This window comes from Saprospira sp. CCB-QB6, from assembly GCF_028464065.1.
Taxonomy (GTDB): Bacteria; Bacteroidota; Bacteroidia; order Chitinophagales; family Saprospiraceae; genus Saprospira.
In genome coordinates this window covers 2165856-2223526 of sequence record NZ_CP116808.1, presented here as the reverse complement: position 1 = coordinate 2223526, position 57671 = coordinate 2165856, and the positions used below count along the sequence as shown (strand labels likewise).

Annotated in this window: 36 protein-coding genes (1 of these 36 only partly in view); 12 read left to right on the top strand and 24 right to left on the bottom strand. The window is 45.7% G+C overall.

The window, feature by feature from the left end; all coding sequences use genetic code 11:
• Positions 1-927, bottom strand: partial view of a GH3 family domain-containing protein gene (locus PPO43_RS08645; protein ID WP_272616890.1) — the 5' portion only. Its footprint begins 627 nt before the window's first position; 927 of the gene's 1554 nt are visible here — the first part of the coding sequence; it begins with the start codon at positions 925-927; its stop codon lies off the left edge, out of view.
• Between the two features lie 113 nt (positions 928-1040).
• On the opposite strand from PPO43_RS08645, the gene PPO43_RS08640 reads away from it, so the two are divergent.
• Positions 1041-1493 carry a low molecular weight protein-tyrosine-phosphatase gene (locus PPO43_RS08640; protein WP_272616888.1) on the top strand — a complete coding sequence of 151 codons (453 nt, stop codon included), beginning with the start codon at positions 1041-1043 and terminating at the stop codon, positions 1491-1493.
• Positions 1494-1504: 11 nt separating this feature from the next.
• The gene (gene pdxA, locus PPO43_RS08635; protein WP_272616886.1) at positions 1505-3187 is read left to right on the top strand and encodes a 4-hydroxythreonine-4-phosphate dehydrogenase PdxA; all 1683 of its coding nucleotides are present in this window, start codon (positions 1505-1507) and stop codon (positions 3185-3187) included.
• A gap of 57 nt (positions 3188-3244) precedes the next feature.
• Here the strand turns inward: pdxA and PPO43_RS08630 are convergent, their stop codons facing one another.
• From PPO43_RS08630 to PPO43_RS08620, 3 genes are all read right to left on the bottom strand, one after another.
• Positions 3245-3925, bottom strand: coding sequence for a dioxygenase family protein (locus PPO43_RS08630; protein WP_272616884.1), 681 nt, complete (start codon positions 3923-3925; stop codon positions 3245-3247).
• Between the two features lie 215 nt (positions 3926-4140).
• A complete protein-coding gene (locus tag PPO43_RS08625; RefSeq protein WP_272616882.1) occupies positions 4141-5703 on the bottom strand; it encodes a leucine-rich repeat domain-containing protein in 1563 nt (520 codons plus the stop codon).
• 157 nt (positions 5704-5860) lie between these two features.
• Entirely contained in the window at positions 5861-6805 is a 945-nt protein-coding gene (locus tag PPO43_RS08620) for a KpsF/GutQ family sugar-phosphate isomerase (RefSeq protein WP_272616880.1), read from the bottom strand.
• Positions 6806-6997: 192 nt separating this feature from the next.
• Here PPO43_RS08620 and pdxH point away from each other — a divergent pair, with 192 nt between their 5' ends.
• From pdxH to PPO43_RS08605, 3 genes are all read left to right on the top strand, one after another.
• On the top strand, positions 6998-7669 hold the full coding sequence (gene pdxH / locus PPO43_RS08615) for a pyridoxamine 5'-phosphate oxidase (protein ID WP_272616878.1): 672 nt from the start codon (positions 6998-7000) through the stop codon (positions 7667-7669).
• 3 nt (positions 7670-7672) lie between these two features.
• On the top strand, positions 7673-8551 hold the full coding sequence (locus tag PPO43_RS08610) for a phosphorothioated DNA-binding restriction endonuclease (RefSeq protein ID WP_272616876.1): 879 nt from the start codon (positions 7673-7675) through the stop codon (positions 8549-8551).
• A gap of 81 nt (positions 8552-8632) precedes the next feature.
• Positions 8633-9091: a hypothetical protein gene (locus PPO43_RS08605; protein ID WP_272616874.1), complete on the top strand. Its 459-nt coding sequence runs from the start codon at positions 8633-8635 to the stop codon at positions 9089-9091.
• Between the two features lie 225 nt (positions 9092-9316).
• Here the strand turns inward: PPO43_RS08605 and PPO43_RS08600 are convergent, their stop codons facing one another.
• From PPO43_RS08600 to PPO43_RS08575, 6 genes are all read right to left on the bottom strand, one after another.
• Positions 9317-10654, bottom strand: a complete 1338-nt coding sequence (locus PPO43_RS08600) for a TIGR02594 family protein (RefSeq protein ID WP_272616872.1) — start codon at positions 10652-10654, stop codon at positions 9317-9319.
• A 41-nt stretch (positions 10655-10695) separates the two neighbouring features.
• Positions 10696-11304: a hypothetical protein gene (locus PPO43_RS08595; protein WP_272616870.1), complete on the bottom strand. Its 609-nt coding sequence runs from the start codon at positions 11302-11304 to the stop codon at positions 10696-10698.
• Between the two features lie 390 nt (positions 11305-11694).
• On the bottom strand, positions 11695-12474 hold the full coding sequence (locus PPO43_RS08590) for a peptidoglycan-binding protein (protein WP_272616868.1): 780 nt from the start codon (positions 12472-12474) through the stop codon (positions 11695-11697).
• A 101-nt stretch (positions 12475-12575) separates the two neighbouring features.
• Positions 12576-13484, bottom strand: a complete 909-nt coding sequence (locus tag PPO43_RS08585; protein WP_272616866.1) for a DUF368 domain-containing protein — start codon at positions 13482-13484, stop codon at positions 12576-12578.
• 2 nt (positions 13485-13486) lie between these two features.
• On the bottom strand, positions 13487-14569 hold the full coding sequence (prfA, locus tag PPO43_RS08580; RefSeq protein WP_272616864.1) for a peptide chain release factor 1: 1083 nt from the start codon (positions 14567-14569) through the stop codon (positions 13487-13489).
• A 227-nt stretch (positions 14570-14796) separates the two neighbouring features.
• On the bottom strand, positions 14797-15627 hold the full coding sequence (locus PPO43_RS08575; RefSeq protein ID WP_272616862.1) for a purine-nucleoside phosphorylase: 831 nt from the start codon (positions 15625-15627) through the stop codon (positions 14797-14799).
• Positions 15628-16036: 409 nt separating this feature from the next.
• Here PPO43_RS08575 and PPO43_RS08570 point away from each other — a divergent pair, with 409 nt between their 5' ends.
• From PPO43_RS08570 to trpS, 4 genes are all read left to right on the top strand, one after another.
• Positions 16037-16411 carry a T9SS type A sorting domain-containing protein gene (locus PPO43_RS08570; RefSeq protein ID WP_272616860.1) on the top strand — a complete coding sequence of 125 codons (375 nt, stop codon included), beginning with the start codon at positions 16037-16039 and terminating at the stop codon, positions 16409-16411.
• A gap of 193 nt (positions 16412-16604) precedes the next feature.
• Positions 16605-17216 carry a redoxin domain-containing protein gene (locus tag PPO43_RS08565; protein WP_272616858.1) on the top strand — a complete coding sequence of 204 codons (612 nt, stop codon included), beginning with the start codon at positions 16605-16607 and terminating at the stop codon, positions 17214-17216.
• 23 nt (positions 17217-17239) lie between these two features.
• A complete protein-coding gene (locus tag PPO43_RS08560; RefSeq protein WP_272616856.1) occupies positions 17240-18142 on the top strand; it encodes a flavin reductase family protein in 903 nt (300 codons plus the stop codon).
• 337 nt (positions 18143-18479) lie between these two features.
• Positions 18480-19496, top strand: a complete 1017-nt coding sequence (trpS, locus tag PPO43_RS08555; RefSeq protein ID WP_272616854.1) for a tryptophan--tRNA ligase — start codon at positions 18480-18482, stop codon at positions 19494-19496.
• Between the two features lie 41 nt (positions 19497-19537).
• Here the strand turns inward: trpS and PPO43_RS08550 are convergent, their stop codons facing one another.
• Complete coding sequence (locus PPO43_RS08550; RefSeq protein ID WP_272616852.1) at positions 19538-20905, bottom strand: ankyrin repeat domain-containing protein; 1368 nt, start codon at positions 20903-20905, stop codon at positions 19538-19540.
• A gap of 705 nt (positions 20906-21610) precedes the next feature.
• Here PPO43_RS08550 and PPO43_RS08545 point away from each other — a divergent pair.
• The 3 genes from PPO43_RS08545 to PPO43_RS08535 all read left to right on the top strand — a co-directional run bounded on the left by PPO43_RS08545 (position 21611) and on the right by PPO43_RS08535 (position 25208).
• A complete protein-coding gene (locus PPO43_RS08545; RefSeq protein ID WP_272616850.1) occupies positions 21611-22285 on the top strand; it encodes a succinate dehydrogenase cytochrome b subunit in 675 nt (224 codons plus the stop codon).
• Between the two features lie 106 nt (positions 22286-22391).
• The gene (locus PPO43_RS08540) at positions 22392-24395 is read left to right on the top strand and encodes a fumarate reductase/succinate dehydrogenase flavoprotein subunit (protein ID WP_272616848.1); all 2004 of its coding nucleotides are present in this window, start codon (positions 22392-22394) and stop codon (positions 24393-24395) included.
• 39 nt (positions 24396-24434) lie between these two features.
• A complete protein-coding gene (locus PPO43_RS08535) occupies positions 24435-25208 on the top strand; it encodes a succinate dehydrogenase/fumarate reductase iron-sulfur subunit (RefSeq protein ID WP_272616846.1) in 774 nt (257 codons plus the stop codon).
• A gap of 301 nt (positions 25209-25509) precedes the next feature.
• Here PPO43_RS08535 and PPO43_RS08530 read toward each other — a convergent pair whose 3' ends face one another.
• From PPO43_RS08530 to PPO43_RS08470, 13 genes are all read right to left on the bottom strand, one after another.
• Complete coding sequence (locus tag PPO43_RS08530) at positions 25510-26928, bottom strand: hypothetical protein (protein ID WP_272616844.1); 1419 nt, start codon at positions 26926-26928, stop codon at positions 25510-25512.
• A 260-nt stretch (positions 26929-27188) separates the two neighbouring features.
• Positions 27189-28958 (bottom strand): MutS-related protein, encoded by a 1770-nt coding sequence (locus PPO43_RS08525; protein WP_272616842.1) that lies wholly within the window; start codon positions 28956-28958, stop codon positions 27189-27191.
• Positions 28959-29121: 163 nt separating this feature from the next.
• Positions 29122-29706 carry a hypothetical protein gene (locus PPO43_RS08520; RefSeq protein WP_272616840.1) on the bottom strand — a complete coding sequence of 195 codons (585 nt, stop codon included), beginning with the start codon at positions 29704-29706 and terminating at the stop codon, positions 29122-29124.
• A gap of 102 nt (positions 29707-29808) precedes the next feature.
• Complete coding sequence (locus PPO43_RS08515; RefSeq protein WP_272616838.1) at positions 29809-30306, bottom strand: hypothetical protein; 498 nt, start codon at positions 30304-30306, stop codon at positions 29809-29811.
• 148 nt (positions 30307-30454) lie between these two features.
• Positions 30455-32002, bottom strand: a complete 1548-nt coding sequence (locus PPO43_RS08510) for a hydroxymethylglutaryl-CoA reductase (protein ID WP_272616836.1) — start codon at positions 32000-32002, stop codon at positions 30455-30457.
• A 277-nt stretch (positions 32003-32279) separates the two neighbouring features.
• The gene (locus tag PPO43_RS08505; RefSeq protein WP_272616834.1) at positions 32280-33152 is read right to left on the bottom strand and encodes an alpha/beta fold hydrolase; all 873 of its coding nucleotides are present in this window, start codon (positions 33150-33152) and stop codon (positions 32280-32282) included.
• A 276-nt stretch (positions 33153-33428) separates the two neighbouring features.
• Positions 33429-34142: a PIG-L deacetylase family protein gene (locus tag PPO43_RS08500; RefSeq protein ID WP_272616832.1), complete on the bottom strand. Its 714-nt coding sequence runs from the start codon at positions 34140-34142 to the stop codon at positions 33429-33431.
• Between the two features lie 13 nt (positions 34143-34155).
• Entirely contained in the window at positions 34156-34794 is a 639-nt protein-coding gene (locus tag PPO43_RS08495) for a peptidylprolyl isomerase (RefSeq protein ID WP_272616829.1), read from the bottom strand.
• A gap of 126 nt (positions 34795-34920) precedes the next feature.
• Complete coding sequence (locus tag PPO43_RS08490) at positions 34921-35304, bottom strand: hypothetical protein (protein WP_272616827.1); 384 nt, start codon at positions 35302-35304, stop codon at positions 34921-34923.
• Between the two features lie 3 nt (positions 35305-35307).
• Positions 35308-35784 (bottom strand): hypothetical protein, encoded by a 477-nt coding sequence (locus PPO43_RS08485; protein WP_272616825.1) that lies wholly within the window; start codon positions 35782-35784, stop codon positions 35308-35310.
• A 548-nt stretch (positions 35785-36332) separates the two neighbouring features.
• Positions 36333-37391, bottom strand: coding sequence for a PorP/SprF family type IX secretion system membrane protein (locus PPO43_RS08480; protein WP_272616823.1), 1059 nt, complete (start codon positions 37389-37391; stop codon positions 36333-36335).
• 174 nt (positions 37392-37565) lie between these two features.
• Positions 37566-56990: a gliding motility-associated C-terminal domain-containing protein gene (locus PPO43_RS08475; RefSeq protein ID WP_272616821.1), complete on the bottom strand. Its 19425-nt coding sequence runs from the start codon at positions 56988-56990 to the stop codon at positions 37566-37568.
• A 268-nt stretch (positions 56991-57258) separates the two neighbouring features.
• Positions 57259-57624, bottom strand: coding sequence for a hypothetical protein (locus tag PPO43_RS08470; protein ID WP_272616819.1), 366 nt, complete (start codon positions 57622-57624; stop codon positions 57259-57261).
• Between the last annotated feature and the right edge of the window lie 47 nt (positions 57625-57671).

Genomic DNA, 57671 nt, shown 5'->3' with positions numbered 1-57671 from the left:
AAAGAAAATCCCATTGTTTAGGATCAGTTCTAGGGGCATTACCTCATCATCGATGCGGGTTTGGCAGGCCAAGCTGCCCTCCGAAGTATTATAGGTATCTAGGGTGTGTACATTGCCGCCAATCAGCTCCTTAAAGCGTTGTCGGTAAGGCGAAAAGGCGATACCGCCAGAGACATAAATCTTGAGATTGGGCCAAATATCAATAATTTGATCGGCCTTTTGGACCGCCAGCACTCGTTCGAGCATCATTTGCACCCAAGAGGGAATACCTGCAATTACGCTTAGGTCCCATTTATGGGCTTGTTCGGCAATAGCAGAAACTCGTTCCTCCCAATTGGGGAGTTTAATAATTTTGGCGCCAGGTTTATAGAAGCCGCGGAACCAACTTGGCATTTGGGTCGCATTGATCCCCGAAATATCGCCTAACCAATGTTGGCCTTGTTTGCGCAAGGTTGTGCTACTGCCCATAATAAGGAAGTCTCGACCATAGAAATCGGGTCCCAATTCCCATTGCGTAGAGTGGGCAAACATAAACTTAGTGCTGCGTTTCATGGCGCCCAGCATCGCCTTGCTGACGGGAATCTGTTTGCTAGGGCTACCCGAGGTACCTGAGCTTTGGGCAAAATAGCGGATTTGTCCAGGCCAGACCACATTAGCTTCATCCTCTAGCAGGCGATGCCACCAGTTGCTGTACATCTGCTCATAGTCCATAATAGGCACCATTTCCTGATAAGCCTTAATAGGATCCAGCGCGGCGCGGATTTGCGCAAATTGATAGCGTTTACCAAAAGCCGTCTGCTGGGCCATTTGCAATAAAAACAGCAGACTCTGCTGCTGCAAACTTTTAGGAGTTTGCTGCCGCTGAGAGGCTGAGCGCAGATGCCACATCAGCCCCCGTTTAAATAGTTGTCCCTTTATTTTTGACATAAATCGGGGGAGTTTATTTACTTTGATATAAAACTTTGCTATAGCCACTAATGCTTTAGCTAAAGCCCTTTAAAGACTAAACAGTTGTACAAAATAAAAAAGCAAATCTTATAATGAAAATTTTAATGCTTTGTCTAGGCAATATATGCCGCTCTCCGCTAGCAGAAGGCATTCTGCGCAAAAAAGTCCAGGATTTAAATTTAGACTGGAGCATTGATTCTGCGGGAACCTCGGCCTATCATGCTGGGGAAGCCCCTGATCCTCGCTCTCAGGCGGTAGCGTTGGCGCATGGAATCGACCTCAGCCAACAGCGATCTAGAGCCCTAAAACCCAAAGATTTTGCTATCTTTGACCTTATTCTGGCTATGGACAGCCAAAATTACCAAGATGCCCGAAAAATGGCCCAAGGAGAAGAGCAAAAAGCAAAAGTACAGCTCATTATGAACTTCGAACGGCCCAATTTCAACCAAGCTGTTCCCGATCCTTATTGGGATGACAATGGCTTTGAGTTGGTCTATAAAATGTTGGATCGTGCCTGCGAGGCGCTCATTCAGCAACTGACCTAGGGCTTTTTTTTATGCGCTCATTTCAAGCAACAATGGAGAAGATTAAAATAGGAATTTCTATTGGAGACATCAATGGTATTGGACCAGAAGTACTCCTCAAAACACTAAGCGATAGCCGCATCACTGAGCTTTGCACCCCCATTATTTTTGGTTCTGCCAAGATTTTGGCCTACCACAAAAATATTGTCAAGCTTCGTAGTTTTCAGTTTCATACCCTAGAAGAAGGAGATACGCCCGAAGAAGGGCAAATCAATGTGGTTAATTGCTGGACCGATAACGTCCGTATCAATCTGGGCAATATCTCTGAAGAATCAGGCAAATACGCCTATATCGCCCTAGAAAAAGCCGTACAGGCTCTTAAAGATGGTTATGTGGATGCCCTAGTAACGGCCCCTATCAATAAGGAAGCAATGCAACTGGCTAACTTTCCACATACTGGACATACAGAGTATTTGGCCGAAAAACTAGGCAGCAAAGAGAACCTAATGATGTTGGTCCATGAAAACCTCCGCGTTGGCTTGGTGACCAATCATCTCCCTATTAAAGAGGTGGCCAATGCGCTGAATAGCCAAACCGTTTTGCGCAAGCTACAATTGATGCACCATAGCCTTCGGGCCGACTTTGGCCTTGATCGTCCCAAAATTGCCGTCCTCGGCCTTAATCCCCACGCTAGCGATGGAGGAAATATTGGAACCGAAGAACAGGAGATCATTATCCCCGCTATCGAGAAAGCTAAAAAGGAAGGAATTATGGCCATTGGCCCCTACCCTGCCGACGGCTTCTTTGGTAGCCAAAACTACAGAAACTTTGATGCAATTTTGGCCATGTACCACGACCAAGGTTTGGTGGCCTTTAAAGCGCTTTCTTTTGGACAAGGGGTCAACTTTACCGCAGGAATGCCTTTTGTTCGCACCTCTCCCGATCATGGTACCGCCTTCAATTTGGCTGGTAAGAATGTCGCCGAATCAGATTCTTTCCGCCGCGCGCTCTATCTCGCTATCGACGCCTATAGAAATCGGGCCAACTACGAAGATATGCACGCGAACGAAATGCCGATCATTAGCCTAGAACAATACGAAAAGGAGGAAGAACAGCAACGCCGCCAAGAACGTAAACAACGTAAGCAACGCCAACAAGAGAAAAACGAAGAGAGTAACCAGCAAGAAGAAAACAAGGAGGAGGACCAAAAACAAAGACCTAAACGAGGCCCCAAACGTCCAGCCCGCGGCCCCAAACGCAAAGGACCCCGTCCTGCGGATGCCGTAGAAAACGAACAGGAAACGGAAACGCCTAAGAACGAGCAAAAACAGGAACCCAAAGCCGAAACTCCAAAAAATGAGCAGAAGCAGGAACCCAAAAAACAGGAGCCCAAAGCCGAAACTCCAAAAAATGAGCAGAAGCAGGAACCCAAAAAACAGGAGCCCAAAGCCGAAACTCCAAAAAATGAGCAGAAGCAGGAACCTAAAAAACAGGAACCCAAAGCTGAAGCTCCGAAAAACGAGCAGAAGCAGGAACCCAAAAAACAGGAGCCCAAAGCCGAAACTCCAAAAAATGAGCAGAAGCAGGAACACAAAAAACAGGAACCTAAAGCCGAAGCTCCAAAAAATGAGCAGAAGCAGGAACCTAAAAAACAGGAACCCAAAGCTGAAACTCCAAAAGGCGAGTTAAAGCAAGAGGAATTGAATAAGGACTAAGCTAAAAAGGGCTGTCGGTATTTTCCGACAGCCCTTTTTGTATCCATTCTATTTGGCTTACAATTGTACCACAATTTCCTTTTGCAAAGTATAACCAGATTGAATATCTCCAGTCAATTGGTCCAGCATATTTTTCGATAAACTATCACTAAAAACATTATCCTGCTCATTGCTCGTATTAGCATCCCCCTCATAAGGCCCTTGCGCATAAACTTCATCGCAAATATCTTTGGGGAAGGCAATTTGCGTCACCCGAATAGATTCTTCATTGGACGATTTCACCTCAATGTGAATATGGGGAGCCCGCCCATCGTACCAACCTGGAAAAATGCTAATAAACTGCACTTGTCCATTGGCATCTGTGGTCTGCCGACCCCGCAAAAAACTAACATTCTGGTAGTCTGTGCTCTGCATATTGGTCCCCCCATATTCCGAATAATCGCCTTTAGCATCACAATGCCAAAGATCTACATAATAGCCCTCCAAAGGCGTGCAAGCCTCCTCGGTCTGCCGAATAACCGTAAGCTGTATCACTAAAGCAGTTCCCGTCCGATCTCCACAAATGTTTTGCTGCACCAAATCTGCTGGACTATGAATCGGGAAGGGCCCTGCCGTTTCTACTGGAGACAATGGACAGTTTTCATTCAATTCTTCATCACTATCCTTACGACAACTTGCCCCCAACCCTAAGGCTCCAAGGGCAAATAAACTACGCTTCAAAAAATCTTTTCGTTTCATAAGTTTTTTCCCCTTAGACGCAAATGCCCAAACGGGTTTAACGAATTGATTTTGTTTTATTTTGGGGCCTCCGCTGCGCTGCGCTTGCGGCGCTACGTTTCGGGGCTCGCTGCTCGCTCGGCCCTTCAGCGGCAAAGCCGCTTCGGTCTGGCCTTCGGCCACCCCTTCACATCGCTAGGCCAAAAAAGGGGCTTCGCCCCCAGTAAAATGCGCTTTTAATAGAGCTTTACGCCAGGCAACCATTCTCTGAGGCAAGCCTTTTCTTCTTCGGGAATGGGGCAGCCTCTCAAATAGATTTTCTTTAGTTTTTTGCACTGCTTAATGCTTTCTGGCAAATGGTCCAATTTGCTGTTATAGCGCAAATCTAACTCTTCTAGATTCTCCAACTGTCCAATTTTATGCTTGAGTTTACGCAGCTTGGTATCGGCCAGATTAAGTTGGCGCAAATTGCGTAGGCTATACAAGCTATCGGGTAGTTGGCCAAAATCATTATCCGAGAGGTCCAAGATTTCTAGGGCCTGCAAATCGCCAATATTGGCGGGCAAATGATTGTATTTGGTCCCTGCTAGTTTGAGGCTAGTCAGGCGAGGGAGCTTGGCCAAGCGGGCAAAAACCTGCCCTGGTTGGAGATATTTATTATAGCTCAAATCAATGGCCCTTAAGTTTTGCATTTTTTCCATGCTACTGGGCAAACTATAAATTTGAACATTGGCGGCATTGAGTTCTTCTAGATTGGGCAGTTCGCAAACCACCTCTGGAAAGCCCTTGAGGTCCATCACTCGGACACTGAGGTAGCGGAGATTTTCTAAATACTTTAGGCTATCGGGCAAAACTTCCAAGTCATTCCCCGCCAAGTCTAACCAAACCAAATGCTCCAATTCGCCTATTCTGGGAGAGAGGCTATCCAGTCGGTTATCGGAGAGGTCCAGCCAAAAAAGCTCCTTCATGCTAAAGAGGCTTTCATCTATTGCTTTTAGTTTATTCCCCTTGAGGTTGAGGCGTTCTACTTGCTGCAATTGGTCCAAATTGCTGGGCAATTGTTCTAGGCCCAATTCGGGTAATTGTAGTTCATAGAGTTGTTTGAGCGCAGGCAACTGTTCAAAGAGTTGTTCTGGATTTTTGAGGGGGTTGCGGCCCAAATTGAGTTGTTGCAAGTTCTCCATTTGCCAGAGCAGGCTATCTAGTTCTTCTAGCTTATTATAATAGAGATCGAGATATTGCAAATTGGGGAGTTTAGGCAGGCCACCAAGGTCTACAAAATAATTATTTGAGAGGTCCAAATATTGTAAATTTTGCCAGGCGGATAAATTGGCGGGCAGGCTATCGATATCATTTTCTTGCAGTTGCAATTTTTCTAGGCCAGCTAATTGGTCCAAGGGATAAGGAAAGCTTGTCAGGCGGTTTTTACTAAGGTCTAGCCACTTGAGATTTTGCAATTTGGCCATGGCTTCGGGCAGTTCTTTCACCTTATTATGGCGAAGGGACAGCAACTGTAATTGTTGTAAATTACCTATTGCCTCAGTCAGGTGTTCAAAGTAAATATGTTCGGCATAAAGGGCTTGCAAATTGGGCAATTGGGCCACTAGGGGCGGTAGGCTATTGGCTTGTTTATAGAGGCGCAGCTTATAGGCCTTGGCTTTTTCTAGATAGGCCTTATCTACTGAATAATAGAGGGGAATTTCCTCATCGTTTTCTAGTTCTTCTAAACTAAAAAAGGGCTGTGCCCGCAAAAAGGGCGCAATACAAATCAGGCTAATGGCAAAAAGATATCGATACATAATTTTAGTTTGTGTGTAGGGCCAGGCCTCCTTGGCCTAGCGCTGTGGAGGGGTGGCCGTCAGGCCAGACCGAGGCGCTGAAAGCGGCGAAGGGCCGAGCGAATAGCGAGCCCTGCAACATAGCGCCGCAAGCGCAGCGCAGCGGAGGCCCCAAATCCTACTTAAGATGTTGCTTGGCAATAATTCCGAGCAGGGCTTCCTTTTCTAGGACCAAAAGGGCGTTAATTCTCAGCTGCTGCATTTGCTCTTCGGCTTCTAGCAAAGAGGCTTGGGGCGCAATATTTTTGGGTCTTGGCGTCATTAGGGCTTTAGCCTTTAGGGCAAAAAAGGCATCATTGGCCGTTTGGCTCAGTTGGCGGCGCAAATCGCCATCAGTAATAATGCCCAAGACTTTTCCGGCCTCTTGAACGATAGCGAGGCCCAGCTGTCCCGCCGAAATGGTCAATAAGAGCTCTTGCATATTGGTCTCGGGGCCAACAAGGGGCAAATTTTCGCTTTGCATGGCCTCTTGGACCTTAGTGAGTAGGCGTTTACCGAGGTTGCCGCCAGGATGATAGCGCAAGAAATCGGCCTGTTGGAAATTGCTGGCCTCAATATAGGCCGCAGCTAGGGCATCGCCCATGGCCAGGGCGGTTAGGCTAGAGGCCAGGGGAACGGCCTGCAGGCGGGCAGCTTCTACCGAAACGCCTACATCTAGGACAAAATTGGCATAGCGGGCTAGGGTCGAATCGGGCCGGCCCACAATACAGATATGGGGAAGTTGAAGCTCTTGGATATGCGGAAGAATTTGCAAAAGTTCATCGGTTTCGCCTGAATTAGACAGGCTCAGAAAGCAGTCATTTTCCATCAGCATCCCCAAATCGCCATGAATGGCCTCTGAGGGGTGGAGGAAAAAGCTAGGGCGGCCCACGCTAGCCAAAGTAGCCGCAATTTTTTTCCCGATCAGGCCCGATTTGCCCATGCCACAGACCACCAAGCGGCCCGTACAATTGAGAATAGCCTGAACAGCCCCATCAAAATGGCTGTTGATCTTTTGGCCAAGTTGCTGAAGGGCCTTGGCCTCCAACTCAAATACCGATTTTGCAGTTTCTTGATAAGACATACACTATTTTTAAACAAGTTTGTCAGAGAGCAGCCCAAAGATATTAGTTTTGCGGCGCTTTATAGCGAACTCCATTAAAAACAGACTAGCCCAGCTGGGAAAGCTAATTTTATACAGGAAGAAGACCGCTTTTAGCGGAGTTCGTACTAACTTGTTGTTAGCAGATTTTTTCATTTCAAACAGGATAAGCATATGAATCGAGATTTAAATGAGAAGGTAGCCCAATTAAGAGAAGATTATCAAATGGGGGCCTTGCTAGAAACAGAGGTAGCCGAAAATCCTTTTCGCCAATTTGAAAGCTGGTTTAAGGCCGCTTTAGGCGCCAACTTAGCCGAGCCCAACGCCATGACCTTGGCCACCGTAGATGAACAAGGGCGACCTGCAGCCCGCATTGTTTTGCTCAAGGGATTTGATGAAAAAGGCCTATACTTTTATACTAATTATGGAAGTGCCAAAGGACAACAACTCGATTTGAATCCGCAGGCCGCCTTAGTTTTTGCTTGGATTGAAATGGAACGCCAAATTCGCATAGATGGCCTAGTCGAAAAATTGAGTGCCTCGGCTTCGGAGCAATATTTCCGCTCTCGACCTCGCGATAGTCAGTTTGGCGCTCTGGCCTCGGCCCAAAGCCAGGTCATTAGTGATCGTTCTGTTTTAGAAGATCGTCTAGCCGAATTAAAAGCCAAATATCCAGAAGGAACAGCGGTTCCCATGCCCGAAAACTGGGGCGGTTATTTGGTTCGTCCTTACCGTTTTGAGTTTTGGCAGGGCCGCAGCAGCCGCCTGCACGACCGTCTTCGCTATACCATTGAAAAAATTGAGGGCGAAGAGAAAGAATGGAAGCTCGAACGGCTAGCCCCTTAAATCATGGATCGAAAAGAACTAGAAGCACGTTGGGCCAAAATCAAAAGCTGGAAGGCCAAAGGCAAGCGGGCCCCACACAAACCACTTTTGCTGCTTTATGCCTTAGGCGCTTGGCAACAGGGACAAACACAGCTGCAGTATGCCAAAGAAGAAGCAAAACTGAAAGATTATTTTCGGGAGTTTTCAAAGTCGCCCTCTGGCCCCAAACCACATTATCCCTTTGTATTTTTACTCAATGATAAAGTTTGGGAGCTCAGCAGCATTGAAGGCATCGATAAATCTAAAGGTAGTTCCTCTAAACGGTTAAGAGACCTTGGCATCAGTGCCCAATTCCCAGCCGAGATGCAGGCCCTTTTGCGAGAGCAACCCGATTTAATCGGGCATTTGGCCGAGCAGCTTTTGCAACGCAACTTTCCCGAAAGTCTACACAGCAGCATTTTGCAAGCGGTGGGACTAGAGCTAGCGCCTGCATTTCTACTCAGCAAGAGGCGGAAAAGAGATCCTCGTTTTCGGGGCCAAATTTTGGAAGCCTATGGCTATTCTTGTGCGGTTTGTGGCTTCAATTTGCGGCTGGGGCATCAACCTTTGGCTTTAGAAGCCGCTCATATCAAGTGGCATCAGGCGGGTGGTCCCGATCGGGCCGAAAATGGCCTGGCCCTTTGCAGCATGCACCACAAACTTTTTGATTTGGGGGCTTTTCGGATTGATGATTCGCTGCGCTTGCAGGTCTCGCATAAGGTACATGGAGAGGGCTTAGACTACTATTTATTGCGGCATCAAGCCCAACAAATTCGCCTGCCTCATCTCAAAAAATATCGACCCAAAGAAGATTACCTCAACTGGCATTTAGAAGAGGTCTTTCAGGGCTATAGCCGAGATTAGCAACTCGATAAAATTTCATTTTCCTCTTAAAAAACCTATATTTAAAGGATATTGATCTCCTTTCATTTAAAAATAAATCCAATGGCCGAAAATCGCATTTCTATTGAATTGACTACCGAAATGGTCGAAGAGGTCCGCCAATTGGTGGCCCAAATTGAAGAAAAACTCCCCTTTTTGCTCTCGCTTACCCAAGACGAGCGCGCCTCTTTCCCCAAACTCCACAGAGAAAATGAAATCTTTGTCGAGGAAACTATCCGAGCGGCAGAACAGCATGATGCCGTTTTGCCCGACTATATTGATGTGGCCGAAATGAAGCGAGATTTAGAACTTTATCAGCAGTTGGGCCGCGTGATGTTGCGCCTCAACCGCCTTCACGAAAAGGTCAACGACACCATCCATATCGCTGGCGCAGAAGCCCTTGCCACAGCCTTAGTGACCAATAACATGTTTCAAATTGCCGCCAAAATGGGCGTAGATGGCATGGACCGAGTTTCTTCGGATCTCATGAATTACTTTAATAACGAAGAGCAAGATCAGTAGATTTTCTGCTTTTTTTGGGGCCTCCGCCTCGCTTCGCTCGTCGGCGCTACGTTTCGCAGCTCGCTATTCGCTCGGCCCTTCAGCCCTTTGGGCTTCGGTCTGGCCTGACGGCCACTGCTGCACATCGCTAGGCCAGCTCGACCAAAGGCCTAGGGGCCTGATAAAAGACAAAAAATGGGCTGTCGGAAAATCCGACAGCCCATTTGCGTTTAATACGAATTGGTCCTAGCGAGTTTGAGAGAAATCTGTAGTTTCAAAATCTCCTTCTGCTTCGCCGAAGGTATAGTAGTTTTCAGGAATCTCAAAATTGTTCGGGAAGACATAAGCGTGAATCTTGCTGGTCCCAAAGGCTGAAATCTTAACCATATTGCTTTGGTTTCCGCCCAAAAGCAAGACGTTGCTGCCTTTTTTGCCTACGACAAAACCCACATGACCTTTTCCGCCGCCATAACTCAAGACGGCAATAGCGCCATAAGCGGGTTGATCGACTTTTTTGCCATATTTGGCCCAAGACATAGCTGCTGCGCTGCCTGTTCCTCCTTGACCAGCTTTATTCATCACCCAGTTGACGAAAGAGGCGCACCAAGGTGTTTCATCATCTCGGAATCCACCAGTAGTGGAGTGATATTCAATTACTCTGGGATTATCTTCTGCGCCAGGGATTTCGGTAACGCCAAGCTCAGATTCAGCAATTTTGATCCAGTTGGGTTTATTCATTGGACCAGGAATAGCGGCTTCTTGCAAGCCTTCGCCATTGAGGCCCTTCCAGCTTTTTCCGCCTGGATCTACACGGCCATCGGGTTTGCTTACCCCCAATTTAGTTGCTTGGAAGTTGCTAATGGCTGTAATCGTCTTATTATCACAAGTTCCGCTGATATCCACTTTATAGTCAAACTCTTCACGGAGAAGAGTTTGGACCACCTTTACATCATCGGGATTATTTTTTCCTCCCTGGCCCACAGATCCTTGAAGATCTTTAATGGCTACGGGTTCTCCTGTTGGGGCGGCTTCTTCTTCAGCGGCAGCATCAGCAGCACTGCTATTCTCTGAAGAACTACTAGCCTCTGAGGCAGTAGTTACGCTTGCAGAGCCAGAAAGGGCGCTCCAGCTTTTTCCGCCTGGATCAATGCGGCCATCTTGCCAGCCAAAAGTGGCTTGTTGGAAAGCCTTGATAGCGGCTATAGTTTTTGGTCCACAATCGCCATCTACGGCTACATTTTGGCCTTTTTGTTTGAGGAATTCTTGGACCAATTTTACATCTTCAGCTTTATTAGCTCCGCCTTTACCCACCGAGCCAGAAATAGAAGAAGCGCTAGGCGCAGCTGTCTCGGTACTATTTGTTTCTTCGCTAGTAGTTGCTGTTGCGGCTTCTGCTGCAGTGGTAGCCGCAGCGGTGGCCGATCCAATACGTTCGCCTAAGCGTTGCATACTTGCCTCAATATCATCAATGACTTTTTGTTCTGCAGCATCGATTTTTCCATCGCTCATAAAGAGCTGCTTGAGTTGGTCCAGCGTGGCGCTATATTGATCCAAGCGGGCTTGAATCTTATCAAAGTTTGCCATAAGGTTCGTAATTAAAAGTTAGTTAGGTTAATGGTATTGGCTTATTTCTTCAGTTTGGCTTCAATTTTCTGAAGGTTTTCGAGCATTTTGGCCATTACTTCACGTCCTTTGGCTTTCTTCTTTTCTAGTTGGGGATCAATAGTTGTTGATGCTTCGGCTACGCTACTTCCTTCGATTTTGCTCTCTTCTTTTTCTTCGCCTTCACTGGCTTCTTCGGCTCCTTCAGCGGCAGCTTCTGCAGCGGCTACGATAGCTTCTCCAGCTTTAGCTAGGGAGAATTTTGCTTTTTTGAGGAGCACTTTACCCTCTTTGGCAATTTTAGCCAAGGGAGCATTCCCTTTCATGGGAGAAAGTTCGAGAACGTTACCATTTTCGCCAGCGGTAAGATGAGCTTTAGCGATAAGGATCATTTTCTTATCGCCTTTGAGTTCTTCTTTGGCTTGCTTCTTCCAGTTGGCGTCCATTTTGGCCAAAAGCATTAGGGGAGCTTCTGTGCCACAGGCAAACTTATGCATGCGTTTAACGAAAAAGGTCACTGCATTTTCTTCGCCTAGGGCTTGAGTTTCGGCCATTTTGGCTAGGCGTTTAAATTCTTTGACATATTCTGTATGAGTCAGCTTGTCAAACTCTGGTTTCATTTTAGTTTTCATTGCTTTAGTTGATTTAGTGGTATAAAATCTTGTTTTGCCTTTTAAAGTTAGAAAAAAGCCTACGGCTCTACAAAGCTTCCAAAGACTTTTACAGCTAATTTATTTTTCTATTGTTTATCTGCTTTTTTGTCTCTATCTTATTGGTTTTTTGCCCATTAAGTGCCGAATAACGATAGCTAAAAGCAGCCCCTGCAGATGAGCGGCCTAGCGATGTGCAGCAGTGGCCGTTAGGCCAGACCGAAGCCCAAAGGGCTGAAGGGCCGAGCGAATAGCGAGCTGCGGAACGTAGCGCCGACGAGCGAAGCGAGGCGGAGGCCCCAAAACAGATCCTTACAGACATAAAAAAAGGGCTATCCGATTGGACAGCCCTTTAGTTTGTTTTATTGTGGTTTATTTCCAGCCGTGAAGTTGGAACCAGCCTGCTCTTTCTAGTACATTTCGAGAATAATCTCGGCCAGTGGTATAATAGTCAATATCATAGCCAGATTGGTAGGCACTGAGGGCGCGAGAGGGCCCGCAGTTATAGCCAGCGATACCAGCTTGTAAGAGTTGTTTGCTCATTTTCCAGCCCAACTTTTTGGTAAAGAGGTTCATAGAATTTTTGAGCACGGCACAGCCGTAGATAATATTTTCGGTAGCGTTTGCCCATTTTCCAGACTGGATAAAAGCGACATGCCAGCGGTCGTCCACCTGCATCAGGCCTCTACCGTGGCCGCCATCTCCGGTGCCATGAGGGCCGGGAGGGGTTAGGGCCAAGCCCCAGTGCGACTCTCTAGAGCCGATCCCTGCGATTACGGAAGCGGGGATATCGTATTGTTGCGACACTCTTAGCACAGCATTTTTGTATTTGCCGTTGAGTTCTGCCAACTGCTGAAGCAGATGCGGGTTATTTTTGGCGTAAGAGGTTTGAAACTGTAGGTAATTGCCAGAAGGTTGGGGACGATTGAGCAGGGCTGCCCAGGTAGAAGGGCCTACAATGCCGTCAGCAGTCATTCCTTTTTTGTATTGGAAGTGCTTGACGCAATTCTCGGTATAGGGGCCAAATTCGCCATCGGGGCGGACTCGGTAGCCATAACCTTTGAGTAATGTTTGTAGCTCGGCCACCTCATCGCGCAGATGTGGGGAGGTGTGGCGATAGCCATCATATAGACGGAGTGTAGGTCTTCCCATGAGTCAATATTTAGGGCACCATTTGGTGCTTAAAAAGCAATTTAGAGATTCTATCTCCCTAAAATATAATTTTTTAATACTTCTAGCAAAGTTTTACTTTCTTATTCCCCTGTTTTTTGTCCCAAGCGCTCTAGGCCAAAAACCAAGGCAAAGCCTAAAAGGGCCAAAAGAACTGCGCCCAAAAGATAGGGCTCGCCTTCATAGGCGCTAGGCAAAACAGATTGAAATAGGAAAGGCTCTTCTTCGCCATGGCTATTGATGCGTGTTTTAATGACATTTTGCCAGGGCCAAATTTTGGGTAAAGAGCCCAACATAAAGCCAGTGAGCAAAGCCAAGGCCGCCGAGCGATAATGCTTAAACAGCCAACTCAATACTCTAGCAAAACTCAATAAGCCCAAACCACAGCCCATCATAAAGACCAAAAGAAAGAGGATGTCTTTTTCGTGAATGGCCTCAATCACATGCTTATACATGCCCATCAGGAGCAAAATGAAACTACCTGAAATTCCAGGTAAAATCATGGCACAAATAGCAATGGCCCCAGAAATAAAGGCCATAGGATAGCTTTTGGGCATTTCTGTAGGCACAAAAAGCGTAATGCCGTAGGCAATGCCAGCTCCCATAATCAATAAGACAATAGAAGGCAGATTATTCCACTTAATTTGCCGCCCAACATATAAAGCCGAAGCTAAAACCAAACCCATAAAAAAGGACCAAAGCAGCTGCGGATAATGTTCCAAGGCCGAGCTAAGCAAAGAGGCCAAGCTCAAGACACTGACAAAGATGCCCCCAAAAAGGGCCAATAAAAAATTGCCATCTATGGCGGTCCAAAAAGCAGCAATTCCCTCTTTTTGCAAGACTTTTAGGTTCGCAAAATTAACGCCCTTAATGCCTTGAAGCAAACGCTCATAAATGCCCGTAATAAAGGCTACGGTTCCACCAGAAACCCCAGGCACCACATCTGCAGCGCCCATGGCCATACCTTTGAGGAAAGTAAATAGATGTTGCATAATTATACTTCTTCGCTGGCTTTTAGTTTCTCGGCATTGTAGGTAGTTTGAATGGCCTCAATGAACTCCTCAATGGCTCCGTTCATCATATCGCCTAGGTTGTAGCGCGTAAAGTTGATGCGGTGGTCCGTCACCCGGTTTTGAGGATAGTTATAGGTCCGAATTTTTGAAGAGCGATCACTAGATACGACCAAGCTATTTCGCAAATCGGTAATGCTATCTTGCTGCTCTTGCTGCTGCAATTCAAACAAACGAGCATAGAGTTTTTGTAAGGCAATCTCGCGGTTACGGTGCTGCGAACGCCCTTCCTGACATTCTACAACGACCCCACTAGGTTTGTGCGTTACCCGCACGGCAGATTCCGTTTTGTTTACGTGCTGCCCCCCTGCCCCACTGGCCCGGAAGGTATCCCAGCTCAAATCCGCTGTATTGATCTGAATATCTTCGGTCTCAAAAATAGGCATAATCGCCACGGTGGCCGTAGAGGTATGCACCCGCCCCTGAGATTCCGTTTTAGGCACTCGCTGTACCCGATGCGTCCCCGATTCATATTTGAGCAAGCCATAGACCCCATCGCCCGTAACTTCCATAAATACTTTAGAGTACCCCCCCGACTCACTAGGCGTTTCCGAGATTAACTCCCGCTTCCAACCCATTTTATCAATATAGCGCTCATACATCCGAAGCAAATCTCCCGCAAAAATGGCCGCCTCATCTCCACCCGCTCCCGAGCGGATTTCAATCGTGACATTTTTCTCATCTTCAGGATCTTTGGGAATCAACATATACTTGATTTCCTCTTCCAATGGCCCCTGACGCTCCAAAAGCTCATCCATCTCCATTTTGGCCATTTCCTTAAACTCAGCCTCATCAGAGTTTTCCAAAATCTCTTTGCACTCGGCCAAGCCATCCAAAAGCGCTTTATACTCTTCATGCGCCTTAACCAAGGGCTCCAAACCCTTATATTCTTTATTGACCTTCATAAATTTCTTCATATCAGAAGAAATACTAGGGTCCGAAAGCTGCTCTTGCAGGTACTCAAATTTGTCCTTAATCGCAGACAGCTTGCTCAATAAGCTATTCATAGTGTTTTGCCTCGCAAAATGAACTCATCTACTGCTGAGTTCTATGTTAAATAATATTCTAATTGTTTTTTTTGGGGCCTCCGCAGCAAGCTGCGGCGCTACGCTACAGGGCTCGCTCTTCGCTCGGCCCTTCAGCCCTTCGGGCTTCGGTCTGGCCTGACGGCCACCCTTTCGCATCGCTAGGCCATACAAAAGCGGCCTGCGGCCGCCTAGCTAGGGCCAAGGCCCTAAAGCATCTCCTCTTCCAATAAGGTCTTAACCAAAGCAGAAAGTTTAGGCGAAGCCGTTTCTACTACCGCCAATACATCTTCCAATGTGGTCTCGGCAATCGCCTCTAAAGGCCAACATTTGTTCGAGACAACAGAAGTGACTAAAACAGGCAGCTCCGCATGCTTGGCCACAATCACCTCTGGTACCGTAGACATCCCAATGACATCCGCACCCAAAATATGCGCCATCCGATATTCCGCTGGCGTCTCCAAATTTGGACCTTGTAGGGCCAAATATACGCCTTGATGAATGGGCAAACCCATTTCTTTGGCCTTAGCTTCTACCTTATTATTTAAAGCATGATCATAAGCATCTTTCATATCTGGAAAACGAGGACCTAAACGATCGTCGTTCTTTCCCCGCAACGGATGATCAGGAATGAAGTTGATATGATCACGGACCAAAATAATATCGCCCGCATTCATCTCCGCATTCACACTGCCCACCGCAGAAGAAATCAACAAACGCTCTACCCCCAAGGCCTTAAATACCCGAACTGGGAAAGTCGCCTCCTTGGTCGAATAGCCCTCATAATAATGAAAACGGCCCGACATAGCCACCACAGGCTGACCCGCCAAATAACCAAAAATTAAACAGCCAGCATGTCCCTCTACGGTAGAAACTGGAAAATGCGGTATCTCCGCATAAGGTATGCGATGAACTTCCTCAATTTCTTCCCCTAAAGGGCCTAAACCTGTACCTAAGATTAAACCATAGCGAACCTTAAAGGTCTCAGTTCTGTTATTTAAGTACTGATGACAGACGGCAATTTGTTGTTCTAAACTCATCTAGCAAAAACTTAAAAAGTATGCTAATCATCAGGGAATCAATAAATTGAATGCCTGAATAATTTTTAAGGAAATGTTATATTTAGAATCCTAAAATTTTGAACTCTAAGTACTTGTACTTATTTTTGTTAGGGCAAGGCCAAAGATAAGCAATTTTTTCTGTCTTCGGTGATTTGCCGCTTTTCCAAAATAAAACTCAATATTAGAGTGACCACTAGAAAACTAGTGCATCTCTATCTTGAAAATAGCCTAAAAGAGGCTTTTCAACCCAATGTTCTAACCTACTCTTTTTTATCTACACTACTTTTTAACACTGATTGATATGAAAATTCTATCTTTCGTCCTAGCGCTTGTTCTTGGTTTCAATGCCAGCAACGCTTTCGCTGCCAACCCCAATCATGAAGACAAAATGGTCGCTGTTATCCTTCTTTTGGACAATGGTGATGACCGCGAAGTTGTAGCCACAATTTATACTAGCCTTATGTCTGCCGAAAAAGTAGCCAAGGTACTAGACATTGAAATGGTAGCTTCTGATGATCCCGTTCAAGATGATGTCTATGTTTTCTCTCTAAAATCTCAGGAGCAGAAAGAATTGACCATGAAAATGTTTGACGAAGAGGGCTACGAACTAGCTGCTCACCGTGTTATGGAAGTAACTGAAGGTAGCAACTACCGCGCACTCAATGTAGAAACACTCGAGGACGGTACTTATATGTTCCAAATCACTGACGAATCTGGCGCTGAACTTAACCGCAAGGTGACCATCAAACGTGAAGAGAAATAAGCGAGATTGCTGATTAGCATCCGCAAATGACCTTAAAGGCAAGCCAAATGGCTTGCCTTTTTTATTTTCCCTAGACAGATCCTTTAAAAAGACTTTATCGTTTATCTCAAAACAAATTTGCCCCAAAGCCTGTATCTTATTGACTATACCACTTAAAGCTATTTAATCATCCCCCTCCCCTAAAACTATCTCTATGCGTACGCTCCTTTTATTCCTTAGCCTATTTATTGCCCAATTTAGTTTTGCCCAAGATGAAAGGCCTCAATTGCAAATGGGAGAAAAATCCCCCATAGCAAACTTTGCAGCTATAGATGGCAAAAACTATAAACTCAAAGAGCTACTAAAGGACAATGATAAGGTGCTGATCTCTTTTTTGAGACCTGTTTGGTGTCCTGTCTGTAACTTTCGGACCCATGAACTCAAAGAAAATTTTGAGCACCTAAAAGCCCAAGGATATGCCGTGATTGTGGTCTACCCTAGCCCCCTAGATCGCCTCAAGGCCTTAGCCGAAGACGCAGAACTCCCCTTTATTGTCGTTGCCGATCCAGAAGAAAATCTGTTCGAGGCCTTCAAAATTGAGAAATCTGCTGGAAAAGTCCGAAATTCCATTTTCAAGAAGAAGGTGCGTAAGGCCGCCAAAAAAGGAAAGAAAGCCTATGAGGGGAAAAAATACCCCAAAAAGGGAGATAAACCTGGTCCTATCCTTCCTGCCGACTTTATCATTGATCAAGACCAAAAGATCATCCAAGTCCGCTATGGCAGCCATATTGCCGATCATATCGAGATCGAAAACCTCTTACAGTAAATTTAATTAAAACCAGCTAACCGATGTCTAAAATGCGTAGCATCAACCCTCAAGATTTAGAAATTAAGGATCTGCATCAGTTTATGGTGGGGGCTATAGCCCCTCGTCCCATTGCTTTTGTCTCTACCATTGATGAAAATGGGGTAGCCAATATTGCTCCCTACAGCTTCTTCAATGCCTTTTCCTCTAATCCACCAATGATGGTCTTCTCTTCTAATCGAACTGTTCGAGGGAATACCACCAAAGATACTTTACACAATATCCAAGCAAACCAAGAGGTAGTCATCAATGTAGTAACCTACGATATGGTCCAACAAATGACCCTAGCCAGCATTTCTTATCCCGCTCATATTGATGAGTTTGCCAAAGCGGGCTTTACGCCTCTAGCAGCTGAAACTGTGGCCCCCTTCCGCATTGCAGAATCTCCAGTACAGTTTGAGTGCAAGGTAGAGCAAATTATTAGTTTAGGCGAGCATGGCGGAGCTGGCAACCTGATGTTCTGTAAAGTACAGCGCTTCCATATTGATGAGGCGGTTATTGATGAACGCAACCGCATCGACCCCCACAAACTCGATTTGGTAGGCCGCCTTGGCCGTGCCTATTATGTGCGTGCTAGTGGAGATGCTCTTTTCTCCATCTATCAGAATCCTTCTGATTTGGCCTTGGGCTTCGATCAATTGCCAGAGCGCATCCGCCAAAGCGAAACCCTAAGCGGAAAAGAGATTGCTTATATGGCGGGCCTAATGGCCCTACCTACAGAGCAGGAAATAGAACAATTGGTCCAAACAGATGATAATTTGGCCAATTTGCTTGAGCTAGCGCCCGCAGGCTCTAAAGCCCGCTTTGAAATGCAAGAGCGCTATGCTCGCACCCTCCTCCAACAAGGAGAATACGCCAATGCGCTGGCCTGCCTCATGATTGAATAAGGTCCTTTATGGATCCATCCTTTTTAGTTCGCTCTACCCTGGAGGTAGAGCGTTTTTTTTTGTTTGGTCCATTTTGCGGTGGACAGGCGGCAAAGCCGCCGCAGGCCCAGCGCTGCGCAGCGGTGGCCGCAGGCCAGACCGAGCCAGCTTGCTGGCGCAGGGCCGAGCGAATAGCGAGCCGCGAAGCATAGCGACCCGAGCCGATAGGCGAGGGGCAGCCCCAAAATCAACAGCAGACAAAAAAGCAGCAAGCAAAGGCCCCAAAAGCCAAAAGATTTTTAACTTTGATTCTTTACTATAACCATGTGGGCCCTTGGGTCCAAGAACTTTTAAGAAGATGAAAAAACGCGTTCTATCTGCCATTCAACCTACTGGAGACCTTCATTTGGGCAACTACTTTGGGGCGGTCCAAAACTGGGTGCGGCTACAAGAAAATTACGATTGTACCTTTGGTGTTGTGGACTATCACGCCATGACGATGCCCTATCAAACTAAAAAACTGCGGGAGAATAGCTGGAACATGATTTTTAATCTTCTGGCCCTAGGCGTAAAACCAGAATATCTCTTTTTGCAGTCTTTGGTGCCTGAACATGCCGAGCTTTGCTGGATTTTGAGCTGCTTTTGCTCTTATGGCGAGCTTAGCCGCATGACGCAGTTTAAGGATAAAAGCCAGCAGGTGAAAGAAGGCCAAAAAGATAATTTCATCTCTGCCGCCCTCTTTAGTTATCCCGTTTTGCAAGCTGCCGACATCCTGATTTATCGGGCCGATTATGTGCCTGTAGGCAAGGATCAGGAGCAACATCTAGAGCTTACGCGCAACATTGCCACTCGCTTTAACCAAGCTGTGGGCAAGGAGTTTTTTGAGCTGCCCGAGCCTCTATTTACCGAATCGCCCAAGATTCGCTCTTTGGCTGATCCCAACCGAAAAATGAGCAAAAGCCTAGGCGAAAAACACTACATCAGTGTTTTTGAAGAGGAGGCCCGCCTCTTGAAGAAAGTGGGTTCTGCCGTAACCGATACGGGAGCAGAACAGGCCCAAGGCATTATGAGTCCTGGAGTAGAAAACCTCTTTACTTTGATTAAGGCGGCTGGACATGGCGAGGTACATGATCAATTATTGGCCGTTTACCAAGATCCCAACCAACAACTTTCTTATAAGGATCTCAAAGAGGCCGCTAAGTTGGCATTGGGTCAATTAGTTGCGGGATTCAAGGAAAAACGGGCCGAAGTATTGGGCAATAAAAAGGAGTATAAGAAACAAATTAAGGCGAGCTCTGAAGAAATTCGCCAACGCGCACAAGAGTGCATCAAGGAGGTCAAAGATTTGGCGGGCTTGAGCAATGTGCGCTTCTAATAGCCACTAAAAAGGGCGACCAGTTTTCGGTCGCCCTTTTTTTATGGTGTTGCGGGATAGCGTTTTTTCTGTAAGCGCAAAAAGCGGCTCAAGGGCTTTTTGTGCCAATCCAAAGCTTTTTTAGAACGGCTCCTCTGCCAAGCCTGAGGGTCTAGCAAAATGAGCTCTGGCGCTCGCCAATTCCAAGCTTTAATACTATTCAGCGCGGGATCATGGGCCGCAATAAAAGGAAGCTTTTCGGCCTTCATAAAGTCTTCTAATGGATAGGGTTTGGGGTCTAGCGAAAGCACCAATACCCGCCAATGTTTCTGCTTTTTCTGTAGCTTATGGATCGAAATCAGCTGCTCTTTGCAGCTTTCGCACCAACTGGCCCAAGGGACAATCAGCAACCATTCGCCCTTAAACTGCTGAAGGCTGATAAAGCCCCCGCTCAAGCTTCGCCATTGCATATTTTGCAAAGGTTTTTCGGTCAGTTCTATATCCTGAAAAATGGGATCTTTGAGCAATTGCACAAACTTCCGATCTTCATCCTCTAGTTGCCCATTTTGCAAAATCTTTTGCCAGGTTGAAGAGCTATTTTTGGCCAATTCGATCAAATCGGAGGTAGGTCGCAAGCCCTGGCGATACAACCACTGAAAAGCAAAGAGATTTTGGGCCAAAAAGGCCTGTTCTAACAAAGAAGCTGCGCTAGGACTAGCCACTAGCGCTACCCCTCGCTGCTTGAAAAGCGGCAAAAGTACATTTGCCTCCTTTTGTATGGCCAATTCCAAAGGCGTACAAGCCCCCTCACAATTGGGCCGAGCCGCAGTGGCGGCCCCCTGTTTGCGCAGCCATTTCTGCGCCCAAGCTATTTCTTCCTGCGCAATAGCCTCAGCCAAAATCCCTGGCTGTCGATAATCTGCCCCATAAGCAATCAATAACTCTATTAAGTCCTGACGCTGAGACTTTGGCGCCTGCAAAGCATAGTATAAAGGCGTATAATGCTTGGGGCCAGCATTAACCAAAGCCCCTCTTTGCAATAAAAATTCAGCCACTTCTACACTGCCATAAGCGGCCGCTACATGCAAGGGGCGGCTCCCTTTTTGGCTCAAGGGGCCCGCATTCGACCAGCCCTCAGCCAAGGGCGCCCAAAGGCTAGCCCCATTGTCTTGTAATAGTCGCACAATATCCAATTGCCCCATTGCACAAGCCGCCATCAAAGGCGTCCAATAAAAACAATCCTCCGCATACCGGCTATAAGTATAGCGGCTGTCTACCTGTGCCCCCAAGCCCAAGGCCGCCTCCACCTTCGATAAATCTTGTTCAAAGATAGCCGCAAAAAGCAACTCCTCAGGGCTTTCAAAGCTTTGCGCCGCCCCTAAGTAACTGAGGAAAATAAAGATCAAAGAATAAAGTAATGTAGGTCTCATAGGTCTTTTTTATAAAGACGCAGCAGCCCTACAAATAGTTGTCTCAATTTGATCTTTTGCAAGTAGTTAGCTGTTTTGGGGCCCGCGGCCAGCTAGCCTTCGGCTAGGTCGGCCGCCGCTATGCTCCGCGGCTCGCTATTCGCTCGGCCCTTCAGCCGCCTCTGGCGGCTTCGGTCTGGCCTGCGGCCACCGCTGCGCAGCGCTGGGCCATTGGCCCTTCGGCCATAAGGGATTTGTTATACCTTTCCTGCAGCTAGGGACAAGCCCTACTTATGCTCAGCTAAACACTAGATAGCTAATACGAGCTATCCCAATACCTTTCCTCTAACGGAAACACCTTATACGAGCCATTGAAATAGCTTTTTCCAGTTAAAAGCCAACCTTTCTGCCCTAATAAGCCCCCTTATTTTTGAGAAATAAGGGGGCTTACAGAAATCTAAAATTATTCTAAATAAGGGCTAAAAGGGGCTTAAATTAAGCAAAAAGCGGGCTCTTGGGTTTTGATATAGTAATTTAGATATAAATCTGACTTGGAAGAGCGCCCTTTTGCCCCTCCTTTCTGTAACTATCTTGAGCAAAAAGGAAAGAAAGAGGACAAAATTTAATATTTTTCCGCCGCTTTGTTTTTGATGAAAAACGGACAAAATTGGGAGAAATATCTTCTTCTGAGAACGAAAACACATTATCGAACCAAAATCTTGACACATGAATTGGGTAGTCAAATTTCTTACTTCATCTTTGGGCAAAAAGCTCATCATGAGTCTTACCGGTCTCTTTTTATGCACCTTTTTGGTGGTGCATATGATTGGTAACCTGGCTCTGTTTGCTGATGCCGACGGTCATAGTTTCAACGAATATGCCGAGTTTATGGCCCACAATCCGCTGATTAAGACAGTATCATTGGGGCTTTATTTCTTCATTTTTCTGCATGCAGTACAGGGGATTGCCATCTGGGTATCTAACCGTAATTCTGCTGGTGGTAGCAGCCGTTACAAGGGCAGTGAAAAAGCCAAAACGGAAGCTAGCGCTGCATCTCGCAACATGATGTGGTTAGGCGTATTGATCCTTGCCTTTTTGTTGTTGCACATGGCGCAGTTCTGGCTCAAGGCTAAGTTTACGGGCCTTACTCGCGAGGGTGATTTGTACTATGAGGTATCACTTGCATTTCAGCAAGAGTGGGTAGTCATTGTTTACCTATTGGGCTTGTTTGCTCTATCTGCTCACCTTTTGCATGGCTTTCAGTCTGCTTTCCAAACTTTGGGACTCAACCACAAAAAGTACACCCCTGTCATTAAAGCGGTAGGAGTTGCCTTTGCTATTTTGGTTCCTCTTGGATTTGCGACTATGCCAATCTTCTTCTACATTAAGGAAATGCTCTAGATAGCACAAACTATCTAACCCCCTCATTGTTAAACTACTAACAATGAACTGTTTGGCAATCGCCAACATCATTCAAACTCGACTTTAAAAAAATAATCATACTCTTATGAGAAAGTTAGATTCTAAAGTACCTCCTGGTCCCTTAGCCGAAAAATGGGTTAAATATCGTTCAACTATGCCTCTCGTAGCACCTAACAACAAGCGTCGTATTGACGTAATCGTAGTAGGTACTGGTTTGGCTGGTGCCTCTGCAGCGGCTACCCTAGGGGAATTAGGTTATAATGTTTCTTGTTTCACTTTTCATGATAGCCCCCGCCGTGCACACTCTATTGCAGCTCAGGGTGGAATCAATGCGGCTAAAAACTATCGCAACGATGGAGATAGTGTTTACCGCCTTTTCTATGATACAATCAAAGGAGGTGACTACCGCTCTAGAGAGGCCAATGTGCACCGACTAGCTGAAGCATCTACCGATATTATTGACCAATGTGTGGCTCAAGGGGTTCCCTTTGCTCGCGAATATGGTGGAGAACTCGCTACCCGCTCTTTTGGTGGGGTGCAAGTATCTCGTACCTTCTACGCTCGTGGCCAAACTGGTCAGCAGCTTTTGTTGGGAGCTTATAGCGCCCTCTCTCGCCAAATCTCTTTGGGTAGCGTGACCATGTACAACCGCCACGAAATGCTCGATTTGGTCCTCGTAGACGGTAAAGCTCGCGGAATCATCGCTCGCAACCTCCTCAATGGTAAAATTGAACGCTATGCAGCTCATGCTGTAGTTCTGGGTACAGGTGGATATGGTAATGTTTACTACCTATCTACTAACGCTATGGGTTGTAATGTTTCTGCCGCTTGGAGAGCCCACCGCCGTGGCGCTTATTTTGCCAACCCTTGCTACTGCCAAATTCACCCTACTTGTATTCCCGTTTCTGGCGACTATCAATCTAAATTGACTTTGATGTCAGAATCACTCCGTAATGACGGACGTGTATGGGTGCCCAAGGATATGGCTATGGTAGAAAAACTACGCAAAAAAGAAATCAAGCCCGAAAATGTAGCTGAAGAAGATCGCGATTACTACCTAGAGCGCATCTACCCCGCCTTCGGTAACTTGGTGCCCCGTGACGTAGCCTCTAGAGCTGCTAAATATGTTTGTGATGAAGGACGTGGAGTTGGACCAACTGGCCTCTCTGTTTACCTAGACTTCTCTACAAACACCATGCGCTATGGCCGCTCTGTCGCCATCTCTAAAGGCCAACCCGATGCTTCTGAAGCAAAGATTCGCCAATGGGGTAAAGAAGTGATTTCTGCCAAATACGGTAACCTCTTCGAAATGTATGAGAAGATTACTGGCGAAAATCCCTACGAAACGCCTATGCGTATCTATCCCGCTATTCACTATACTATGGGTGGACTTTGGGTAGATTATAACCTAGAAACGACCATCCCCGGCCTTTTTGCCTTGGGCGAATGTAATTTCTCTGACCATGGCGCTAACCGCCTAGGAGCCTCTGCTTTGATGCAAGGTCTAGCCGATGGTTATTTCGTAATTCCTTACACTATCGGTACTTTCTTGGCCAACGAAATCCGTACGCCCAAGATTAGCCCCGAACAAGCTGCTTTTGACCAAGCAGAAAATGAGGTGAAGGAACGCATCGATAAACTACTCAGCATCCAAGGTGACCGCTCTGTAGAGTCTTTCCACCGCGAACTAGGGGTAGATATTATGTGGGAATACTGCGGTATGGCTCGTAATGCTGATGGCCTCAAAATCGCTAAGGAGAAGGTGCGCAAACTCCGCGATGAATTCTGGAAAAATGTATTTGTTCCCGGCTCTGCCAACGAATACAATCCCGAACTCGAAAAAGCCTTACGCGTAGCCGACTTCTTCGAACTCGCCGAAGTCATGATTATGGATGCCCTAGATCGTCAAGAATCTTGTGGTGGCCACTTCCGCGATGAATACGCTACTCCAGAAGGAGAAGCTCAGCGTAATGATAAAGAATATGCTTATGTAGCCGCTTGGGAATTTAAAGGCCCCGGCGAAGCTGAACTCCACAAAGAAGAACTCACCTTCGAAAATGTAGAGCTCAAAACTCGTAGCTACAAGTAATTCTTTTCACATCTATTGACTATTTAAACTCCATATATTATGGCTCATGACGAAATTAGACTGACGCTCAACGTCTGGAGACAAAAAAGTGCAGGCCAAGCCGGAAAATTCGAAAGCTATCAGGTGACTGCCAATACCCACATGTCTTTCCTAGAAATGTTGGACGTCCTCAATGAACAACTCAACTCCCAAAAGAAAGACCCCGTTGCTTTTGAACACGATTGCCGCGAAGGAATCTGCGGAGCTTGTAGCCTCGTAATCAACGGCCGCCCGCATGGTCCTATGCAAGGCACCACAACCTGCCAATTGCATATGCGCCACTTCGATGATGGCGATACTATCTGGATCGAGCCCTACCGCGCCAAGGCATTCCCTGTAATTAAGGACCTTGTGGTAGACCGCTCTGCCTTCGATCGCATTATCCAATCTGGTGGCTACGTTTCTGTAAATACTGGGGGAACACCCGACGGTAACGCTATCCCTATCGAGCAAGAAGTTGCCGCTAAAGGCTTTAATGCCGCTGCTTGTATTGGTTGTGGCGCCTGTGTGGCCGCCTGCCCCAATGCCTCAGCTATGCTCTTTACTTCTGCTAAAGTAACTCACTTGGCCACTATGCCTCAAGGAGAAGTAGAAGCCCAGCAACGTGTGCTTAACATGGTAAGCCAAATGGATAGCGAAGGCTTCGGTCTTTGCTCTAACATTGGCGCCTGTGAGGCAGAATGCCCCAAGGAAATCTCTATCGAGAATATCGCTCAGATGAACCGCGAGTATATTGCCGCTGTTTTTGGCTCTAACCGCCAAGCCGCTAAATAATTCGCCTTTTCTGGCCCAATTTATACTGGTCAGCGCCTTTCTAAGGTGCTGACCTTTTTTTTGGGGCCTCCGCAGCAAAGCTGTGGCACTACGTTTATTCCCTTCGGTCATCGAAGACGGCCTAAAGGCCTTGTTGTCGCAGCTCGCTGTTGTTTTGGGGCCTCCTGCCTGCGGCAGGCGCTACGTTTCGCAGCTCGCAGGTCTGCTCGGCCCTTCAGCCCTTCGGGCTTCGGTCTGGCCCTGCGGGCCACTGCTGCACATCGCTAGGCCTGCGGCCCTAACGGGCCTGCTGCCTCTTCCCCTATTTCTTGGCCAATTGCTGAAGCAACCAATCTTTTTCCGTTAATGGGTCTCGACTTAAAATGGCGGCCTCTAAGGCGGCCTTTTCTTTTTCCTTAGGATAAGGCGGCAACTGCAATAATCGACGGCAGAAATAAAGGATATTATTGTAATTCTCTCTATGATAGCCCAACTGATCCTTGCGCTGCAAATAGATTTTCATGCTGTTGATTTGGGCCTCTAAAGCCTCTAATTCACCCAATTCATAATACATTTTGAGCAAAAGTAAGCGAGCGCTCAAGTTCATGAAGATATCCCCAAACTCTATTTCTTGTAGGGCCAACATCGCCTGTTCATATTGGCCCAAATAATAATAGTATTCGCCTTTGGCATAATGCAAATAAGGCGCACGCTGCTTGGGGTCTAAATACGCTGGGTATTGCTCAATAAAGGCCTTGGCCCAATCAAATTCTCGGCTTTTTAGGGCTGCTTTGACCATATTCTTAAAGCTGCTACTAGGCAAACGGCCATTTTGGATTAAAATCCCTTCTTGCAAGCCCGACTTATAAAAATAGAGCAACTCTTTGAGATAGTGTTTTTGTCCAGAATTGGACCGTCGAATACAATAGTTGATGCCCAATAAATAAAGGTCTCGCAATTCAGCCTTGGGTAAAGCCTCTTGGGCTGGGCCAAACAACAGCCGTTTAAAATCCTGAAAGCTAGCTTCGGGATAAGGTGGCAACAGACTCTCATAACAATAAAAATAAAGGGCCAAGGGGCTATCTTGGGCTAAAAGTTCAGGTTGTTGCAACACATATTGCCGCAGCAATTCAACTAAACTTCGGTCGTATTCTACTTTATAGACGGCCTCATGGGCCAACATCAAACAAGCTTGCTTAAAGCGTTCGGCTAGAAAGTAAGTATCAAAGCTTTGGCTGAGTTTAAAGAGATTCTTGGCCTGATTCCGTCGAGCTTTTGTCAGATGTTCATAGCGTTGATATTCTAGATAATAGCCATAGCGATAATAATTGCTGTCTCTAAGGGAAGACTCTTCTCTTTGGTGGTTGGCCTTGCGCCAGCTTTGCTCAAAATGTTTGTCTAGGCCTAGTTCTAAGTAGCTGCGGTTCAGTTTGATTTGAGATTCTAGCGGTTCTTGCTCGATGCGTTCCACCAACAAAAAGCGTTCAATTAGTTGGAGGAAAACAGACATGAGATGGTCCATTTTAGCCACCTTATATGGGCCATCAAAAAGGACAGCATAGACCGTTTCTTTGCGTAATACTTGGCGGTCTGTTTCGTCTGCATAAGTTTGCAAATAATCATAGAGGGCCAAAACATCCTCTCTTTGGTTGTGGTAAGGCGAAGACAAAAAGCGTCCTAGTCGCTGCTGTTGAGCAGTTCCCAAAGAGCGATATAAGGCAAATAATTTACTCTTGTACATAGGTCCCTTTTCTTAGACGGATGAAGAGGAGGGCAATTTTGGCGCATTGCGAGGAGCGAAGCGACTGGCCTAGCGATGTGCAGCAGTGGCCGCAGGCCAGACCAAGGCGGCAAAGCCGCCGCAGGGCCGAGCAGACTTGCGAGCTGCGAAACGTAGCGCCGACGAGCATAGCGAGGCGGAGGCCCCAAAACAACAGCGAGCTGCGACAACAAGGCCCGAAGGGGCGCCAGTTCGACGACCAAAGAGATAGGTACAACAGCCTACAAATATTTCCGCATCAGGAAACTAGCTGATTGATTTTGGCAGATGCCCTTTCTTAGTTTATAGTCAAAATAGAGTTCTTGTTCACGAATTTCGACTTCAAAGCAGGCATTGAGGAGATAATTGGGATAATTGGCTTGTAGGGCACAGACCTCAAGATCATGTGTGGCGAGGGCGCCAACGGCCTTATACTCCACTAGTTTTCGGAGCACGCCTAGCGTTCCGTTGCGTTTATCGTCGGAATTTGTACCGCGCAGAATTTCGTCAAGGAGAACAAAATGGGGTTCTCTTTTTAGGGCTTCTAGGATAGTTTGCAGACGTTTGACCTCGGCAAAAAAGTAGGAAGCATTTTCGCTGAGTGAGTCATTGACGCGCATCGACAGGTAGAGTGGCAGGGCTTGTAATTGAGCAGTTTTGGCGGCGACCACTGAGCCCATGCGGGCCATCACCATGGCGAGGCCCATAGCGCGGAGGAAAGTACTTTTGCCCGACATATTGGAGCCCGTGAGGATAATTAGCTTTTGTTGGCGGAGGTCGAGTTCGTTACCTACTGCCTGCTTGATAGGGAGCAGAGGATGTTTGAGATCTTCAAAATAGAAATCGGGAGAATTTTGCAGTTCGGGGAACTGGTAATCGGGTCGATTATAGGCCAGATTGGCCAAAGAATTCAGGCTTTCGAGTTCGCCTAATAGCAACAACCATTCATTAAGTTCCTTAGCGTATTTTTTCCGCCAATTGTAGAGTTGGGCCAAAAGGTGGAGATGGTAAGCGCCGATTCCGTTAAAGAGCAGGGCGCCGACAAGATTGCTAATACTATCTAATCCAGCGAGCAGGCGGCCCAATTGGCTAAGGGCTTGGGCAGCTTCTGGGCCATTTTTGCGCAAATTGGCCTGCATATTTTGGAGCAGAGGCGATTGCCATGTTTTCTTCTCGAACAATTGGAGGAGAATACCGTATTGGCGGAGTGTAGGCCGTAGGCGGTCCAGTTGTAGGCTTTCGGCTTGAATAGCTTTTAGGTGGCGTTGGACCAGAATGATATTGAGAATAAAGAAAGCCTCTGCTAGGCGTTCCCAGAGCAGGCTAAAAGTAAATACGTAGGCAATAAGAGCAAGCAAGAAACCGATGGGAAAAATGAATCGGAGGGCATTGGCTAGCGGATGAACTGAAGAGGCCTCTCTTTGGGTCCAGCTCACAAAAGCGGGATAAAGGCTTTGGCTACCTTCTGGGGCGAGGCGGGCTTGGGCCAAAAACTCTTGTCGCCAATCTAGTTCCTCTTTTAGTTCTTCGATAGCGGCATGGCGGGCCAGGATTTCAGTTTTCTCAAGCCCTTCTAATAGATCTTTTTGGAGAGCGGCTTGGCCCATAGGGGTAGCTGTTCGGTTGAGCAGTTGATAGAGAGAATTGGGACCAAAAAGATCTAGATCGTGGGAATAGGGATGATCTTGAGGGGCCAGGGCCTGACCATCATCAAAGGGAAGCTCTCCATTTTGGGTATGGGCCAATTCCTGTTCATTGATAAGAGTTAGTTCCTTGAGACGATCTCGTTTAATTTTAACCTTATCGTGTAGGCGAAGTAAGGCAAAAAAGGCTAGCGTACTCGCTAGCAGCAAGTAAGCCCAAAGACTTTCTTGGTTGTCCAGATAATAATAGCCAGCAACAATAAAGAGCCCCACCGTAATCAGGCGGGCAATACTCAGCAGATTGAACTGTTGTTGGGCCTGTTTGTGGGCAGTAGTAAATTGGTCGAGGCGTTGAGCGTAGATAGACATGCGGCTATATTTAGGGGCTATTTTATAGAGAGGCCCAAAATAAGGAGCTCTGAGGAGAAGGCATAAAAAAGGCCCAGCTTAAAAAAGCTGGGCCTAAAACTTTGCTTAACCTCTTTAGGTCAAAAGCTATAGCACTAAGCATTCAGTGCCAGTGTTGCTTTACTTACAGTACAATTACTGTTTCTACAGTATCTACAGTATTATCATTGTAGCTAATGGTATAGTTCAAAGTGATCTGGTTACTATTGATTGTTCCTGTACCGTTGAATACGCGGCCAGTAGCATCCGTATCATTGATATTAAGACTCGTACTTGATGTCAACTGCATCTCTACGGTATTTGTATTCCCTATACCACTCAGGTTAGTTGTAGATAGATTTACAGAATCTATTTCAGTAATTGACATATTATAGTTAACACTAAAACTCCCATTATCGCCATATACAGTATCTCTAGCAGCAGTTGTTCCAATGGCAAATTTAGCTGCCCAAGTAGTATTACAGTCGCCATTAGCATCTTGTTCATACCCCTGTACACATTCGCAGCTACCTGCATCACAAACTGCATTAACACCACAAGTAATTGTATCGCAAGGGTCGAATACTACACAGTTACCTAGGCTATCAAGTACAAAACCAGTGGGGCAAGTCACTTCTGGTTCTGGTTCGGGTTCGTCATCCTTAGTACAAGAAAAAAAGACTAAGGTCATCAATGTGAAAGCAGCTAAAAGTTTTAGTTGAAAGTTCATTGTTGTTTTTTTTTAATATAAACAAAGATAGCCTTATTCAACTAAATAAAAAAGGCCCAGCTTAGAAAAGCTGGGCCTAAACATTTAGGAACTAAATCCTAATTATTTTGTGATAACAGTTTCGCAAGTATCTACGGTGTTATCGGTATAAGTCACTGTGTAGTTCAAAGTGATCTCGCTACCGTTGATTGTACCTGTACCATTGAATACACGGCCAGTAACATCAGTATCGTTGATTAAAAGATCGTAGCTGCTAGTAGCTTCCATGTCTACAACATTGCTAGGACCAAATCCACCCAAGTTAGTAGTAGAAAGGTTTACTGAGTCAGTTACAGTAATAGTCATGTTGTAAAGCTGAGAGTAATTACCTGTCTCTCCATAAACAGTGTCAGCAGCAGGAGCATTGGGACCAGCAGCAAACTTAGCAGACCAAGTTGTGTTACATAGGCCGTCAGCATCTTGCTCATAGCCATAAACACACTCACAAACGCCTTCGTTACAGTTACCATAGTCACCGCAAACTACATCTTTACAGGGATCATCTTCAGTACATGAAGTGGTGAAAGCAGCAAATAGAGCAGCGAACGAAAGAAATTTCACAAGATTTTTCATAGATGTGTGATTTTGTGTAAAATAAAAGCACTGCAAAATTACAGTTTTTACGGAAAGTAAATCTACAAAAGCGAAAAAAGATATTTTTTGCAGCAAATTTTTCCACTTTTCCTAGTCATGCTAGCAAAAAAGGTGCCTAGCGATTCCGGCCATATTGTTCATGGCTAGATACCCAATCTGAAGAGGAGATCGCAGAAGCTAAAGAAATTTCTCCTGCCAAAACAACTCCAGCAATGATTTCTGCTAGTTTATTGACCTTATCTCGACCTACGCAACCCAACATGCTTAAGCATTCTTGCTGTGTCGCCAAGCCTGTTCCTCCTCCAAATGTAGCAACAATCAAAGACGGAATCGTAATCGAGAAGTATAAATCTTTTTCAGGCGTGAGCTCGCAATACACCAATCCCGCCGATGACTCTGATACATTGGCCACATCCTGCCCCGTCGCAATAAACATAGCCGTAATCGCATTGGCAGAATGCAAACCATTATTGTTGGCCCCAGACATAATTGATCCAATATTGGCCACACCATAGTGGTAGGCCAAACTTTCGGGCTCCACACGCATATTTTGAATGAGCACATCTCGTTTTAAGACCACCTCTGCCGTAACCCGCTTACCACGCGTCCGCATGATATTCACCTGAGAGGCCTTTTTATCAGTAGCAAAATTAGACTCTAAATAAAAGTGCTCTACTTTATGGTCCTTATATTCTTCTAAAATCCAACTGCAGGCCGCAAATGTAGCCCGACCAACCATGTTTTGCCCCGCAGCATCTCCCGTAAAGAAGTTGAACCGGAGATAGGCAAACTTATTGGCCAAATAAGGGTCTATATACTGCAAACGAGCCACACTAGAGGTCGCTTCCGCTTCTTCCGCAATTTTAGCAAAGTTGGCCTTTACCCAATCTACAAAATCACGAGCCGCCCGCGCATCCTCAAAAACAAATACAGGCGCTCTTTGCATAGCATCTCTTTGGACCGTACATTTTACCCCTCCCGAAAGATTAACCACTTTGATTCCCCGATTATAGGAAGCTACCAATGTCCCTTCCGATGTCGCTAAAGGAATCAAAAACTCCCCCTGAGCATACTCTCCATTTACCTGCAAAGGCCCTGCTACGCCCAAGGGAATCTGTGCCGCCCCAATAAAATGCTCACAGTTTCCATTACAGCTATGTGGATCAAAAGAATATTGCCCAACATGCTCCATTTTAGCCCCAGTGTAGTCCTCTACAAACTTTTGACGCTCCTTAATAATAGGTTCTCCATAATCATCCACACGATCTCTAGGAATACTAATGCTGCTGGCCGTCTTGTCCGAAAGACCATCCTCTACAACCAAGGTCAACTCCCCAAAGGGCTGCGCAGCAAATACAATTTCTACCTCATATTTCCCATTGGGCAACTGAGGCATGGCACAATGCAATTTAAAACTCGCCTTCAACGGCAAATCCAAAGGCGCATCCGCCGTTAAGCTAGCAGCCGCTCGCTGGCTGCCATCATCCAACAAAAGCGTGATTTCTTCAGCCTTGAGCTGATGATCTCCAATGCGCACGCTTTTCAAATCCGTAATCTGCGTATCGCTCAGACGATTTTTCATCATGAACTGCAAACCACCTTCTACATTGGCTAGACTATTAAAATTATAAAGTTGCTTAAGAATAAGGCTTGGAACTAACATGGGTTATGATTTTATGGCGAAAAAAGTCAGTTTTTAGATGCTTGATGAACAGTGTTTTGGGGCTGCCCCTCGCTTCGCTCAGGTCGGGCTGTTCCGGGCTCGCTGCTCGCTCGGCCCTGCGCGGGCTCCGCCCACTAGGTCTGGCCTGCGGCCACCCTCTCCATCCCTCAGCCTGCGGCCCTCCGGGCCTGTAGATCGCAGATCTAAAGCCAGATTAAATTATTAAATATTCTGCAAGCTTGCTAAAAGATGTGCTTTTTTTCTTCCATTTATTTTTTTAACCCTCAGAAATATGGGCAAACTCTTCACTTTCTTGCAAAAAGTGCAAAAGGTCCAATACACTTTCTTCTGGTATTTCCTCCATCGGGATATGCCCCACTCTCGGATATATCTTTTGCCAAGAATGTGGCAATAATTTATGAAAACGATCGGCATTGTGTACCGGAATCCACATGTCCTCTCTCCCCCACATCACTAAAGTCGGATTGCTGACGTATTTCAAAAATGGACTATGATCCGTATAAGGAGAATTTACCAATTTTAAAAAGGCATCGTTGTTTCCCTCTCGACTAAATAATTCATAATAACGATCAACTAAGGCATCGGTTACCTTATCACTATTGTAATAGACCTGCCGCAAAAAACTTTCTAAAATGGGCTTTCTCACTACATATTTAACCACTCGGCCAAAGATGGGCGCTTGGGCCAACTTAAAAGGTAAGGGCACATTTTCTTCTTCCATAAAACCCGCTGCATCAATAAGGACCAATTTCTTCACTCTTTGCGGATAACGATAGGCAAACTCCCAGCTGATCCAGCCCCCCAAAGAATTCCCCACCAAATGAAACTGCTCTAAGCCCAAAATATCCAAAAAGCGCTTGAGCACCCGAATATGATTTTCCATGGTATAGTTGCCCGTAGAGTTGGGGCCTGTTAGGCCAAAACCCATTAAATCTAGGCGAATTACCCGATAATGGCTTTTGAGGTATTTGGTCCATTCATTATAGGTATGCAAAGAAGAAAACGCCCCATGTAAAAGGACCAAGGGCTCTCCACTCCCCTCTTCTCTGTAATGAATGAGCATATCGTCTACCACCAGAAAGCGAGACGTATCTGTCGTGTACTTAAATAAGAGATCTCTTAACTGCATAATGATTGATTTGGCTGGCCTAAAATACAGTTTTTTCTAGGCTTTTTTTGGGCCTTTTTGGATCTTGTAGGGCGCGAAGCGCCCGCAGGCCTAGGGATGGAAAGCGGGGCGGCGAAGCCGCAGACCCAAGTTTTTGAGCGCAGCGAAAAAACTGCAGGGCCGAGCAGAACTGCGAGCCGCGACACGTAGCGCCGCAAGGCGAAGCCGCAGCGGAGGCCCCAAATCCTAGCATAAAAAAAGTCACTGCCTAAACAATTAAGCAGTGACCTTTGGGCCTTAGAGGCCTGCTGTCAGTTCTTGGACGGGAGGATCAAAATCCTCTTGAAAAAACTCATAATGGGCCTTCTTATCCAATTTGTTGAGGATACCCGATTCTTGAATGACCTCCTGATAGGTTTCGTAAGCCATCAAGGCTTCTCGATTTTTCTCCATAGCTTGGGCCGAAAGCGGCTCAATGCAGTCAATCCGCTCTTTAGTAGAGTGCCGCATGCGGATAAAATCCCCGCTGAAAGTAGCTTGGCCATGATCTGGGATCGTATAGAATGCCAGGCGTTTGAGAGGAGAATTGCCCTCTGTTTTCAGCTCCAAAAAGCATTGTTTAATGAGGCTATGCGTGACCAAGTGGTCGTGAAAGCCACTAATGCCGTGAACGGGATAAGAAACTAGGATTTCAGGTTTCAGTTGCTGGATAAAGTCCTTTAGTTCTTGGACCAGCGGTCGGGGATCTAGGTCTTGGAGTTGGCTATCGGGCCAAGTCCAAACGCTAAGTGAGGAAAGTTCCAACACTTGGGCCACCGCTTCCATTTCGGCTCGGCGAACCTGGCCCATTTCGGCTTTAGAAAGGCCCAATTTATGGCGCATTCGGGTGGCTTCGCCTTCTGTTAGCGTGAGGAGGTGGACCTCATGCCCTGCTTGAATTTGCTGATAGATAGCGCCAGCAGGGCCATAAGATTCGTCATCGGGATGTGGAAAGACATAGAGTATTTTCATGATTAAAAGGCGTTTAGCCCTTTACGATCACGGCTTTAATGACCCGAACATCTTGTACGGGGCGGTCCATTTGATCGCAAGGGACATTGCTAATGGCCTCTAGCACCTCTTCGCCATCTATTAACTCTCCAAAAACAGTATAATCAGCATCTAGGTGAGGCGTTCCGCCTTTTTCTAGATAAGCTTTCTTTTGCTCTTCAGAGTACTTGAATTTGCGAATATTCTCTACTTTTTGAAGGAAATCTTCTTCTACCTTTTGGCCTTGCACAATATAAAACTGTGAACCGCTAGACTTTTTAAGCGGGTTGCCAATTCCACCTTGGCGAGCAGCAGCAATGCGCCCCTTGAGGTGGATATGGTTGAGCGAGCTATCGGCATTAACGCCTAGTTCAGCATCAATTTGATAGCCAGGACCGCCCATACCTAGCGATTGGCCAGGTTTAGCTTCCTTAGAATCGGGATCTCCGCCTTGAATCATAAAGTTGGCGATGACGCGATGAAAAAGCAAGCCATTGTAATAGCCTTCTTTGACGAGTTCTACAAAATTGTCGCGATGCTTTGGGGTAGATGCATACAATTGGATTTGCAGATTCCCTTTTGTTGTTTGCAGCTCAATGATTGGAGAATATTCTGCTGATTTTGGATTAAACATAGGCTTTTGACAGGCGCTAAATAGCATAAATGTGACAAAAAATAGCAATGCAAACTTAGGCAATTGCCGATTAAAAACATTCATGTAGCTACAATTATTATTAGAACATGAAAATAAATATTTGGTTTAGTTGGGACTTTCCTCTGTAGGTAGGTCTAGCTCTTCTTTGGCATATTTGAGCAGTAGGGTTTTGAGCAATTTTTCTTGCTCTTTGATGGGCATTTTGGGGGCTAAACCGAGGTTTCGGTAATGCGGCCAGCCCTCGGCATCTAGGCCTTCAAATTCAAAATAGCCTTCATAGGCCAAGAGGCGGCAAGAGGCCAATTGCATGAGATCTTGTTTTTCCTCTTTGGTAAACTCCTCTTTTACTTGTCCCAATTCTTGAATCCCCACTAAGAGTAGCATAGCTTGCAGATTGGGCAAACTTTCTAGTTGGAGTTGATTTTTGAATTGGTGGCGGAGTTGTAGCCATTGGAAATCAAATTCCCAATCTTCTGTAGGTTCGGCCATAAATTAGGGTTGCAGTAAGCGATTAAGCTCAGTTTTAAGATGTTGCACTTCTTGTTTGAGGGCCGTATAGAATAGGCCAAAGATGGCTAAAAAGAAAAGTATAGGCAGAAAAAATATAAGATCTACCCAATGATCTAATTGGCTGAGGCCCAAAAATACGAAACTCAGGCCCAAAATAAAAAGGAGGAAGATCACAAAAAGAAAGAGCACCCATTTCGAGGGGGAAATTTGGAGGAAGAGGGAACTTTGAGCTTTGCCCCAGGCATGCCATCGGCCTTTGACCCAGATCGGAAAGCTGAGTCCTTGAGCGGGTTGATTTCGGCGAAATTTGATGCTTTGCGCTTTTATTTGGCCAATAAAAGGGGCATCGGGCTGTTGTTTATTGGCCAGCAGACGCGCTAATTCTTGAGCGAGTTCTTCGGGTTGTTCTCCCCGCTGAATTTGGAGACGAGCTTGCAGACCAAGAAGCTGAAGGAGCATAAAGTGAAGGTTTAAGGCATTTTATTCCTTTAAACTTAGATATTATGACAGACTTTTTTGGGGTTTTGCCCTTAGTTTTTCCTTACTGTTGTTTTTTGGGGCCTCCGCTGCGGCTTTGCCTTGCGGCGCTACGTTTCGCGGCTCGCTATTCGCTCGGCCCTGCGGCGGCTTTGCCGCCTTGGTCTGGCCTACGGCCACTGCTCCACATCGCTAGGCCAGATTGGCCCTAAGCATGGGCGTTTTTTTTGGCCCAAACTCCCCGAGGGATTCCCTAAGGAATCCCGTAGAGGGGAGGGTGGGCGGGTAAATATCCACAGATGAGGAGCACAGCGACGAATGCCATTTTTGCGGTTTGCAGGCGGCGGAGCCTGCATGGCCCAGCGCTGCGGAGAGGGTGGCCGCAGGCCAGACCTAGTGGGCGGAGCCCGCGCAGGGCCGAGCGAGCAGCGAGCCCCGCAGCATAGCGGCGGCCGGAACGGCCGCGGGCCCCAAAAAAAAGGCCCAGCCTTTAGAAAAAGCTGGACCTTAGATATTCTATTAGATCTATCCTAGAACGTAGGACATCCCATTTTGCGATTGCGAACGCCACAGAGCGTATAAACATAAGAGACCTCAAAGGCGCCATTGGCGTTAGTAGCGGGGCGCAAGTCTGAAATATTGAGGTCATAGCTTAAGCCAAAAGTAGAGCTACCGTAGCGCATGCGGGCAGCAATAATCGCTGCATCAGAGGCAATTTGTCCTGTTCTTGATTGCACTAGGCGAAACATTGGACCAAATTCAAAAGCTTGATTAGAGTAAGCGCGTTTGCTATAATCGAAGCGGACCATAGCACCAAGATTCACTTCTGTAGAAGGGCCTTGGAAAAGCATAACCATATTGGGAACAACAGCCAATCGGCGTTTAATGCGGAAATCTCCACCAATATGTACCGTAGTTTTCATATAAAGTGGGTCAAATCCATTTTCGATAAAGGCGATATTGGCTTGAGTGAGGTGATCGAAAGCGATTCCTGCGAAGATATTGCTTTTATCTTTTTTGTCTAGGGCCATCCACCAGAACAAGCCAGCGCGAACGTCGGCATGAGTTAGGCGGGTATTCCAGTTTGACATATCTTCACCAGAAGAATTACCTCCATTATAGGTATCACCATCCCATTGTTCTCCAAACTGAAGTTTTAGGGCATCGATACTTCTTTGAGAAAAGCCTACTGAACCACCAGCCACCAAGTACATATTATTGGATCGGCGGCCGCCCAAGCGTTTGATATAAGAGGCGCTTACAGAGCCGTGTACATTACTAAAAGAAGAGGTACCAGCCTTATCAGCCCAGAGGTTTACCCCGAGTCCCCAATAATCATTTTTTCCAACATCGAAGCGGGTTTCCATTCCAGCGGAAAAGGTACTAAAGGCCTTATTTCCGAGAGCGCTAGCCCATTGGTTGCGATAGATAGCAGAGAAGCGCATATCACAGCTAAGCACGCCCGTAGTAGCTGGATTCAGGTTAAGGGGCGAAGCATAGAACTGTGAAAAGTGGATATCCTGTGCCTGTAGAGAAGAGCCAGCGAAAAAACAAGCTAGCGCCAAATATAGGAGTCTGGACAGTTTCATGATAGGCTATTTTAAAGGCTGTAAGAGCAGCTTATAGGTTTATAAATTTGTGTTCTTAAGCAAGAGATTAGTTCTTGTTTATAAGAACGCAAATAAACTTTAACTAGTGTATAACAAAATGATAATCTGTAGAAAGAAGGGCCCTTAATTGGGCCCTTTTTCCATATTCAGATATTATCGGAGTAGGGTAACATCACCTTTGCGGACGTTTCCGTCCTCAGCAGTTTTGCCATCTACAGTAGTAAACTCAACATAGTAAACGAATACAGCAGGATCCATTAGTTTGCCGCGGAAAGTACCATCCCAGCCAGCAGAAGGATCATTTGGTGCGAAGTCAGTGGCTTCGTAAACCAATTCGCCCCAGCGATCGAATACCATCAACTTGTCGATACGCTCGATGTCTACAGATCCGTAAACCGTAAAGACATCGTTAGAACCGTCACCGTTTGGTGTAAAGGCATTCGGTACGAAGATCGAGCGCGCCTCATTTACAGTGATAAGGACAGAAGCGGTATCGTTACAAGGCGTACCCAAATCAAAGATCAGTTGTGTAGTCTGGTTAAGATTATCAAGAGTAAGCTCAAAGCAATCTCCACCTTGGCAAACAATATTCTGGTTGCCATCTAGATCAACATAAGACCAGTTGATAAGTGTACTGTCAATGTTTACAGAATTCACGTTAGCGTTAACAGTCACCTCTTCTCCCATGCGGATAGTTTGGTCACTGAAGGCTTGTACTGTCAACTGAGCGGGTTCAAAGATGGCTAAGCTATCTACTTCGAGTACACAACCATTAGAATCGCGCACATAAACAGTATAGATACCAGCTTCTTGACCTTGGTTAAAGATCACATCAGAAGTGAAAGGACCGTTTTCGTCTAGGCTAAACTCGTAGTCGGTGCCGTTGAAAGGCGTACCACCAGTAATACCGTTAGAGTCAATTTGGATGAGGCCATCATTGCCACCAAAACAGCTGACAGAGTCAGTAGTAAATCCGGCAACAATAGGATCTGGTTCATCAACAAATACAGTCGCTACTTCTTGACAGCCTTTTGCGTCAGTTACTGTAGCTGTGTAGAAGATATCCCCGTCTAGGTCAGAGAGCGTAGTTGTAGTAGCTCCATTATCCCAAAGAACGGTAAATCCATCAATTGTATTACCACCGGTGGGGTTGATACTAATGCTAGCGTCGGCAGCGCCAAAGCAGCTTACATTTTGATCAACAACAGGGTTAATATTCAATGTATCGGGTTCTGCAACACCTACAGCGGCAGAAGTATCCGTACAGCCGTTAGCATCGGTAACAATAACAAAGTAAGGTGCAGCTTGGAAAACACTATCGATAAAGTTAGCATCTAGGCCAGTAGCTGTTTGTGTAGTTTGAGTGCCAGCATTGGCAGACCACTCAAAGCTGTAAGGACCAGTACCACCAGTAGCAATAGCGCTTGCAGTACCATCTTCATCACCTACACAAGAAACTGCTGTTGTAACTACGTCTACAGTGACACCGTTAGTTTCTAAGATTTCAATAGAAACTGGGATTTCACAGCTAATAGAAGTAGAGTCGCGGATTACGATTTGGTAAGTACCACCAGCAAGTCCAGTAAGAACGAGCGGGCTAGTCGTTACAGGCGTAAAGTTAGCACCTCCATCTAGAGAGTAGTCATATCCACCGCTTCCACCAAAGAGGTTAAGCGTAAGTTCACCGTCGTTGATTCCATTACATGTTACATGTTGGATATCCAAGACATTTGCTTGCATAGCTGTAGGTTCAGCTACAAATACCGTTTGAACATCAAAACATCCATTAGCATCAGTTACGGTAACAGTGTAGTTCACATTCCCTTGAAGGTTTCCGATGTTGGCTGTAGTTTGACCAATTGGAGACCAGTTGTAGACATATCCACCGTTGGGGTAAGGTGTACCACCAGTTACTGTAGTTGTTACTGTACCATCTTGTAGGCCATTACAGCTTACATCAGTAGCGCTAAGTAGAGCAATAAGTGTGTCTGGAGCGGTCAAATCAACTGTAAGTGTTGAGCTACAGAGGTTATTGTCTACAACTTCGATAGTGTAAGTTCCACCAGCGAGGTTAGCAAAAGTTGGTGAAGACTGAGCGAGACCACCATTGATATTGTAAAGATATCCAGCAGCTCCGCCATTAGCAGCAACAGTGATGCTACCGTCAGCAGTACTTCCACAATTTGGATCCATTGTACTTGCAATAACTAAGTCAAGTGGGCTAGGATCGTTTACTACTACAGAATCGGTTGTTGTACATCCATTAGCATCTGTAATAGTCACATAGTAAGTATCTGCGGCAAGGCCAGTAATTGTATCTGTGTTAGCAGCATTAGACCAAAGAATGGTATAAGGTGCTTGACCACCAGAAACACTTACAGCAGCTTCGCCGTCTGCAGCTCCAACACAGCTAATATCAAATCCGCTGTAATTAGAAGTTACGGCAATTCCAGTATTGATTACGCTACCATCATTCACCTGAACTTGAGTGCTGTTTGTACAGCCATTAGCATCGGTGATATTTACAATGTAGTTACCAGGAGTGAGATTGGAGAATACCCCAGTGACATTAGTAGTACCATTGAGTTCGTAAGCATAAGGTGCGGTTCCACCTGTTCCGACAGCAGTTACTTCACCATCACTTCCTCCGTTACATCCAGCAGCTACTGCTGTGGCGGTTACTTCAAGAAGAGCTGGTTCTGTTACGACTACAGAAGTAGTATCAAAACAGCCATTGGCATCAGTTACAGTGACTACATAAGTGCCAGCACCTAAGCCAGAAACAGCTTGAGTTGTATCAGATGTAGACCACAAGAAGCGATAAGGTGCAGTACCGCCAACAATTGGGCTAGGTACAATCACGCTAGCGTCATCAGCAGCATTACAGCTTATATCTTGACCATTATAGTCAGAAGTAACTACAGCTTGAGGAATAACCAAAGGAGCAGGATCATTGAGTGTTACTGTCTCAACAATAGAACAGCCATTAGCATCTGCAACTGTAATGTTGTAAGTACCTGCACTTAAGTTGGTAAATACACCATTGTTCGTTGCTCCAGCTCCGATATTGTAGGTATAAGGCCCTGTACCTGTAGTGGGATTAGCTTGGATGCTAATTGCACCATTATTATCCCCATTACAAGCAGGATCATTTTGTAGTATTACCGTTGCAGCTAAAGCTGCAGGTTCTGTGAGAACTACAGAATCAGTAGCAGAACAGCCATTGATATCTGTAACAACCACAGTATGAACTACTCCAGCATCTAAGCCAGTAGCTACAGCTGTAGTTTGACCAGAGGGCGACCAAAGGTAAGTAAAGGTTCCTGTACCACCTACAGCAACAGCAGTTGCTTCACCATCAGCAGCAGCGTTACAAGATATAGTTCCAGTAATGCTTGCATCTACACGAACAGGATCTGGATCATCTAGGAAAATCGTACGAGTACGAGTACATCCTTGAGCATCCATAACCATGACTGTATAGTTCCCTTCACAAAGGCCATTGAATGCGCCTACAGCTTGGAAAGTATTTCCACCATCAATTGAGAAGCTATAAGGAGCAGTAGCACCTGTTGCAGAAAGTTGAATCTCACCGTCACAAGTTAAGTTACAACTTGGATTGACTGTCGTATCAATGCTTAGTACAAGTGGTGTGGGCTCAGAAATAGTTACAGGCAAGCTTGCTTGACAACCATTAGCATCTTGTGCTACAATAGTATAGCTAGAGGCAATCAGGTCAGGGAAGCTAGAGGTTGTGTCAAAGCCACCACCTTGGAAGCTGTAAGTATAAGGAGCATTTCCTCCTGTAGCTGAAACAGAAACACTACCGTCATTACCACCAGCACAACTTACGTCATTTTCATTGACCAGAATTAGCTGAACCTGAGTGGGACCATAAACAGTAGCAATTACTGTGTCTTGGCAACCATTGGCATCTTGAACAATCACCGTGTAATTGATTCCTGCAACAGAACCCGCCAAGTTGTTATAAGTAACTTGATTGGTAAAGGTATTTCCGTTGTTTACAGAGTAAATATAGGGACCAACACCACCTGTAGCAGCAACAGTAAAGGCACCATCAGGTTGACCAAAACAGCTAGCTTCAGTAGAATCAATAACGGTAATATCAAGTGCAGCAGGGCCTGTAATTGTTACACAAGCAACAGCATCACAAAGGTTAGCATCAGTTACAGTCACACAGTGTGTGCCACCTGTCAAACCAGTGGCAATAGCTGTTGTTTGACCATTATCCCAAAGGTAAGTGTAAGGAGCAGTTCCACCAGTTACGGTTACAGAAGCTTCTCCATCCGCACTATTTGCACAGCTAATCGCAGAACCATTATTATTTGAGATTACCTGAGTAGTCAAGTTCATAGAAGACCCTTGAGTAATCGTAGTACAAATAATATCCGAGCAACCATTGATATCTGTAACTGTCACGCAGTAAGTACCCACGCTCAAGTTAGAGAAGATACCATTTGCTTGGGGACCATTTCCAATATCAAAAGTATAATTAGGAGTAGCACCAGAAGCTTGTACTTCAAAAGAGCCTGAAGTTGCTCCAGCACATCCAATATCTACTTGGTTAACTACAGCCAATGTAAGCTGAGTAGGTTCGCTAAGCGTTACAGAATCTATAACAGAACAGCCATTTTGATCGGTGATCGTTACATAGGCGTTGTTACAGAGATTAGTTGCTGTAAAGCTTGTCTGTCCATTACTCCATAGGAAGGTGTAAGTACCTGTTCCACCAGCTCCTACAACTGTTGCCGCACCGTCACATGCACCTGCACAACTAATTTGAGTACCGTTGTAATTAGAGGTAACACTAATAGTAGATGTAAGAGCAGGAGGACCACTAATAACGAATGGAACCGTAGTAAAGCAACCATTTGCATCACTAACTGTAGCCTCATAGTTTCCTACAGCTAAGTTAGTAAAGGTATTTACTGCTTGTGGACCGTTTCCAATATCGTAAGTATAGTTAGCTGTACCACCAATAGCCGTTACAGTCGCTTGACCAGTTGCATCTCCGTTACAGAGTACATCTACAGTGGACTGTAGGTTAGCTACAACAGGAGTAGGATTAGCGATAGTTACAGTAGCTGTAGCTTGGCAGCCATTAGCATCCGTAACTTGTACGCTATAGTTTGCTCCACCACAAAGGTTAGTAGCTGTTGCAGTAGACTGGTTATTTGCAGACCATACATAAGTATAAGGTGCTGTTCCACCTGCAGCAGTAACTGTAGCTTCCCCATCGCAGCTATTGAAGCAGCTAACATCTGCTCCATTATAGTTTGAGGTCACAACTGCAGAAGCAGTAAGTACAGCAGCGGGTTCTGTAATAGTTACAGAAATAGTAGTCGAGCAATAGTTCAAGTCTGTTACTGTTACACTATAGAAGCCAGCAGGAAGACTATTGAATACATTGCTAGACACTGGTCCATCACCAATATCATAAGTATAACCAGGAGTACCACCAGTAGCGCCGATAGTAAATGCTCCTGAAGAGTCACCTAGACAGCCAACATTAGTTTGGCTAGCTACTGTAGCATTGACTAGGTTAGGTTCTAAAATCTCGATAGAATCGATTTGAGTACATCCGCCAGCATCAGTAACAGAAACGTAGTACATTCCTACATCGAGGCCAGTTTGGCTAGCTGTAGTAGGTCCGTTACTCCATTGAATAGAGTAAGCGGGGACACCGCCTGCTACTGCTACACTAATAGCAGCATCAGCAGCTCCATTACAAGTAATTTGCTGTCCGTTGTACAAAGTATCACTAACTACAGAAAGTAGTAATGGGTTAGCAGGCTGAGCGATAGTCACGCAGGCTGTTGTTATACATCCATTATCATCTGTAATAGTTACACAGTTGTTACCGGCAAAGAGCTGAGTAGCAGAAACCGTAGTTTCTCCACTAGGCCATAGGTAAGTCAAAGTACCTGTTCCGCCTGTAGCCGTTACTGTAGCTGCACCATCGTTACCGCCATTACAGCTTGCATCGTTGTCAACCACAGCTGTGGCGACGATTTGAGCTGGTGCGCTAAGCGTCACTGTTTGGATATCAGTACAGCCACTAGCATCAGTAACAGTTACACTATAAAGTGTATCTGCGCAGAGGCCAGTTGCAGTAGCTGTAGTTTGGGCTGCAGCATTATCCCATTGGAAGGTATAAGGAGCAGTTCCACCAGCAGCTGTTACATTAGCTTCACCATCACAAGCTGTAGGACAGCTTACTTCAGCACCATTATAGTTTGAAGTAATATTTACTGTTGCATTGACAGCGATAAGTGGTTGTCCAATAGTTACTGTTTGTGTCGCTTGACATCCATTTTCATCTGTAGCAGTCACTGTATATGAACCTGCTGCGAGAGCAGTGGCAGTAGCTGTAGTTTGTCCAGCAGGATCATTCCATAGGTAAGTGTAAGTACCTGTGGGTGCTGTACCATTGCTAGCAGTTACCGTTGCTTCCCCATCATTACCACCGTTACAAGTAGCATCTACAGTAGAGACTACAGCAACAGTAACCTGAGTAGGTTCAGTTACAGTAACAGTGGCTGTAGTTTGACAGCCATTTGCATCTGTAACGACAACGTTATAGGTACCGGCAGCTACACCAACAACAGTATCTGTAGTTGCGGTATTGCTCCAGTTGTAAGTATAAGGAGCTGTTCCTCCAGTAGTGCTTACAGCGATAGTACCATCAGCACTTCCATTACAGCTAACATCTTCACCGTTGTAGGCAGGATTTGCGACAACAGTAGCAGAAGCGGCAAGTGCAGCTGCAGGTTCAGCAATAGAACCACAGCTTACCGTTTGACAGCCATTTGCATCTGTAATAGTGACACAAACAGGACCAGCAACTAAGCCAGTAGCTGTAGCTGTAGTTTGGGCTGCAGCATCATCCCATTGATAAGTATAGGTTCCTGTTCCGCCAGTTGCAGTGACCGTAGCCACTCCATCATTTCCTCCGAAACAAGAAACATCAGAAGTATTAACTACTCCTACAAGGGTCACTGGTGCAATCAGCTGAGCCGTATCTACAGCAACACAACCATTTGCATCGGTTACAGTAACACCGACAATACCAGCGGGTAGTCCAATTACTGAAGCTGTAGTTGGTGCTCCAGCAGAAGACCATTGGTAAGAATAAGCTCCTGTACCACCAACTACGTTAACTGTAGCTTCACCATCTGCGAAGGTGTTACAAGAAATCTGAGCTCCATTATAGTTTGAAGTAATTGTAATACTTGCATTCAAGGCATTGCTAGGTGCAGAGATTACTGCAGTAGCTACGCGTTGGCAGCCATTTGCATCGGTTACGGTTACATTGTATGTACCTGCAGCTAGGCTATCAGCTGTAGCCGTTGTTTGGTTGCCTGCATTAGCATCCCAGAGGTAGCTATAGTTAGCTGTTCCACCAGTAGCAGTTACTGTTGCAGTACCGTTATTGCCTCCATTACAGCTTGCGTCTGTAGTAGCAGTTACTGTTGCTACTAATTGTGTAGGTTCAGTAATTGTTACGCAAACTACATCCGAGCAACCATTTGCATCGGTTACGGTCACACAGAAGTTTCCGGCAGACAATCCAGTAGCAGTAGCTGTAGTTTGACTAGCTGCAGCAGCATCCCATAGATAAGTGTAAGGAGCCGTTCCACCTGTAGCGGCAGCAAGCGCTTCACCATCATTTCCACCAAAGCAACTAACAGCAGCTACTTCACTAGCTGTAGCTAATACAGAAGAAGCAGGTTCGCCAATAATTACACTAGTTTGCGCCGTACAACCATTTGCATCTGTTACAGTAACTGAGTAAGGGCTTAGACCTGCACTCAAGTTTGTCGCTGTAGCAGTTGTTTGATTGCCTGCATTAGCATCCCACTGATAGCTGTAACCAGGAGTTCCAGCAGTTCCTGCTACAGTAGCGGTTCCATCAGAACCTCCGTTACAGCTTGCATCTGTAGTAGAAACAACAGCCGCATTTACTAGAGTAGGTTCAGTTAGAGTAGTACAAGCTTGTTGCACACAGCCATTTGCATCGGTAGCCGTTACGCAGTAGGCACCGTCTGCAAGGTTAGTAATGCTCTGAGTTGTTTGTCCACCCAAATCCCATACATAGTTGTAGGGAGCTACACCACCTGCAGTATTTGCAGTAAGTGATCCATCACTACCTCCATTACAAGAAATATCGCTTGCACTTAATGCTAGAGTAAATACTGTAGCAGGTTCTGTAATTGTATAAGATGCAGTTTGAACACAGCCATTTGCATCGGTTACTGTTACCGTATAAAGTCCAGCTGTGAGATTCATCAAATTTGCAGTAAATGCACCATTTGACCAGTTATAGTTGTAAGGAGTAGCTCCTCCACTTACAGCAAGTGTAATAGATCCAGAAGAATCTCCTCTACAGTCTACATCTACTGTTGTTCCAACAACTGTGATTGCAGCAGGATCTACAACAGTAACTGTTGTTGCTGCAGTACAACCATTGGCATCAGTTGTAGTCACATTGTATGCTCCAGCACTTAGGTTAGTTGCTGTTGCAGTCAATTGACTGGCAGCATTACCATCCCACTCGTAAGTATAAGGGGCAACACCACCACTTGCTATAACAGATGCACTACCATCGTTACCAGCTACACAGCTTGGAGAGTTATTAGTTAATTCTGTGAGCTGAACTACTGTTGCAGGCTCAGTAACATTAACACAAACAACAGCTTGACAGGCATTTGCATCAGAAACAGTTACACAGTGTGTTCCTGCTGCTAGAGCGGTTGCAGTGGCTGCAGTTTGTCCATCAGTCCAAATATAAGTATAAGGTGCTGTTCCGCCAGTAGCAGCTACTGTAGCCTGTCCATTAGCGCCTCCATTACAAGCTACGTTATTATCAACAGTAGCTGCTGCAGTAAGAACTGCAGGAGCAACAACAGTAACAATAGCTGTATCGGTACAGCCGTTTGCATCGGTAGCTGTTACTGTGTAAGTACCTGCTGCCACATTTGAAGCGATTGCAGTTGTAGCACCATTAGACCAAGTAAAAGTATATGGTCCTGTGCCATCTACTGCTGTAGCTGTAAGCTCTCCATCAGCTGCAGTAGCACAGCTCACATCCTGACCGTTAAAGTTTGAAGTAATAGATGCAGTAACATCTACTAAACCAGCAGGCTGAGAAACAGTAGCAGAAGCCACAGAAGTACAACCATTTGCATCAACTACAGTCACATCATAAGAACCAGCAGCTAGGCCAGTTGCAGTAGCCGTAGTTTGGCCATTTGCGTTAGCATCCCAAATATAAGTATATGCGGAACCTACAGCATTAGGAGTTCCCCCTATAGCAGTAACTGTAGCGGAGCCAGTTGAATCGTTACGACAATCTACATCAACAGTACTACTAATTGTAGCTACAACAAGAGTAGGTTGACTAATAGTTACTGTAGTGACAGCTGTACAGCCATTTGCATCAGTTGCTGTTACTGCATAAGTACCAGCAGACAAATTATTAGCTGTGGCACCAATCTGACCACCTGTAGCCCCATCCCACTGATAGGTGTAGCCAGGAGTTCCATCAAGAGCTGCAACAGTTGCAGAACCATTACTACCTCCATTACAAGAAACATCAGTAGTAGAAACTACATTTACAGAAACAGAAGAAGCAGGCTCTTCAATAATTACTGTAGCATCCATTGCACAAAGGTTAGCATCAGTAACCGTCACATTATATACACCTGCAGCCAATCCAGTTGCGATAGCTGTAGTTTGTGTATTAGACCAGTTATAGCTATAGCTTCCTGTTCCACCAGATCCCATTACAGTGGCAGAACCTGTACTTTGACCTTGACAAAGTACATCTACAGAATCTGTAATTGTCGCTTGGACTGCAGTAGGACCATTTAAGGTTACACAAGAAGTGTCACGACAACCATTCGCATCTATTGCAATTACACAGTATGTACTTGCAGCTAAACCTGTTGCCGTTTGTGTAGTTTGAGAGTTGATATCCCAGACATAAGTATAGTTTCCTGCTCCTCCACTAGCATTTGCTGTGGCAGAACCATCAGTATCACCAAAACAAGAAACATTAAATCCATTATAATCTGAGACAGCAGTTGCAGTTACAGCAACAGCAGTTGCAGGTTGGGCAATAGTAACACAGTTAGTTGCAGTACAGCCATTCGCATCTGTTACTGTCACACAGTAAGTACCAGCAGCTAAACCAACAATATTCGCTGTTGTCTGAGCCCCTGCGGCAGCATCCCATTGATAGCTTAGAGGAGCTGTTCCCCCAGATCCCATCACAGTAGCTTCACCAGTAGACTCCCCAAAACAGTTTACATCTACAGTATTTACTGTAGTAACTACTAAAGGAGTAGGATTCGTCAATGTAATGCAATCACTAACAGTACAGCCTAAGCTGTCCGTAACTGTAACACAGTATGTCCCTGCGCCAAGTCCAGTAAGTGTTGAAGTTACGTCTCCAGTTCCCCACTGGTAAGCTAGAGAACCACTACCACCAGAACCTACAGCCTCTACAGAACCATCTGTATTTCCTGCACAACTAACTGGAGCGAGCTCATTAAGAGTTACTGCTACAGCCTGGGTGGGTTCTGTAATTGTTATGCAAAGACTATTTTGACAATTATTAGCATCTGTAACTGTTACACAATAAGTGCCCGCAGTCAAAGCTGTTGCTGTTGCTGTATTTTGGTTAGCAGCTGCGGCATCCCATTGGTAAGTATAAGGTGCTGTTCCACCTGTAGTACCAATAGTTGCTTCTCCAGTTGCATCACCAAAACAGTTTACATTAACTTGATTATCTACAGTTAGAGCAATTGGAGCAGGCTCTGTAACTGTTACACAGCTTACAGTCGTACAACCTAAATTGTCAGTTACAGTTACACAATGTGCTCCCGCTGCTAGACCTGTTGTAACTTGAGTTGTCTGACCATTAGTCCAAAGATAACTCAAAGGTGCTGTTCCACCTGCAGCGGTTGCTGTTGCCTCTCCATCTGTAGAGCCAGAGCAACTAACATCTTGTCCATTATAGTTAGACGTTACTGCAGTATTCACTGTCACGGCTGCAACAGGCTGGTTTACTGTAGCACAAACTGTTGCAGTACAAGAATTTGCATCCGTCACAGTTACACAGTGTGTTCCTGCGGCTAAGCCTGCATTAACAGTTGTAGTTGTTCCATTATCCCAGAGATAAGTATAAGGTGCTGTTCCACCAGCGGCAGCTACTGTAGCGGCCCCTGTAGACTGACCAAAGCAATTCACATCTACAGTAGATGTAATTGTTGGCGTCAATACAGCAGGATCATCTACTGTTACGCTAGCTGTTGCTGTACAGCCATTCCCATCCGTTGATGTTACCGTATATGTGCCTGCGCATAAGCCCGTCGCTGTAGCCGTTGTCTGACCATCACTCCAAACATAAGTGTAAGGTGTAGTTCCCCCTGCTCCAGCTGCTGTTGCACTACCATCACAAGCGCCAGCACAGCTAATCTCCTCTCCATTATATGGAGCGGCTACTGTACCCGCTACGGTATGCGCCGCGCCAGGTTCGTTAATTGTTACACATGAACTGATCGTACAGCCATTCGCATCGGTTACCGTTACACAGAATGAGGCTGAGGCCGACAAGTTCGTTGCGGTGGCTGTCGTCTGGCCATCATCCCATAGATAACTATATGCACCTGTACCTCCTACAGCCGTAACTGTTGCTGTTCCGTCTGTTCCTCCATTACAAGATACATCCGTTCCAACACTACTCGCAGTTAATGCTGCGGGATCATCTACTGTTACGCTAGCTGTTGCTGTACAGCCATTCCCATCCGTTGATGTTACCGTATATGTGCCTGCGCATAAGCCTGTCGCTGTAGCTGTTGTCTGACCATCACTCCACACATAAGTGTAAGGTGTAGTTCCCCCTGCTCCAGCTGCTGTTGCACTACCATCACAAGCGCCAGCACAGCTAATCTCCTCTCCATTATATGGAGTAGCTACTGTACCCGCTACAGTATGGACTGCGCCAGGTTCATTGATTATTGCACATGAACTGATCGTACAGCCATTCGCATCGGTTACCGTTACACAGAATGAGGCTGAGGCCGACAAGTTCGTTGCGGTGGCTGTCGTCTGGCCATCATCCCATAGATAACTATATGCACCTGTACCTCCTACAGCCGTAACTGTTGCTGTTCCGTCTGTTCCTCCATTACAAGATACATCCGTTCCAACACTACTCGCAGTTAATGCTGCGGGATCATCTACTGTTACGCTAGCTGTTGCTGTACAGCCATTCCCATCCGTTGATGTTACCGTATATGTGCCTGCGCATAAGCCTGTCGCTGTAGCTGTTGTCTGACCATCACTCCACACATAAGTGTAAGGTGTAGTTCCCCCTGCTCCAGCTGCTGTTGCACTACCATCACAAGCGCCAGCACAGCTAATCTCCTCTCCATTATATGGAGTAGCTACTGTACCCGCTACAGTATGGACTGCGCCAGGTTCATTGATTATTGCACATGAACTGATCGTACAGCCATTCGCATCGGTTACCGTTACACAGAATGAGGCTGAGGCCGACAAGTTCGTTGCGGTGGCTGTCGTCTGGCCATCATCCCATAGATAACTATATGCACCTGTACCTCCTACAGCCGTAACTGTTGCTGTTCCGTCTGTTCCTCCATTACAAGATACATCCGTTCCAACACTACTCGCAGTTAATGCTGCGGGATCATCTACTGTTACGCTAGCTGTTGCTGTACAGCCATTCCCATCCGTTGATGTTACCGTATATGTGCCTGCGCATAAGCCTGTCGCTGTAGCTGTTGTCTGACCATCACTCCACACATAAGTGTAAGGTGTAGTTCCCCCTGCTCCAGCTGCTGTTGCACTACCATCACAAGCGCCAGCACAGCTAATCTCCTCTCCATTATATGGAGCGGCTACTGTACCCGCTACGGTATGCGCCGCGCCAGGTTCGTTAATTGTTACACATGAACTGATCGTACAGCCATTCGCATCGGTTACCGTTACACAGAATGAGGCTGAGGCCGACAAGTTCGTTGCGGTGGCTGTCGTCTGGCCATCATCCCATAGATAACTATATGCACCTGTACCTCCTACAGCCGTAACTGTTGCTGTTCCGTCTGTTCCTCCATTACAAGATACATCCGTTCCAACACTACTCGCAGTTAATGCTGCGGGATCATCTACTGTTACGCTAGCTGTTGCTGTACAGCCATTCCCATCCGTTGATGTTACCGTATATGTGCCTGCGCATAAGCCTGTCGCTGTAGCTGTTGTCTGACCATCACTCCACACATAAGTGTAAGGTGTAGTTCCCCCTGCTCCAGCTGCTGTTGCACTACCATCACAAGCGCCAGCACAGCTAATCTCCTCTCCATTATATGGAGTAGCTACTGTACCCGCTACAGTATGGACTGCGCCAGGTTCATTGATTATTGCACATGAACTGATCGTACAGCCATTCGCATCGGTTACCGTTACACAGAAGGAAGCTGAAGCTGACAAGTTCGTGGCTGTAGCCGTTGTCTGGCCATCATCCCATAGATAACTATATGTGCCAGTACCTCCTACAGCCGTAACTGTCGCTGTGCCATCTGTTCCTCCATTACAAGAGACATCCGTTCCAGCACTACTTGCTGTTAATGCGGGAGGATCATTGACTACTACAGTTGCTGTAGCTGTACAACTATTTGCATCTGTTGAAGTTACGGTGTAAGTTCCTGCGCATAGACCAGTGGCTGTAGCCGTCGTCTGGCCATCACTCCACACATAAGTATAAGGTGAAGTTCCCCCAGATCCAACTGCCGTAGCACTACCATCACAAGCACCAGCACAGCTAATTTGCTGACCATTATATGGTGCGCTTACTGCAGCATTGACAGTATGTGCAGCTCCAGGTTCATTAACAGGAACACAAGCACTAACTGTACAACCATTCGCATCTGTTACTGTTACACAGAAGGAAGCTGAAGCTGATAAGTTTGTCGCTGTAGCCGTTGTCTGGCCATCGTCCCATAAATAACCATATGCTCCAGTACCGCCAGAAACAGCTGCTGTAGCCGTTCCATCTACTCCTGCATTACAGGATACATCTGTGGAACTCATAGCGGCAGTTAATGCGGGTGGATCTGATACAGTAATAGCTACTGTAGCTGTACAACCATTAGCATCTGTTGAGGTTACTGTATATGTTCCTGCACAAAGCGACGTTGCTGTAGCCGTAGTTTGGCCATCACTCCATAGATAAGTATATGGTGCTGTTCCGCCAGCTCCAGCTGCTGTTCCACTACCATCACAAGCACCTACACAACTAATCTGCTGACCATTGTAAGGTGTAGCAACAGAAGCGCTAACTGTGTGCACTATAGGCTCACTAACAAGTACACAAGACTGTGAAGTACAGCCATTCGCATCTGTCACTGTTACACATTGATTTCCAGCTGTTAAAACTGTAGCAGAAGCTGTGGTTTCGCCATTAGACCATAAATAAGTATATGGTGCTGTTCCGCCTACAGCAGTTACAGTAGCAGCACCATCATTTCCTGCGTTACAACTAACATCTTGATCTAATGCTACAGAACTATTAAGAAGAGCAGGCTCGTTAACAATGATACTTGTTACAGCAGAACAACCTGGAGTTGTATTGATATCTGTTATTGTAACATTATAAGTACCAGCTGGTAAATTCGCAAAAGTTACAGGTGTAGCTAATGCTCCCGCTGCCTGAGTATCTATTGCTGAAATTGGCCCTGAGATAGCCACCTCGTATGGACCAATACCATCTGTTGCCCCTGCTCGAATAACTGCAGTACTATCTCCATTACAAAGAATTTGTCCAGTTTGTACAACTTGAGGAGTTACGGGGTATTTTACAGGCATATTTACTGTCAAAGTAGCAGTACAAGCATTTTCATCAGTAGCTGTTACTGTATAAGAAGTAGCTGGCCCACCGGTCAAACCAGTAACCAAAGCCGTAGTTTGAGTTGTTCCAGACCAACTATAAGTGTATAGACCTGTACCTCCTTGTGCTTCAACCTCAATTTCTCCATCTGCATCATAGCTACAATCTACGGTATCCACCCGAAGCAGGTTAATTGTTAAAGGATCGGGCTCTCCAACAGTCACACAGGTAGAAGAAGAGCAACCATTATTATCAGTTACAGTTACACAATAAGTACCCGGAGCTAAACCTGTCTGCTCTGTTGTCAATACATTATTTTCAGAAAAACCATTATCCCAGACATAATTATATGGTGCGGTTCCATCAATAGTAGCTACACGAATAAAGCCATCTGAACTTCCCGCACAACTTACATCAGCGAGAGAATCTAGCTGAGCACTAGGTTGATTTGGACCTGCAAAAACAAAAATTGTTTCTACTGTATCACAACCTGTAGTAGCATCTGTAATTGTTACAGTATAACCAGCCACAGGAAGATTAGTAATTGTTGAACTAGCTACCCCTGTTTCTACTACCCCATTAGACCAGTTAAAATCATAAGTCCCAGAACCATTTAGAGGGGCAGCAGTAGCTGTACCATCATTTCCACAAATAGTCGCTGTTGAGCTTAAGTTAGGATCAATATCAGGGTATACATTAACATCAAAAAGAACAGACATAGGACAAGACAATCGAGTCTGACCATTTGTTGTCGTTACCGAATATATTGTAGCAACATAAGTGATGCTTGTATTAGGAGTAACATTTGCAGTACTTTGAGATGTTACTGTTAGATTACCTTGAGTAGAAGACCATATTACAGAATCAGTTGGGCTAAGACCATTCAAACTTAAAGTAGTCGTTTCCCCCTTACAAATATCATTGGTAGGATTTACAGCCGTTGCACTAGGCATAGGATCAACATATAAATAAGCTGTATCCAAAGGAGAGTCACCACAACAGTCTGTAATAAGCTGCAGTTCTATAACATAAAAACCAGCCACATTAAACTGTGCATTAGGTGTACACTGAACATCAATAGGGTCAGGTATTGCCCCATTAAAATTCCATATAATAGAATCCGCATAAATATCACTACAGAAGCTAGCTGTTTCTCCCACACAGAGTTGGAAAGTATCATTTCCAATCAAGTTCGCTGTACTTGAAATAGTAGGTTTGTACGCACCATCAAAAGCAATATTATGAAAGTCAGTATAAGTAAAGCCTTCATGAGCAATACTGTAACGTCCAACACTATCATATTGAGTTGTGTCAGGGTTATGAATACCGTTTGTAGGATTTGCTAAGGTTCCTAGAACATCAAAATCCCAATCTGTAATATTAGTACCTGGACCAGGATTACCTACAGGCAGTCCTGTATCTTCAAAACGAACAGTTGCATTCGTACAGTTTACATTCTCTACAATAATTACAGGCTCTAAAGCAAAATTATAAATAGAGTCTGCATTAACTAGAGGTTGAGACGCTACGGCTGTAGAAACCATAACATTAACAGCATAGCCAGAAGTACCATTTCCACCACGGCCTCCATTTCCACCATCGCCACCACGGCCTCCATTTCCACCTTGGCTAACGCCACCTCCAGAAAGACCACCGTTTCCACCAACACCACCAGTTCCGCCAGCACCACCTAGGCCACCAGTTCCGCCAGCACCTGCTGTAGAAGTAGAAATATTACAATCCTTAATATTACCGTTGGCTCCATTGCTATAGATATAGACTCCAAAAGAGCCACCACCACCATACGCACCGAAACCACCAATACCACCAGAGGCACCACCGCCGCCGCCGCCGCCACCGCCACCGGTGTTAGGCGCTGCAGCATAGGCTCCTCCACCACCACAACCACCAGTTCCACCAATACCATCTTGGCCTTGGAGTGCTTGTGTACCAGGGAAGAAAAATGCCAAAGCAGTTGGAGCTGGACCTACAGGTGCATTAGCACCATTAGCTCCAGAGGTACCCACAGTACCATTCGCTCCATTAGGAGATGCAGCCGTACCTGCAGCAGCACCGCCTCCAAGGCCTGTTGCTCCAGTAGGACAAGGTACAGAAGTTACGCTTCCTCCCAAGCCATTTACATCTGGTGGAATCCCTCCTGATCCTGCTCCGCCCCCTTCTTGGGCTCCTACAGCAGAAGGAGAATGTACATTGCCGGCACCACCGCCGCCACCACCGCCACCAGAAGAACTGGCAACAGAAGCACTATCTCCACCATCTCCAGGTAAAGGCACACCAGTATTTCCTCCAGCAGCTCCAGAGCCACCAAAACCAAATCCTGAAAGTCCTCCACCAGAACCACCATTTCCACCACCTGCATAAGTATCCAAAACACCCGCAGAACCTGCTACTCCATCTCCACCAGGATCTCCATCAAAACCAATAGAACCTGCTGCGCCATCAGCTCCATCTCCAGCTGCACCAGCAGAAATTGAACAACGTACAATATTATAGTCAGAACAACCTGTCAAACGGATGCCATAAGTAGACATACCTAATGAATCAGCATCATCTGTAGTAATCGTTAAATCTTGCAAACGGAATCCTTGCGCATTAGACGCATTCATCGCGATCAACTGATATGCATTTGCAAAACCCAAAGGATTCACATTTGTTCTATTGATTACTGTTTGAGCTACATCTGAGGTTTTTTCCCATAAATTGTTAGGATCAAAACCACCCTCAATAGTCAAAAAGCTAGTTACATTCAAAGTTGTGTCAATATTATACACCCCTTGAGCCATCTTAATAACCGTATTATTACAAGACGAACGAGCAATCGCCGTCTCAATAGTAGTTGGATCAAACTGTGTTCCTGCACCAGTTGGACTAGCCGTAGGTGATACATATATATTGATACACTCTACTGGGCCACGAGGAGGGCCAATAACTAAACAGGCTTGCTCTGTGGTTGTACAGCCTGTTACAGGATCACTCACCACAATATCATAACAGATAGTGGAATCTTGCACATTAGGCAAAGTAACATCTATAGAAGACTGCGCCCCCGTTACACTACCCGCTCCCATAGAAGCTCCAGCAGGATCAAACCACTCAAAAGTATAACCTGAACGATCTGCTGCTCCTACTAAGGTTACTAGAGCTCCCGCACAAGCATTTACTCCATTAGGTGTTACAGCGACCATAGGATCATTCTGTACATTCACCACAACAAAGTCACTAGTCGTACAACCATCTGAGTAATATATAGTCGTTTGATATATAGTCGTTACAGAAGGCGTTGCAATCACATTGGCCCCCTGATTTGTATTCAAACCTGTATTAGGCGTCCATACAATACTATCAATAACTGTTGGAGCAGTGGGCGCATTAGCAATTGCTTGTAATGGCACTGACTCTCCAGCACAAATCGTCGTATCGGGCAAAGCTGTTACCGCAGGATTAGGATTCGCAATTACATTTACTGTATAGGTAAATGTATTCGCCCCTAATAAAGGACAATCATCATCCTGTACAGTTACAGTAAATGTATGCTGTCCTACATCTGCAACAGAAGGATTCCAACAAAATTGACCCAATACAGAATCACCACTAATCTGTGTTGTCGTGAAACTAGCACCAGGAATAGCCCCATTCCAATACATCAAGACATTGTTTCCATCAGGATCAGAACCCAAAACATCAAAACACAAAGGATTACCAAAACAAGAAGTAATCTCATAATCAATTACACCATTTCCTGTAGCAAGGTCAACCCCTGTAGCCGCAGGCAAGGTATTAGAACAGTTCAATACCGTAAACTGTAAATCACGAACCGTCTCACCAATTTTTACTCCATTCCGATACTCTTCGACCAAAACACAAAGTACACCTACTTGCTGAGTAGAAGGTGTAAATGCCAAAGCCCCCGTATTAGGGTCAATGTTGATACCTGTAGAAGAAGACAAAGGCGTAGTACCGCTAAATCCACCAGCATACTCTACAGGGTTGTTCCGCCCCTCTTCACAATTGATTAGAGAGTAAACCAAAGAATCCCCATCAGGATCATAGCCCCCATGGTTATAAAATACGGGCTGATTCCGACATAGAAAAGCCGTAGGTATATTCAAAAACTGCGGCGAGTTGTCACAAGGCGCCAAGGTATTATCCATATGCGCTTCAATATATAAGGATTCACTCCCCCCATTTGTTAAGGTCGTAATCGCTCTATTTCGACAACACAATTGATAGGAAATCCGATAATCAGTACATCCCGCAGGCAAGGTAATGACCCCCTCATATAAAAATGACTCTACCCCATATTGACCATTGCCACTACAAGCAGTAGGCTCCGTCGGACACAATGGCGTAATATCTTGTGGGTAACCAGACACACGATTTAAGGTGTAGTTGCTGTTCAAGCCACAGCCGTTAATCGTAATGCGCGCCGTCGTTCCCAAGTTTACTCCATTACAATCTCGATACAGATTCAAGCGGAACCGATACTGGTTCGGCCCCACACATTCCCAAGCCAAATCCGCCCCCATTACGTGGGTCGCTTTGGCCTCCTGCTGAAATGCAAAACTCAGCAATACCACTAGGGCAAGCTGACTGCAGGCAACTAATAGTTGTCTTAATCGATACATAGGGTTCTCTAATTTTGCGGTCGTATAGAATGATGTTGTTGCGGTATTCCTACTATCCATCTAGTTCGATGTCTATTTAAGTTCTAGCCCTTACAGGCCTATTATCTTGCAAAAATAACAGTTTGTTGCAGAGATTTTCTGCTTTCACCTCCCCAAAACGTTAATTTTTAAGGCTCAAGTATAAAAATTTGCTAAAATTATTCAAATTTCTTCTAGCACATACAACTTTCAAGCCTTTTCTCCTCTCCTCTACCCAACCTCCACTTTTCTAATTCTCGTTTTTTACTAGGCTGTAAGGCAAAAAAACCAATTCAGTTTGCTCCAAACTCATCATCAAAACGCAGAAATGCCCGCCTTTGTGATTATACAAGGCCCGAAAATTATCAATTTTTTCCGCCTCTATAATTCCCTTTGTATACAATTCTTCTAAGGTGGTCGCCCCATGCTGCCAAACCCCAGCAGCCAATTCACCCAAATACAAACCCAAATTGGGCAAGGCCTCTCCACTATACATCCACAAAATAGGATAATTAGATACGCCCTCCTCCTTAATAGTCTCTACTACCTTCAATAAAGCCGCTTTCTGCTCTACCACAATCTGTTGCAATTCCAATAATTGACTCTCTTTTTGCATTGCTTTCTTTTTAAATTTGGCGCAAAAATACAACTTTATCGCCTTCT

What these genes read in the sequence shown, in the direction of transcription:
- PPO43_RS08530 (WP_272616844.1), bottom strand. Translation starts at nt 26,928, where the DNA reads ATGTACAAGAGTAAATTATTTGCCTTATATCGCTCTTTGGGAACTGCT.
- PPO43_RS08560 (WP_272616856.1), top strand. Translation starts at nt 17,240, where the DNA reads ATGTCTAAAATGCGTAGCATCAACCCTCAAGATTTAGAAATTAAGGAT.
- pdxA (WP_272616886.1), top strand. Translation starts at nt 1,505, where the DNA reads ATGCGCTCATTTCAAGCAACAATGGAGAAGATTAAAATAGGAATTTCT.
- PPO43_RS08495 (WP_272616829.1), bottom strand. Translation starts at nt 34,794, where the DNA reads ATGTTTAATCCAAAATCAGCAGAATATTCTCCAATCATTGAGCTGCAA.
- PPO43_RS08475 (WP_272616821.1), bottom strand. Translation starts at nt 56,990, where the DNA reads ATGTATCGATTAAGACAACTATTAGTTGCCTGCAGTCAGCTTGCCCTA.
- PPO43_RS08490 (WP_272616827.1), bottom strand. Translation starts at nt 35,304, where the DNA reads ATGGCCGAACCTACAGAAGATTGGGAATTTGATTTCCAATGGCTACAA.
- trpS (WP_272616854.1), top strand. Translation starts at nt 18,480, where the DNA reads ATGAAAAAACGCGTTCTATCTGCCATTCAACCTACTGGAGACCTTCAT.
- PPO43_RS08630 (WP_272616884.1), bottom strand. Translation starts at nt 3,925, where the DNA reads ATGAAACGAAAAGATTTTTTGAAGCGTAGTTTATTTGCCCTTGGAGCC.
- PPO43_RS08540 (WP_272616848.1), top strand. Translation starts at nt 22,392, where the DNA reads ATGAGAAAGTTAGATTCTAAAGTACCTCCTGGTCCCTTAGCCGAAAAA.
- PPO43_RS08470 (WP_272616819.1), bottom strand. Translation starts at nt 57,624, where the DNA reads ATGCAAAAAGAGAGTCAATTATTGGAATTGCAACAGATTGTGGTAGAG.
- PPO43_RS08535 (WP_272616846.1), top strand. Translation starts at nt 24,435, where the DNA reads ATGGCTCATGACGAAATTAGACTGACGCTCAACGTCTGGAGACAAAAA.
- PPO43_RS08605 (WP_272616874.1), top strand. Translation starts at nt 8,633, where the DNA reads ATGGCCGAAAATCGCATTTCTATTGAATTGACTACCGAAATGGTCGAA.
- PPO43_RS08550 (WP_272616852.1), bottom strand. Translation starts at nt 20,905, where the DNA reads ATGAGACCTACATTACTTTATTCTTTGATCTTTATTTTCCTCAGTTAC.
- PPO43_RS08570 (WP_272616860.1), top strand. Translation starts at nt 16,037, where the DNA reads ATGGTCGCTGTTATCCTTCTTTTGGACAATGGTGATGACCGCGAAGTT.
- PPO43_RS08500 (WP_272616832.1), bottom strand. Translation starts at nt 34,142, where the DNA reads ATGAAAATACTCTATGTCTTTCCACATCCCGATGACGAATCTTATGGC.
- PPO43_RS08575 (WP_272616862.1), bottom strand. Translation starts at nt 15,627, where the DNA reads ATGAGTTTAGAACAACAAATTGCCGTCTGTCATCAGTACTTAAATAAC.
- PPO43_RS08625 (WP_272616882.1), bottom strand. Translation starts at nt 5,703, where the DNA reads ATGTATCGATATCTTTTTGCCATTAGCCTGATTTGTATTGCGCCCTTT.
- PPO43_RS08640 (WP_272616888.1), top strand. Translation starts at nt 1,041, where the DNA reads ATGAAAATTTTAATGCTTTGTCTAGGCAATATATGCCGCTCTCCGCTA.
- PPO43_RS08620 (WP_272616880.1), bottom strand. Translation starts at nt 6,805, where the DNA reads ATGTCTTATCAAGAAACTGCAAAATCGGTATTTGAGTTGGAGGCCAAG.
- PPO43_RS08565 (WP_272616858.1), top strand. Translation starts at nt 16,605, where the DNA reads ATGCGTACGCTCCTTTTATTCCTTAGCCTATTTATTGCCCAATTTAGT.
- PPO43_RS08510 (WP_272616836.1), bottom strand. Translation starts at nt 32,002, where the DNA reads ATGTTAGTTCCAAGCCTTATTCTTAAGCAACTTTATAATTTTAATAGT.
- PPO43_RS08525 (WP_272616842.1), bottom strand. Translation starts at nt 28,958, where the DNA reads ATGTCTATCTACGCTCAACGCCTCGACCAATTTACTACTGCCCACAAA.
- PPO43_RS08480 (WP_272616823.1), bottom strand. Translation starts at nt 37,391, where the DNA reads ATGAAACTGTCCAGACTCCTATATTTGGCGCTAGCTTGTTTTTTCGCT.
- prfA (WP_272616864.1), bottom strand. Translation starts at nt 14,569, where the DNA reads ATGAATAGCTTATTGAGCAAGCTGTCTGCGATTAAGGACAAATTTGAG.
- PPO43_RS08590 (WP_272616868.1), bottom strand. Translation starts at nt 12,474, where the DNA reads ATGGGAAGACCTACACTCCGTCTATATGATGGCTATCGCCACACCTCC.
- PPO43_RS08520 (WP_272616840.1), bottom strand. Translation starts at nt 29,706, where the DNA reads ATGAACTTTCAACTAAAACTTTTAGCTGCTTTCACATTGATGACCTTA.
- PPO43_RS08595 (WP_272616870.1), bottom strand. Translation starts at nt 11,304, where the DNA reads ATGAAAACTAAAATGAAACCAGAGTTTGACAAGCTGACTCATACAGAA.
- PPO43_RS08505 (WP_272616834.1), bottom strand. Translation starts at nt 33,152, where the DNA reads ATGCAGTTAAGAGATCTCTTATTTAAGTACACGACAGATACGTCTCGC.
- PPO43_RS08485 (WP_272616825.1), bottom strand. Translation starts at nt 35,784, where the DNA reads ATGCTCCTTCAGCTTCTTGGTCTGCAAGCTCGTCTCCAAATTCAGCGG.
- PPO43_RS08545 (WP_272616850.1), top strand. Translation starts at nt 21,611, where the DNA reads ATGAATTGGGTAGTCAAATTTCTTACTTCATCTTTGGGCAAAAAGCTC.
- PPO43_RS08600 (WP_272616872.1), bottom strand. Translation starts at nt 10,654, where the DNA reads ATGGCAAACTTTGATAAGATTCAAGCCCGCTTGGATCAATATAGCGCC.
- PPO43_RS08585 (WP_272616866.1), bottom strand. Translation starts at nt 13,484, where the DNA reads ATGCAACATCTATTTACTTTCCTCAAAGGTATGGCCATGGGCGCTGCA.
- pdxH (WP_272616878.1), top strand. Translation starts at nt 6,998, where the DNA reads ATGAATCGAGATTTAAATGAGAAGGTAGCCCAATTAAGAGAAGATTAT.
- PPO43_RS08610 (WP_272616876.1), top strand. Translation starts at nt 7,673, where the DNA reads ATGGATCGAAAAGAACTAGAAGCACGTTGGGCCAAAATCAAAAGCTGG.